The following is a 54591-nucleotide window of genomic DNA, read 5'->3' as shown; positions in this document are numbered from 1 at the left end:
TGGAACGGCCGAACTACCCGAAGGCGGGGGCGCCGCTGGCGCAGTACCGGCCGATCACCTTCACGAGGGCCCAAGCAGTGCGCTCGGGCCGCTGGGTACCGGCCTACAACACGGGCTCGGTGTTGGTGTCCACGCTGGGACGCGCCGGGAACGTGATCTCGCATGTGACGGCGGCGCGTGCCGATACGTTCACGACCGCCTGGTCCGGCTGCAGCTAGCCGGAGCGTTCCGCCGCCCGTCCCGATCATGGGGCGGGCGGCGGGGCAGACCATTGCGCTATAATGGGCGGCATGACAACTTCTTCTCCACTTATTCGTTTGCCCGGTTTGATTGATATTCATGTCCACCTGCGCGATCCCGGCCAGACCCACAAAGAAGACTTTGGCTCCGGTACGGCGGCGGCTCTGGCCGGTGGATTTACGCGGGTGTTTGATATGCCCAACAACGCTACGCCCGTGACCACCGCGGCGGTGCTGGACGAAAAGATGGCTAGTGCTCGAGGCAAAATTGTGTGTGACACGGGGTTTTATTTTGGTTCCCTGGGGGATAATTTGGATGAATTCCCCGCCATCATGGATCGCGTCAGCGGCCTGAAGCTGTACTTGAACGTGACGACCGGTGGGTACAGGATTGATGCGGATTATTTGGAACGGATTTTCAAGGCTTGGGGCCACGCCAAGCCGATTTTGCTGCATGCCGAGGCGGACGTGATCGTGACGGCACTGGGGGTAGCGAAAGCTCTCGATCAGCGGGTGCATGTGTGTCATGTATCGAACCGGGCCGAATTGGAACCGATTTTGCGCGCCAAGGCTGAGGGCGTGGATGTGACGTGCGGGGTGACGCCGCATCATTTGTTTTTGAACGAGGCCGACGCGCGGCGCTTGGGGAACTACGGCGAGGTGCGGCCGGCTCTGAAACCGCAGGCGGATGTGGATTACTTGTGGGAGCATTTCGACGAGATCGATGTGGTGGAATCGGACCACGCACCGCACACCAAGGCCGAGAAAGAGGCCGGGACTTTTGGCTTTCCTGGGCTCGAAACTACCCTGCCGCTGATGCTGGCCGCCGAGCGCGACGGGCGCCTGACGCGGGCGCAGCTGGTGGCCAAGCTGGCGGACGGTCCGCGCCGAGTGCTGGGGCTGGCCGAGGAGGCCGATACCTTCGTGGAGGTGGAGCCGGTGGGTTTTGAAATGAGTGCCGAGGGCATGCAGTCGCGGGCGGCCTGGACGCCGTTTGCGGGCCGAACCGGCTTCGGGCGGGTGAAGCGCGTGACGCTACGAGGCGCCGTGGTGTACGAGGACGGCGTGGTGCTGGCGGCGCCAGGGAGCGGACGGCTGGTATAGGGCTTCGGGATACGCGTATGACAGCTATTCCATTTTCTGGAATAGTTGAGGATTTATGTCGAATTATGGCTTCGCTAAGCCTAAATTTTATGATATTGTGCGACTATTCCGAGAAGTGGAATAGTGGGGCTTAGTGGGGAGCGAGCGTCGCGTGGTTACGGTTTATAAACCGGCGGCTTTGATGTCGATGGCGAGATCGGGGTTCCACATGGCGCCGGTGGCGGATTGCACGAGATCGGCGCCGGCGTCGCGGTACTGGCGGTAGTCGGCCGGGGTCATCACGCCGCCGACGCCGACGATTTCGTAGCTGAGGCCGAGTTTGGTGCGCAGGGCGGCGAGGCGGCGAACCATGTCGAGGCCGGCCCACTTGATGCCGGCGCCGCACATGCCGCTGCGGAGGCGGTTGGGGCCGGGCAGCGCTTGCTCGCCGTGCTCGTCGACGATGGGCGCAGCGATGGTGTTGATGGCGGAGATGGCATCCACGTACGGCGCCATCTCCTTCACAACGGTTTCGAGCAGGGCTTGCTGCTGCGGTGTGTAGTAGCCGATTTTGGTGATGAGGGGCACGGAACCGACGGCGGCTTTGACGCGGCGGCAGATTTCGGCGACGGCCGGCGGGGTGTAGCAAATGACGCCCTCGTTGGCGACGTTGGGGCACGAGAGATTGACCTCGATGACGGATGCGCCGGCGTCGGCGCCGAGCTTGGCGGTGGCGGCGAAGTCGTTGTAGTAATCGTCTTGGCTAAAGCCGGGCCGGATGGTGCCAACCACACTCAAAATCACGAGCTGGCCGCGGCCCTGTGCCGCCAGCGCATGGCGAAAATCGGTCAGCCAAAAATCGGGGCCGCCGGAAGGCATGCCAAAGGAGTTGGTGATGGTGAGCTCCGTGGGCGGCCGATGGGTGGTGGTGTGGCCGACCAGCGGATGGGCGGCTTTTTCGAGCGTGAGGTCGCCGTCGACGTCGACGTAGAGGACGTTGGGGAATTTGTTGGGCTCAAATTTGGCGGAGCGCTGGGTTTTGTAGACGACCACGTCGAAGCCCTTGGCGAGGGCGGCCGCAACATATTTGGCGTTGAGCAGCGGGCCGGCAGGAATGCCAAACGGCGAGAAGATCGGGCGTCCGAGAAAGGTAAACGGCATGGCGCCTTTGTTGTGATAGCGCGTGGGCATGGCAAATTCGCCAAACGGACCTTTCTTAAAATTGTAGGCGTAGGTCTTGGCGGGATCGTAGATAGGTTGTTGGTTCACGGGTTGCATGTTAGCTTAAATGGTAGCATGAAATTTTCCGAAAAGCTGAAGCGGGCCGTGGAGCGATCAGATTCGCTCTTGTGTGTGGGGCTTGATCCGGGGTACGCGAAGCTGCCGCGCGGTGTGGGCCAGTTTGCGTTTAATAAGGCAATCATCGAGGCGACGCACGATCTGGTGTGTGCCTACAAGCCCAACGCGGCGTTTTATGAAGCGCACGGGGCCGAGGGAATTGAGGCACTCAAGCAAACGTGCGACTACCTGCGCGCCGAGCACCCCGAGATTCCGATTATTTTTGACGCTAAGCGCGGGGACATCGGCAACACCAACGCCGGCTACACGGAGTATGTGTTTGAGTATTTGGGCGCAGATGCGGTGACCGTGGCGCCGTATATGGGCGCGGAGTCGCTCGGGAAATTCTTGGAATGGGATGATAAGGGCATCATTGTGCTATGCCGGACGTCGAATCCGGGGGCGGGTGAATTTCAGGATTTGGTAGTGGAGGGCCGGCCGCTGTATCAGCACGTGGCGCAGCAGGTAGCCGACGCCTGGAATACGCGCGGCAACTGTGCGCTGGTGGTGGGGGCGACGTACCCGGAGGAATTGCAGGCGGTGCGGGCGATCGTGGGGGCGGAATTGCCGATTTTGGTGCCGGGCGTGGGCGCGCAGGGCGGCAGCGTGGCAGACGCGGTGCGGGCCGGACTGGGCCAGGACGGGCAGGCGGCCATGACGATCAGCACGTCGCGCGTGGTGATCTTTGCTGATGACCCGCGGGCCGCGGCAGTGGACTTGCGTGATGAGATTAACCGGTACCGGAAGGAGACCCGCGCGTGAGTATGACGGCAGATGAACTAAAGCAGATGCTTATCGATAGCAATGCCTGGCTTGAAAACGATCATTTTGTTCTCACCAACGGGCGGCACACCGATAGCTACATCAACAAAGATGCGCTGTACCCGCATACTGAATATTCGTCGCGTTTGGGCGAGGCGATGGCCGAAGCCATGCGCGACTGGAACGTGGAGGTGGTGGCGAGTCCGGCGCTCGGCGGCATCGTGCTGACACAATGGACCGGGTATCATTTGAGCACATTACTCGGGCGTGAGGCACTGGCGGTGTACGCGGAAAAAGTGGAAGGACCAGAGAAGAAGTTTGCTTTTACGCGCGGCTACGACAAGCTCGTTGCGGGCAAGCGCGTGGTGGTGGTGGAAGATAACTTCACCACTGGCGGATCGGTGCGCAAGGTCGTGGAACTAGTGCGAGAAACGGGCGGTGAGGTTGTGGGAGTGGTGGCCATGCTCAATCGCGGGGGCGTGAGCGTCGCGGACGTCGGCAACCCGCCCAATTTTGTGTCGCTAATCGAGACTAACGTGGTTTCGTGGCCGGCCGAGGAATGCGAGCTGTGCGCCAGGGGCGTGCCGGTGAATACGAAGATCGGCAAGGGCAAGAAGTTTTTGGAAGCTCAGCAGGCGGCGGCTTAGGTAGGCCCGTTGGTGCACTGATTTTACTGACATTTCACGGGCATGACAAATGTCAGGTAACTTTGTGGGGTGGATCGGGGAATTGGGCGATGAGATTGCGGATGTTAATGGAAATATCGGTGCGGGCGGCGAGGTCTGCCCAAGGAATATAGCCGACGGCGTCGAATTTGGCTTCGACCGGGCGGGGCTCGCCGGCCGTGATGCGGGCGAGGAACCACGTGTAGTGCCAGCTGCGAGCGGCGTGGTCAAAGGTGGCGGCGCCGAGTTCGCGCACGATGGCCGTTTCAACGCCGAGTTCCTCGCGGGCTTCGCGCACGGCCGCGGCGGCAGCCGACTCCCCGGGCTCGATTTTGCCGCCGGGCAGCTCCCATTGGGTGAGCTCGGGGGTGGTGCGGTGGATCAGCAGCAGATCGCCGGCAGGGTTGGTGACGACGCAGCCGGCGAGGGGTTTCACCGCGGCAGCGCCTTGGCGCCGATGTCGGTGCGGTATTGCAGGCCGTCGAAGTGGATGAGTTTGACGGCGGCGTAGGCTCTGGCGCGGGCGTCGGCTACATCGGCGCCAACGGCACTCACGCCGAGCACGCGGCCGCCGGCCGTGAGCAGCTGGCCGTCTGCGGCCTTGGTGCCGGCGTGAAAAATCTCGACGCCGGGAAGGGCCGCGGCGGCCTCGAGGCCGGTGATGGCCTGGCCGGTGGTGGGCTTGCCGGGATAACCGGGCGAGGCCAGCACCACCACTACGGCCGTCTGCGGGCTCCACTCGATCTCCAGCTCGGCCAGGCGGCCGTCGACACAGGCATCGAGAACGTCCATGAGGTCGGTTTCGAGCAGGCGCAGGTACACTTGGGTCTCGGGATCGCCGAAACGGGCATTGTACTCGAGCACTTGGATGTCGTCGCCATCGACCATGAGGCCGGGATAGAGCAGCCCCACGAAGGGTGAACCGGCGGCGGCCAGGCCGGCCAGAGCCGGCTCAACGACGGTGGCTTTGACGCGCTCCATGAGCGCCGGCTCCACCCATGGCACCGGTGCAAACGCGCCCATGCCGCCGGTATTGGGGCCTTTATCGCCGTCGAAAATAGTTTTGTGATCTTGGGCCGGCGGAAATAGCGCGGCGCTGTGGCCGTCGCTAAAGGCATGAATCGACACCTCTTGGCCGGTTAAAAAGCTTTCGATCACGACGCTCGAACCGGCCTCGCCAAAGATTTTGTCGCCCATAATTTCGCCCAACGCCTGCTCGGCCTCGGCCAGATTCTGGGTGATGTACACGCCTTTGCCCAGGGCAAGACCGCTGGCCTTGATCACGAGCGGAAAGGTTTGCTGAGCCAGATGGGCCTTGGCGGCGGCCAGGTCGTTGAAGATGGCAAAAGCGGCGGTGGGAATGTGGCTGGTGGTCATTAATTGTTTACTGAAGGCTTTGGAAGACTCGATGCGGGCGGCGGCCTGCGTGGGGCCAAAGGCGCGTAAACCAGCGGCGGCAAAGGCGTCGACCAGGCCGAGCGCCAGGATGTCGTCGGGGCCGACGATGGTGAGGCCGATGTCGTGAGCGCGGGCGAAGGCCACAAGGCCGTCTTTGTCGGTCGCTTTGAGATCAACATTGGTGGCAATAGCGGCGGTGCCGGGGTTGCCGGGGGCGACGTAGAGCCTACCGAGCCGGGGCGACTGGGCAATCTTCCAGGCGAGGGCGTGTTCGCGGCCGCCGCTGCCGATGATGAGAATGTTTTGCGGATTCATACGGGAATCATATACTGAAATGGATGATATTGCGTTGGTTACGGTTTGCAGGGGTGGCAGGAGCATTGCTCGCCAGCGCGGTGGTAGTGGTGGCCACCTGGCCGCACGCCTCGGTGAGCCTGGCTAGCAGCACCAGCTACCCGGCCGATCTGCGCATGGCTTATGGCCGGGTGGTACAGTCGGTACACCAATTCGAGGGGCTGCAGCGCGACCTTCATTCCCAGGTGGTATCCGAAGACGAGCTTAGCCGTCAGCTGTCGGTGATCCAGCTCGACGCCGAGAGCGGGCACTTCGCGATGGCCGCGACGGATATTCGCGGCCTGCAGCAATCGCTGGCCAACTGGAATTTTGAGCTCAGCGGCAAGGGCAGTGGGACGGCGACGGCCGGCGGAGCGATGCCGGCGGCCGGTGTGGGGTTGCCGATTTTGTTGTATCACTATCCCCCGGCCAATTTTGAGCAGCAGCTGGAGCACCTGGAACAGTACGGCTACACCGTGATCGACCTGGACCAGGCGTTGGCCGGGCTACGCGGCGAAGCCCTGCCGCCCAAGCCGGTGGTGATTACCTTCGACGACGGCTTTGCGGCCCAAACCGCGGCGGTTGATACCCTGAAACGCCACCACATGAAGGCAACGTTCTACATCATCACCGGCGGAGCGCAGAGCAAGTGGTGCATTGGTGCCGGCCGGCGCTACGGCGACGCGCTCCAGCCGCGGGGTGGCTGTGGCGACGCGTATTTGACGTGGGATCAGATTCGCGAGCTCGACCGGGGCGGCCTCATCACCATCGGCGGCCACACCGTCAACCACCGCAACCTGGCAGCGTTACCGGCGGCCGAGCAGCAGCTCGAGATCGCGGATGGCAAGCAGCAGCTCGAGGCCCAGCTCGGCCACGCGGTGAAGCATTTCGCCTATCCCTACGGCACCTATAACGACACGAGCATCCAGATAGCGCGGGCGGCCGGGTACCTCACGGCGGTCACGACCCAAGCCGGCTTAATGCAGCCGCCGGGCTCCAATTTTACGCTGCGCCGCGAGCGTGACGCGCTCGTGCTGCCTTAGCGAGCGAGCGGCGTGTCCTAGTCGGCGGCTTTGGCCGGAGCGGTGCCGAGCTTGGCGCCAATGATGTCGAGCACTTCGCGCGGCGTGAGCTCGGCCTTCACCAGATATTCGGCGCCGTAGGCGTGGGCCGTGTTGCGGTCGGTGATCTCGGACGAGTTGGTAAGCACAATCACGGGCATGGCGGCAAAATCGAAGTTGTCATTTTGGAGCGCCGAGAGCACTTCGAGGCCCGAGAGCTCTGGCATGTTAATGTCGAGCACAGCCAGGTTGGGATGCTCGGTTTTGACGGCCTCGAAGGCGTCGCGGCCGTTGTTTTTGACGACTACGCGGTAGCCGGCGCCCTCGAGTTTGATCTGGTACATGCGCGAAATAAACGGATCGTCCTCGGCGATGAGGATAGTTTTTTGATCGGCGGCATTATTTGGGGTGGTGGTGTCGGCCATGGTGGGCAACCTCTCGAATGGGTGTTACGGGTTTAAAGGGGAGCTCGAATCCGAAGGTCGAGCCTCTGCCCTCGACGCTATTGAATATTATTGTACCACCCTGATCTTCGACTACGCGTTTTGCCAAATACAAACCCAGGCCAGTGCCGTCGGGACGAACGATTTGGGCGTTGTCGGCGCGGAAGAATTTGCTGAACAGTTTTTTCTTGGCAGCCTCGGGCACGCCGATGCCGGTGTCGCGCACCTCCAGCCGCACCCGGTCGCCGGATTGCTCGAGCATCACGCGGACCTCGCCCTGGCTGGTGTAATAGATGGCGTTATCGATGAAATTCATGACCACCTGGCGGGTTTTGTTGTCGTCGATCTCGGCCGGGGGCAGTGGCTCGGGCGGAGGTTCGAAGATAAGCTTGATGCCTTTGGTGGTGGCGTGATTGTTCAATTGCCGCACCTCATCGCGGATCATTTGCACCATGTCCGTAGGCTTGGTTTGAATGAGGAACCGCCCGGCCGACAGCCGCGACACGTTGAGGAGGTCGGAGATCAGATTGACCATGCGCTCCGACGAGCTAAACGCGTAGCCGACGAATTCTTGCTGGGCCTTGGTGAGTTTGCCGGCGTCGCCTTCTTGCATCATCGAGAGGTAGCCCTTGATGGTGGTGAGCGGGGTGCGCAGCTGGTGCGAGGCCATGGAAATGAATTCGTCTTTGGCGCGGTCGAGCTCCTTGAGGTGGCGGTTGGCTACACGCAGCCGGTTGGTGGCGTGCTCCACACGGGCCTGGAGCGTGAGGTTGAATTCTTGGATTTGGGCGTAGGCCTTGGCGTTGAGAATGGCTACGGCCAGCTCTTTGCCCACGATTTCGAGCAGGTCGATGTCTTGCGTGGAATAGATGTCGCCGGACAGCTTGTCGCCCAGCAGCAGGTGGCCCACAAATTGCTCGCGGGTGCGCAGCGTCATCGACAGGCGAATGCCGTGATTTTCCATGAGCTGCTTGCGCTCGCCGCCGGACAGCTCGTCGGCCACCAGCATGGGTTTGTCTAGCCGCGCCAGCTCCGGCGCCACCATGAGGCGCCGGGGCAGCTGGCCGTAGTGTTCCACGCGGTAGACGCGCTCGTCGTTGTAGATAATGAGCTGGCCAAATTGAATGTGCAGGCTCTCGCACAGCTCGGTGAGCGAACGCTTGAGGATGCGGTCGAGATCGAGCTCCGACACTAGGATCTTGGAGAAGTCGTTGATGACCTCTTGGGAGTCGTAATGGTATCGATAAAACACATTATTGGTGGCTCTTTCGAAAAAGCGGCGGAGCGGCTGAAAGCTAAAGGATGTCAAAAGGGCAAACAGCGTGTAGAGCCAGCTCGCGTTGGCGCTGGAAGCGGAATCTACAAATACAATTTTTGACGCGCCGAAAACGAGCGTGCTGTACACTGCACCGAGACTTAGGAGCAATAAAAAGTACGTAGCCGACCGAGCAAACACCAGCCGCAGATCAAACAGGCGGGTGCGAATAATGGCGTAACCGAGCGCTCCCAGATACACCATGGTAAATTCGGGCCCCAGGTAGACGTAGCCGTAGATGTGGAAAAGGGGGAGCACCAAATTGAAGGTGAGCCCCATCGCCATGGCGATACCCATGCCCAGGGCCATGATTTGCGCCTGGCGGCGGGCCAGCCCGCGGGCGCGCCAGATATAGCGGAGGAGTTCGGTCAACCCACCCAGGAGCAATACGGCCAGGACGGCGGCAAACACGAGGATACCGTCGGTGGTCACGATTGACCGGCTGGCGGTTACGCCCGTGGCGTACACGCCGGGTATGAGAGAGCCCACCGCCACGAGGCATCCGGCGGCTAGCACTGCCCAGTTTGGCAGCAGCCGAATGCCGGTGAATTCGGCATTGAAGAGCGCAAAAAACATGCCGACCAGGATGGCGCCAAAATAGCTCATGAGCGCGATGGGGAGGAGCGACTCGGCCGGCAGTATCCGAAACAGACCGTTGGTAGATGTCCAGATAGCCAGCGCCACGGCCAGACCCAGGTAGTAAATAAATAATTTGCTCCGGGGATTGCGGAAAAAAATACTCAGCCCAATCAGGATATTGATGATTGAGGCGACAAACAACAGGAGGCTCGGCAGATCGATCATAGCCTCAGTTTATAATTCTTACGTTTACATTACCAATCAGTGCCGGCTCGGCCCAGGCAGAGGGTGGGTATGCCGGGCTACCGAGCGAAAGTAGTTGAGCCGCCACGGGGCTAGTAGCAGTAGCTGCAGCCCGCCCCGCCGGAGGCTTAGGCCCGCGACGTAGGTCATTTTTCCGTCGGAGGTTATACCTTGGCCGATTTTTTTTACCGGCAAACCGAGGCGCCAGCGCAGTCCGCCGAGCAGCTTGGGCGTGGTGATGAAGTACCAATATTGGATGGTGGGGCGGCACAACTGTGATCTACCGTACGCCAGGCGATACAGGCCCCGGAGCGCCGGAAGCATCGACTTGGGGTTTGGCAAACGCGGTCGGTCGAGAAGTAATCGCGTGATGTCGGCGGTACGGGCTTTGGGATAGTGAGGATCACGATGCCACAACTCGGGAAAATAAGTGCGCGTCATCGTGCCGGGTGGGGCGGTTTCCTTGGTAAGGCGCAGGTATCCTACGAGCTCCTGGCCCGAATAGCAGCCGAAATGATACGAATGAGCATCGAATTCGTCCGATTCGGTGCGGGTAGCCGGGTCCCCTTCCACCCAATGCAGCTTCTCGACGCAGATTCTGTAGCGAAGCTCGTAGGCCGCATGCAATTGCTGCGGCGACGTGAGCTCGGTGAACCGCATCCCGTCATGCTCAAAATAGATGACCTCGGTCTGCTGGCCGAGATGACCGGGCATGGGAATCTCACTGACTGGAATTGTTGCTCTTGATCTTGACATAATAATGCGTTAATGTTACCATAATCGGGTCGTAAAGCCATTATGCATGCGTTTCAGACAGTTACGGTTGTAAAGCGGAAGAGCTGGCTCGAACATGCCCACGCGCAAAGAGTTATCTACCTCAATCAGCGCGTGATTTTGTTTTTGTTTCATATGTTCTCGTTTGTGTGGCGGCGATCATTCGTCAGCGAACTCCAAGAGCTGGATGTGGTGCATGGTTCGCGCTACGTGCTGGCGTGCAATCATCAGAGCCGGGTGGATCCGTTTTTTATTTGTACGCAATTACCCTATCGCATTTGGCGCCACCTGGGTACCTTGAACTATTTCGCGGCCAACGTCTATATTGATATTCCTTTCTACGGCGGGGCCATGCTGCGGCTGGGATCGTTTCCGGCCAAGGCGCATGTCAAGCATCCCTATGGGCTGGACTACGCGCGGAATCTGCTGCGGCGCGGGAAATCGGTGCTGATTTTTCCCGAAGGCCGACGGACGCGGCGCGGGGAGACTCCTACGCGCCACGGCGTGGAAGCCCTGGCACACGAGCCTAACGTGATGATCATTCCGGTGCACATCGAATGGACGCGCGGCCGCCCGTGGCGAACGTTCCAGCTCGGCGTCGGCAAGCCGTTTGACGGCAGCGCGATGACGGCGCAGGAAATTATGGATCGCATCTACCAGCAGCCCGTGGCATAGGTTGCGGTTGAAAAATTCATCATTTTGTAATATTGTCTCTTGACGGAGAGAATGTTTTGTTATATTTCAAAAACTCTGAGCTGACGACCACGTATCATGTGGCACTCAATACCGTGCTCAACTGGATTAAGGCTGCTCAGAGCGATAAGTTGGACCTGGAGTTGGTAACCGCCAATGGCCGCGCCTACATCGCAAACTCGGCGCGCAATATCAGCGCCCTCAATAAACTGGCGGCTGAGCGCAAAAAATATCGGAATGCCCGTACTACCCGCACCGTGAGCCCCAGTCCGCAATTTTACGAAGTGTTCCGTCCAGACGAAATTCAGGACATTATTTCGGGCCTCGATGTGCGCCGAGAGATTCCCCGCGCCTACAATTATTTTGGCGACGGGGCACACTACTGGGACGAGTACTCGAGCCACTTATCGGAGAACGATTCGCCCAACATTGTAAACCGCACCCAGCTGCTGCTGAGGACAAATTTTGAGTATCTCGAAACGCTGCTGGCTGGCTACCGGCGCGTCAATGTGGTGGATATTGGCCTAGGGAATGCTCTTCCCGTCCGCGAGCTTTTGCAGCATCTGCTCGACCGCGGCACGCTGGGGCGCTACATTGGCCTCGATATTAGCCCGGAGATGCTGGAGATTGCCGGGGCGAATATCCGCAACTGGTTTGGCGGCCGGGTGCCCTTCGAGGGACACAAGCTCGATATTACCCACGAACGCTTTGGCCGGTTGCTGGCCGATGAGTACCTCCGCCCTGAGCCAGATTCAACGGTCAACCTGGTGCTGTTTCTGGGCGGAACGTTAGGCAATCTGCGATCGCCCGATGACGCGCTGGCCGTGATTGCCAACAGCATGGGCAAGCGCGATATTCTGATGCTCACCTGCAAGCTCGATTCCACCCACACCCGGCATCATTTCGACTTTAGTACTTCGCCGAGCAACGCCACCCTGGCGCCGATTCACCGGTTTGTGTTTGACCTGCTCAATATCGACGACTCGTTCTACAGCGTGGAGGTGGGCTTTAACGCCGAAAAACATGCGCGCTATACGCGCGTACACCTCAAGCTCTCGCTGCGGGTGGAGTTTAGGCTCGATGGCGGCGTGCGGACGGTGCGGTTCGAGAAGGGTGACTCGATTTTGGTATGGTACTTTTGGCAGCAGACGCTGGTGGAAGCGTCGGGGCAATTGTTGCGCAATAATTTCTACCCACTGCACTTGAGTCAAACTCCCGACAAGGAATATTTGCTGGCTATTACGCAACTCGAAGCCCCGAATTTGCTCTAGCAAGCCATTCTTATTTTTTGTGTTGCGCCCTGCAGCACCATCCCCTATGATGCAGTAGAAATGTTCGTCATTTGAGCATAGTTACGGTATTAATGGATGTATACATCGTAGCCAACCACTGGGATGTTCGATGATGCGACGTGAGAATATTTGGACAACGAAGGAAGCAAACCAAACTCGTGACCGGTTACGTAGTAAATGAGGATCGCACCAAACTGTTGTTGTGCTACCGCGAGAAGCCGGGGCTATGGCAGCCTAGCAACGGACCGCTGAGTGACGACGACGTGCCGCATGAGGTGATCGCTCAGTACGTGCTACGCGATACAGGGCTCGAAGCGCGCTACGTGGCCGACTACGATGAGACCGGTGCCGGCGTGACGGCGCTGATTTTGGAGGCCGACGAGGACGCGCTGTCGAAATACGAGCTAGAGGAGCGCTATGATGCGCAGTGGCTGACGCGCGATCAGATTTTGGCCTGCACCTGCGTCCACGAGCCTGCCAAGGACTTCGCGGAATTGCTTTTGGCTTCCTAGAGGGATTGTGCGGGGATTGCGTTCCGGATAACCCACGCGGTACACTAAGGCCATGAGTACTACAAAAGTCAAAGTCGCCATCATCGAAGATGACATGGCGATTGTGCAGATGTATCGGACCAAATTTGAGACTGAAGGCTACGATGTAGCCACGGCGCCGGACGGCGCGAGCGGGCTGGAGCTGATCGATTCATTTGAGCCTGATATCGTGCTGCTGGACCTGATGATGCCAAACATGAACGGCCTCGACATGCTCTCCAAGCTGCGCAGCCAACCCAACGGCCGCAACGCCAAAGTGGTGGTGCTTACCAACATGGGCGACACCGAGACGGCCACGCGAGTATACAAAATGGCGGCCGACGACTACATCGTGAAGGCCGAAATGACCCCCAAGCAGGTCGCCGAGCGCGTGAAGACGCTGCTGGCCAAGGGCGGGGTGAGTGCAGCGGGGCCGGCTGGGGCTTAGGACGCTACCGAACTTACGGCATTAAGAGAATAAATCCAAATCCTATAACACTCAATGCGAGCAGTATTAGGCTGATCTTCCATTTCGTAAAGATGGCGGAAATGGTGAGTAGTAGCCCATATCCCGCCAACATGACGATGCGGCCGGCCATCGAAGTTTGTGGGGGACAGGCGTAAAGCCTAGGGTTTTCACTAATCGCCTATTATCCTATTGCCAACCATACTCCGGTGATGGCGGCGAGGGTGAGCAAGGTAATGGTAATTTTGTATGCCCTAACGAATAGGGGTGCGATGGCGAGCAGCGCATAACCGGCCAACAGAAGGCTTGCAAGAGAGGGGGAGGCATCAAAGTTTAAAAAATTCGAGGCGTTATAGTAGAGTCCGAAGATGAAGGTTATGGCGCCAATGAAGCCGACGATTAGTGATAGCGGCCTGCTATAGGGTAAGTAGTGCATGTGTTTTAGCATATCATTTTTATTGAAGTAAAAAGTGCGGGGGGACGGGGCGGGCTGCCTCGTCCCCCCGCACGCGGGAGACCGTTACCTCAGGGGTGGTAGGTGCCTCCAATTGCTACTTGCCCATCGAGCGGCATCGGCGGTCCAACTCCTCCTCACGTACTGGAAGTGTGGACACGTCAGGCGAGCCGTGATTGGCGTGCAGATGCTGACATTGCGCTTGCTGTAGTTGCACACCGGGTCGCCGGCCGTACAATAGCTCTCAACGTTCGGCGTCCAGCGTCGAGGGATAGTGCGCGGAGCATTCTGGTCGAATTTCACCAGGATGCCCGACAGCCGGTCGCTGTAGTCGCCGCGATCGATCCTCCAGTCGCGCGGATCGAAGTCGGGATCGCCGAGCAGAATGAGGCCGGCGATGTGCTTGCGCTCGGAATTGGATAGCAGCTCGTATGCGTCACCAGCCGCCTGCGCCCCCTGACTGTAACCGGCGATTACGGCGTAGGTTGTGGGGCAGAACGCGATGAAATCGCGCACCACCTTTAGGAGCGCTTCCCTCCCGTCGAACTCGCTTTCTACGTAGGCCGTAGTGAGAACTACGTTGTTCAGATCGATCGCAACGGCCGGATAGCCGATCGCCTCGAAGCGCAGACCGGGGATCGCCCGGGCCATGCGCACCTTGACGTCGTCGACCGTGGCGCCCATGCCCTCGCCTTCGAAATTCTTCTCCCCGGATCCCCGGAGGCCGAAGAACTTCACCGTGCCGCACCGGTAGCCCGGAGGCTTTGTTGTGGGTGGTGTGCTCGTAGGCGGCGTGGACCCGTCGAAGCCGGCGGGGGCCGGCTGCACTGGGCCGGAGTCACCCAGACTCGGCGAGAAGTCGCCGCCGGGCGAGCCCAGGGTGATCTGCCCGGCTCCAGCGTTCGTGACCTGCATGGTGCGGATGTGCGGTTCGCCGCCCGGCGAAGAAACGGTGCCGTAGAGCGTCCAGTCGTTGGCGAACCGAAGATCGGCGTATGTCAGCGACTGGTCGAGCGAGAGCGAAACGAACGCCTCGGTGCGCGTATTGATCACGAGCAGCCCAGGCGCGATCCCGCCACAGAACAGGTACCCATCGTCGGGCGTCCAGGCGCAGGATTGCAGGGCTCTGGTACTGACGGCATGCTGGGTGTAGATGCCGGTTGCCAGGTTCAGCGCGATGGCCGCGTAGCCGCCGGCATTGGGTCCGGCGCGCAGATTGACCGCGTAGGCCAGCTGGGTTCCGTCGTGGGACCAACTGGCGCCGCCCTCGGGGACGCTGATGGCGTCGAGGTCCGGCGGACTGACGCGGGTCACGGATCTCGTGACGAGGTCGAGCGTGTCGATGCCGGGACCAGGCGGCGTGGTGGTCTGGGACTCGTGGAACGTGACGGTTCGCTGGTCTGGGCCGATCTCGGGGTTGGATTCGAGCCCGAGGCGGTCGGTAAGCCGCGTGAGGCTCTTGGTGGCGACGTCGACGCGATAGAGGTCGCCCAGGGGGTTGCTCGTGGGGCTGACAAGATCGACTACCGCGAATGAGCCGTCGCGGGCGAGGCTGACGCCCTCGACCCGTTGACTGGGGTCGCTCGTGAGTTGCACCGGCGTGGTGCTACCCGAGGGCAGCAGAAACGCCTGGGGTGCGGCCGAATGGTCGCTGCTCGGAGGGTAAGCCACGAATGCCAGCGCCGGCTGCGCGGCGGCCGCACCGGCGGAAGTGGCCGGAGCGGCGGCGAGCGCGAGGGCGGTGGCCGCGACGAGAGCCGCGGTGGCCGCAAGGGCCGTTGCGACGGGCCCAGGCCGGCGGCCGGGGCGACGGGGGTGATGCAATCGCATCGGGGGAAACCTTTCTGTCGAAGAACTGCGAAGAATGGGGAACTAAAGCCCCGGAACCGCCGCATTGTAGCAAATTTGTTGACTTTTGTAAATATTATTACGTTGTAGGCAAGGAGGTTTTGTTGGTAATATTGGTCTCATGAAACAACTCTCCCCTCTTGTGGTGTCCGGGTCGGTCGCGGTGGATCGAATTATGAGTTTTAAAGGCCATTACAGCGATTACCTTCGGCCGGAGCAGCTTGAGGCGCTGTCGGTGTCGATTTTGGTGGATGAACTGTACGAAACGCACGGCGGCGGCGGGGCGAATATTTGCTACTCGCTGGCACTTTTGGGCGAGGAGCCGGTGCTGCTTGGCTCGGCTGGGCGCGAGTCGGATGGATACATGGAGCAGCTGGCCAATTACGGCGTCAATATCGAGCATGTGCATCGCAGCCATCTGCCGACGGCCACGTTCCACGTCATTACCGACGGCCAGCAGCATCAGGTGGGAGGATTTTTCCCGGGAGCGATGGGTGATAGTGAAAATTTGAATTTTGGCCCCTGGAAGGCTAAAAACCCAATTTGCATAGTGTCGTCGCACGATCCGGACGGCATGCGCCGGCAAGTGGCGGAATGTGTGCGATGGGGACTGCGGCTGCTGTACGACGTGGGGCAGCAGGTGAGCAACTTGCCGGCGGAAGATTTGCGGGCGGGGCTCGACGCGGCCGAATTGCTGATGGTGAACGAGTACGAAATGGCCATGCTGGCGGCCAAAACGGGGTTGGAGCCGGCCGACATTAAGGCCCAGGTGCCGACGGTGGTGACCACGCTGGGTGGGCGCGGCTCGGTGGTGGAGGGACTGCGCGTGGGCACGCCGGTGAAGGTACCGGCGGTGAAGCCGGTGCGCGTAGCCGACCCCACCGGCGCCGGCGATGCTTATCGCGCCGGGTTTGTGTACGGCTGGCGGCGTGGTTGGGAATGGGAGGCGTGCGCGCAGCTGGGCGCCACCTGCGCGGCGTACGCGGTAGAGACTGACGGCACGCAGGGGCACACGTTTGACCTGGCGGAGGTGGCGGCGCGTTACGAGACGGCGTTTGGCGCGGGGCTGCCGGAGGATTAGCAAAAGGATGACACGATTATGACGACGAATACCGATTACAAAGTGGCCGATATGGACCTGGCTGAATGGGGCCGCAAAGAGATTCGCCTGGCCGAGAGCGAAATGCCGGGGCTCATGAGCCTGCGGCGGGAATTTGGCTCCACTAAGCCTCTGGCGGGTGCTCGCATTGCCGGAAGCTTGCACATGACGATTCAAACGGCGGTACTCATCGAGACGCTCGTGGAGCTGGGCGCCGAGGTGCGCTGGGCCAGCTGCAATATTTTTAGCACCCAAGACCAAGCGGCGGCAGCCGTGGCGGCGGCGGGGGTGGCGGTGTTTGCGTGGAAGGGTGAGAGCGAGGACGAGTACTGGTGGTGCATGGAGCAAACGCTAGGGTTTGGCGACGGCCAAGGGCCGAATTTGCTGCTCGACGACGGCGGGGACCTCACGAAACTGGTGCACGAGAAGCACCCGGAACTGCTGGATGCGATTAAGGGCGTGAGCGAAGAAACGACCACCGGCGTGCACAACTTGCACCGCATGCTGGAGCGCGGCGAGCTCAAATTGCCGGCGATCAACGTGAACGACTCGGTGACCAAGAGCAAATTCGACAACAAATACGGTTGCCGCGAGTCGCTGGTGGACGGCATTAAGCGCGCTACTGACGTGATGCTGGCCGGCAAAGTGGCGGTGGTGGCAGGGTACGGCGACGTGGGCAAGGGTTGCGCGCAGTCGCTGGATTCGTACGGCTGCCGCGTGCTCGTGACCGAGATCGACCCGATCTGTGCGCTGCAGGCGATGATGGAGGGCTTCGAGGTGGTGACGATGGAGCATGCGGCCAAGCTCGGCGATGTGTTTGTGACCACCACCGGCTGCCGCGACGTGATTACGCTTGGTCACATGCAGGTCATGAAAGACACGGCGATCGTGTGCAACATCGGGCACTTCGACGTGGAGATTCAGGTGGCGCAGCTGAATGCGGCGCCCGGCGTGAAAAAAGAGGCGCTGAAGCCGCAGGTGGATGTGTACACGTTTGCGGACGGCCACCGGATTATTTTGCTGGCCGAGGGGCGGCTCGTGAATTTGGGGTGCGCCACGGGGCACCCGTCGTTTGTGATGAGTACATCGTTTTCAAACCAGGTGCTGGCGCAGCTGGAGCTGTGGCAAAAACCGCACAAAGTAGGCGTGACGCGCCTGCCCAAGGAGCTCGACGAAAAGGTGGCGGTGATTCACCTCGAGGCGCTTGGCGGGCGGCTGAGCCGGCTCACCGAGGAACAAGCGGAGTACCTGGGAGCGCACCGCGACGGGCCGTTTAAGCCGGAGCATTATCGGTACTAGCGGCCTCGGGGCTGGGCGGGGGTTGCAGCCGGGCGCGGATTTCATCGGGAGTGGCGGCGGCCAGCGCCTCGAGTTGTTCGCGATAGGCTGCGAGTTTGGCGGTGATGAGCGCTGCATCCATAGCCGGCACCGGCTGGGGCTCAGCCGCGGTGGGCTGCCCGTGGGCGGAGACGCGGTCTTGGCCCATGAGTTGCCCGCCGTCTACGCGATATTCGGTATAGCGGTAGTTGCGGCGGCCGGCTTCATCCAGTCCGGCTTCGGTGCCCGCGGTATGCACTACGTTGTTCGACCCGGCTGGCAAGTTGTAATGATCCAGCGTCCGCGCCTCGAATTTGCGCTGTAGGAGTTCGGCATCTTCCAGCGCAAATTGCCCAGGCTCTTCATCGGCTCCTTCCATCACGGCAGTGAAGTCCCCTTGCGCGAGGGCGTTAAATTTAGCTTCGGCCGAGTCTCCCAGCGTCGCTTCTTCTGCGTGGTACTGGTCTTCGCCCACCAGAGCAATGAGAATGCGCCGTTTTAGCTCATGTATTTTTGCCAGCTCTTGTTCGAACTCGGCTCCGGCTGTTTCGCCCACCTCCGCCGATGCGGGTGGCGCGGGCGATTTGAGGTTTTCGGGTTGGTCGGGGCTAGGTTCGTGTTCTGTCATATAGGGATTATAGCTTATGGGCCGAATCTTTTTATTTGCCGACGGCCGAAATTTCGTCTTCGAAAAATTGTTTGAGTTCGGGGAAAATACTGGGAGCGGCGGCTACAAGTTCGAGATTGCGGTAGTCGTAGCTGGGGCTAAAAAGGTTTTCGACGCGGCCGCCGGCTTCGCGTACGAGGAGTGTGCCGGGAGCATGGTCCCAGGGCTTGCCCCGGCCGTTGTAGGCCACGAGGCCGTCGAGCTGGCCGGCGGCGATGGAGGCGTAGGTGTATCCTGCGCCAGCCATTTGCGGCAAGCCGAGAACGCGCTGGCGGAGGCGGTCGGTGAGGCCGAACAGCTTGGGGTCCTTGAGTTTGGAGCCGAAAACTACATAGGCCCGGTCCATGGGGCGATCCGAAACGTGAATGGGGTGGCCGTTCATGGTGGCACCCTCCCCCTTTACTGCGTGGTAATACTCGTCGAGAAAGAAGTTGTAGATGACGGACATAATGGGCTCGCCGTGGTGGATGAGCGCGATCATGTTGGTGGAAAACGGCAGGCCGCGAATGAACGGCTCGGTGCCGTCGATGGGGTCGACGAGCCAGAAGGTTTCTTGATCGAAGTCGGCGCCGGTTTCTTCACCGGCCAGGCCGATGGTGGGATCGAGCTCGCCGAGGGCTTCGTGGAGGCGCTTTTCGACCAAGAGGTCCATCTCGGTGACGGCCGAGGCGTCGTCTTTGAGCTCGTGCTCGATGGCGCCGTGAGCTTGCAGCAGTTGCGGGCGCAGCTCCATGAGCGTCGCGCGGATGCGCTTACTGGCGGCGGTAAGGAATTCAGGCGCGATGGGCATAGGCTTGCTTTTGGGCGGCAATGATGAGGTTGTCAAACAGGCTCACGACGGTCATGGGGCCGACGCCGCCGGGATTGGGGGTGATGGTGAGGTCGTCGCGCTCGTAGAGGGCGGGGTCGAATTCGCTCTTGGGGGAGCCGGTGTCTACGAGCACGGCGCCGGTTTTGACCATATCGGGCTTTATGAGGTGCTCAACGCCGGTGCCGGTAAATAGGATGTCGGCCTGGAGGGTTTCGGCCCGCAGGTCTTTGGTATTGATGTCGCAGCGCACCACGTCGTGGCCGGAGGCTTCGAGACGGTCGGCCAGGGGCTTACCCACCAGCCTCCCCTGCCCCACCACCACGATGCGGCCCTTCAAATCTACGCCGTGCGAAGCCAGCAGCCACAATGCGGCCTTGGGCGTGGCGGCCTCGAAGGCGGTGCCGGGGGCGAGGCCGTCCACATCCTTGGCCGGGTCGATGGCCGCCAGCGCCCGGTCGGTGATCGCGGCGGCGCCGGTGAGGGGCAGCTGGATGATGAGGCCGGTGACGGCAGGGTCGGCGCCCAGCGCGGCGATGCGGTCTATGATGGTGGCGGATGTCTCGACATACAGATCGACGGCAATGCCGATATCTTCGCCGTATTTACGCTTCATTTTCAGATATTTGTCGCCGGCTTCGTTATCTTTGGAGCGAATAATGGCCAGCCGGGGAGGCGTCGGGAGCCCGGCAATAACGCGCGCATGCCGCTCGGCGATAAAGTCCGCGATGTCGCGGCCGGTGAGGAGTTTCACTTATCGTTCCATAGTTTTACGAGTTCGTTGGAGACGCGGTCGGGGGTGTAGTCGGATTTGGTCCAGTAGGCCTTGGCGCCCAGCCGCATCACGGCGTCGACCTGCTTGGGGGCAGAGATATTGGAGAACACGATCACGTCCGGCAGCGCTCGGCCTTGCTTTTTGAGTGCCTGCATAAACTCCAGCCCACCCATCACCGGCATCATCATGTCGAGCAAGATAACTTGCGGTTCAAAATCTTCGACCATTTGCAGCCCGATCCGCCCATTTGAGGCTGAAGCCACCGGGAAGCCGTCGAGCTCGAACTTCATGGCATAAATTTCCCGGATGACGTCGTCGTCTTCAATTAGCAGCACCTTCGGCAGCATCTTGATCTCCCTGTGGGAGTATCATAACAAATTTTGTGCCTTTTCCGAGCCTTGAGCTAACTTCGATGCTGCCTTCGTGCAATTGAGCGATGCGGCTGGCCAGATAGAGGCCCAGGCCGGCGCCTTCGACTTGGTCGCGTACGGCCTCGCTGGCGCGGTGGAATCGGTCGAAGATGTGGTTAATTTCCTCTGAGTCGATGCCAATGCCGCTGTCGGCTACCTCTATTTTGGCTATGCCATGGGAATTTGATATGGTTATAGCAATTTTTCCGAATTCAGGCGTGTACTTGCGAGCGTTGTCGAGCAGGTTGCCAATGGCCATATAGAGCTTTTCTTCATCGGCCACGAGGGTGATGGGGCGCGACGGGCGTTTAACGGTCAGTTCCTGCTGTTTTTCGGTAATGGCAGCGCGCTGTTCGCCTACAATGGTGTCAATGAGGCCGCCTAGCTCGAAGGTGGAGATGTGCAAGATGAGACGGCCAGCATCGGCTTTGGCAACATTGAGCAGCTCTTCGATGATGCCGAGCTCGCGCTCGCTGCTTTCGAGGGCACGGCGCAAGAAATACTGTTGCCGGTCGTTGAGCGGGCCAAAATCGCCGGCGGCCAGGGTGGAGAGAATGGATTTGATGCCGGTGGCGGGCGTGCGCAATTGATGTGAAGCCAGCGAGACAAACTCGTCTTTGGCGCGGTCGAGTACCCGCTCGCTCTGGATGGCCTTGAGGTAGGTCCAGTACACCACGATCGACAGGCCGATGACGATTATCACGCTCACCACGCTGATGTCGCGGGCTAAAGCAGCCAACGTGGTAATGTTGGAGCGGTCGCGGTCGATCTGGGCGGCCTCGGCACTTTGTACCTCTTGCGCGACGCTGCGGATCTGGTCCGTCAAGACCTTGCTCGTGCCGGACGCCACGACTTGCTGGGCGGCAGCGGTGTCGCCGGATTGCCTCAGCGTAATGGTACCTGCGAGTTCAGTTAGCTTTTGCTTTACCAGAGTGCTTAATTTATTTATTTGGACTTGAGCAATGTCGCCTTTGGTGCGAGTGATGATGTCTGCGAGTTGTCCCGGTATATGGTTGGCGGCCATACTATAGGGTCCGAGATAGGTGGTATCGCCGGTGAGCAGATAGCCGCGCTGGCCGGTTTCGGCATCGGCGAGACTGGTAAGGAGTTGGCCGATCTGGATGCGCGCGTCGTTGTGCGCCTGTGCACCCTGCCGGTAGACCACCAGGGTGGAGATCGTGAAAATCGTGGCCGCGGTGGTTACGAAGGTAGCCGCGATCATGGCGGCTAAGGCGACAAACAATTTTCGGTTGGAGTATTGGCGGAGTTCTGGTGGCAGCAACGTACTAATCCAGCATTAACGAGTATTTTTTAGCATGCCGGAATCGGTCGGCCAAGGCAACTGGCGATTCTCCTAATTATAGGTTGAGACGGGCAAATACCTGGCGTTTCACAGCTTCGGCTACCAGCAGGTAGGCCGCCACGACAGCCACGATGGCGGCCAGGGCCGGGAAGGGCAGCGGCTCAAAGCCGAAGAGCCGGCCGACGGCACTGAGCGCGATGCCGTATCCCGCCAGTACAGTAGCGACGGTGCTGATCACCAGATACGGACTGGGTCGGCTCTGGATAAACGGCAGCTTGCGCGTGCGAATAATGTAGACCACGAAGGTTTGGGTGGCGACGGATTCGAGGAACCAGCCGGTCTGGAATTGCGCCGAGCCAAAGTGAAACACCCAGAGCAGCAAGCCGAACGTGGCGAAGTCAAAGAGAGAGCTCAGGGGGCCAAAGGTCCACATGGCGCGGCGCAGACCGGCGATGCTCAGGGTGCGGGGGCGCTTGAGGCCCTCGGGGTCGACGCCATCGAGGGGCAGGGCGAATTGCGAGGTGTCATAGAGCAGGTTGGTGAGGAGAATTTGCGTGGCTTGCATGGGCAGAAACGGCAGAAACAGCGAACCGGCGGCCATTGAAAACATATTGCCAAAGTTTGACCCCAGCGACATCATGAGGTACTTGAGCGTATTGGCGTAGGTGCGGCGCCCTTCAATGATGCCGGCGGTGAGGCTTTCGAGGGATTTGCGCAGAAGGATGAGGTCGGCCGTGGCTTTGGCGACATCGACGGCATTGTTGACGGAGATGCCAATGTCGGCGGCCTTGAGGGCGGGGGCGTCATTGATGCCGTCGCCGAGGTAGCCAACGACATGTTTGCCGGCGCGCAGTTGCTCGATGATGCGCAACTTTTGCTCGGGATTGACGCGGGCAAAGATGGTGGTGGTCTCGACGGCATCGCGCAGCTGGGGACGGCTGAGGCGGTCGATTTCGGCGCCCGTGAGGATACCGGCGATGGGCAGTCCGATGTCGTCGGCGATTTTGCGCGTCACGAGAGCATTGTCGCCGGTGACGATCTTGATGTGAATGCCGTATTCGTTGAGCTGCTCGAGGGTGGCTTTCACCGACTGCTTAGCGGGATCGAGGAAGGCCATGAAACCGTTGAAGGTGAAATCATGCTCGGCGTCGGGCTCGTAGCGCGGCTGCTTGGGAACACGGCGGGTGGCGACGGCGAGCACCCGGAAGCCCTGGGAGCTGAGGGTCTCGTACTGGGCCTGCACCTCGGCCTTGACGGCCTCGAACGGGCGGCCGTCGGCGTAGGTAGTGCACAGGCGCATGATTTCTTCCGGCGCGCCTTTGGTGACGAGCATTTGGCCGCGACCGTGCGCCATCACCACGGATTCACGTTTGCGCTCGAAGTCGTAGGGAATTTCGTCGAGCTTGGTGTAGCCCTTGATGTCGACGGTCTTGAACGCGCGCACGGCGGCGTCGAGCGGATTTTCGAAGCCGGTGGTGAAGCGGCTGGCCAGGTAACCGTAGAGTAGCACGGACGGCGATTCGGCGCCGAAGCCGTCGACGTGGCGGACGAGGGCAATGTGGTCTTCGGTGAGTGTGCCGGTTTTGTCGGTGCACAGCACGTCCATGGAGCCGAGGTTTTGGATGGAGCTCAGGTGTTTCACGATCACACCGTGCTTAGCCATGGCGAGCGAGCCTTTGGTGAGGTTGAGCGTGATAATGAGCGGCAGTAGCTCGGGCGTGAGGCCCACGGCCAGGGCAACGCTAAAGAGCAACGATTCGAGGAGCTGGCCGGGGCGGAAGATGGTGTTGAACGTGAAGATCACGACCACCAGAACGGTAGTGATTTTGATGATCAGTAAGCTAAAATCTTTAATTTCGCGGTCAAATTCGGTGGGGGTGTCTTGCGACGACAGCGCGCGGGCGATGTGCGAAAATTTGGTGCCGGCGCCGGTTTGCTCGACGCGCATCAGGCCGGAGCCGCTGATGATGCTCGAGCCCAGGTACAGCTCGGCCTGCGGCGGCTTGCCCACGGGGAACGATTCGCCGGTGAGGCTGGATTCGTTGGCGGCCAAATCTTTGCCTTCGAGCACAATGCCATCGGCCGGGATGAGGCGACCGGCGGTGAGCTTGACCACGTCCCCCGGCACGAGCTCGGCCAGCGGCAGGCTAAGCCACTTGTGGTCGCGCAGCACTTCGGCTTCCACGCGCACGCGATTTTTGAGCGCTTCGGCGGCTTTTTCGGAGCGGTAACTGTTGAAGAAATCGAGCACGGTGCTCACGAGCACAATGGCGATGATGATAATGAAGCTGATGCGATCGCCGAGAAAAGCCGAGAGCGTGGCGGCAAACAGCAGGATGATGACCAGCGGGTTGCTAAAGCGCGACAGAAACGCCAGCACGGGCGGGCGGGATTTGCCCTGGGCGAGGGCGTTGGGGCCGTATTTGGCCAGGCGTTTGGCAGCTTCGCGGGAGGTGAGGCCGGTGGTGTCGTTCTTCATGGTTATGGTTAGTATAACTTGCTATGGGGCCACGGGTGTACCCGGGTGCGGTGGCGGGACCTTTCCGGACACACGTGCATTGGTACTATTCCATTTTCTGGAATAGTACGTGTAAGGGGAGTTTTTTAGGCTTTTGTAGAGCCATAATCTTGGATGAATCTTTTAACTATTCCGAAAAGTGGAATAGTGCTGTGCTGCACATCGATCGGAAGTAACAACAAAAACCCGCCGGTTTAGGGCGGGGTTTTGGGATGCGGACGGATGATTCAGAATACCCGCGCCTTACTCTTCTTTGTTGCTTTGACTATTTCTAATCAGTGTTGCATTGAACTATTTCTAGTTCAACAAAGGGTGGATAGGGTTGGGTTACACTGACGATCCGAGGATCTTCAGCAGCTTCTTTGGTGCTTATGTAGCTGCGCGTCTTTTGGACGTGAGTTGTTAGCAGATGCTGAGCTAAGCTGGTTTCGGTCTTATATGACGAGGACTGTAGCTTCGCTACTTGGTTGAAATTCAACCAGGCGTGAGCTTTAGTCTTTGTCGACCGGTTTTTTTGAAGCTGGTGCTTCTGTGCTCCGAGAAATTCTCGAAAGATGTTTCGGGGGGCACTAGGTGAACTCGTGGTGGCGAGTGCACTTAGTGCTCGGCGAAGGGATTTTTCAAGGTCTGGTGGTGGTCGAAGCGTAAGTGCTTCTCATGACCATCAGGTATCCTATCACAGGTTGGAATTATTGTCAACACTTTTGTGGAGTTTCTAAAGGTTAGAGGTGGTGGTACCATGGGCAACTGTTGATGTACCCCCACCGAATGGAGGCACTACCAATGCACCATCCACGAGGGCTGAGTGGCCGGCGCGCGCTGGCGCTGGCTGCGGGGCTTATATCTGCTGGCGTGCTGGCGTCCGGCTGCACCGGCCATACGCCGTCAGGCGGCCAGTCAATCTCGCGGATCACGGCCCCGGCGCCCCAGCCGGAGAAGCCGCTCCTCGCCAAGCCCGTGTACAGGCAGGCGTGTACCGACGGCCATCACGCCTGCGCTACGTTCCCGACCGACGGCGATCCGGCTGATATCGACTTTCTGGAAAAGGGAGTCGGTGGGATGCACGTGGCGGGACTGCTGGTGAGCGGCGATGGGCATAAAATCTGCCCAACTTGGGATGCCGTCTCACCGCCGCCGTCGTGTCGGGCCTTCCAGTCGGAGGATTACCGGCTGGCTGTTGTCCCGTACCCGGGGCTGACGGCGACGCAGGCGTTCGAGCGCTGGTTCGATGAGCACGATCCGAATGCGTCGGGCAGGCCGGTGCCGGGTAATTACCGCGGCCATGAAAGCCTGGACCTGAAGCGCGAGTACCCGGATAGCACCCACTACCTCCGGCTCGTGTGGTCGAGCGGGAGGCTCTACGCGATGTCGATGGGATCGAGTGAGATCGGGGGCGATAACCCGAAGGTGGTCCCGCCACACTTCAAATTTCTCGAGACGCTCGTGCTGAGCTAGCGCGGGCAAAGCGCGCCGGGCGGCCCCTTTAGTTTTGGGGCTGCCTGGCGGCGCAGATCTGACAATTATCATCGTGCTGCCCGTCTTGGAGCCAGACGCGGATGGCCTGAGGCCAGCGCTCGATGTCGGCATACCCGATGAGATCGGCGGCGCGGCGCAGAATGTAGCCCGGTAGCCCGTAGAGGCGCAGGCGGCCCCATTCGGCTACGGCCCAGTACTCCCCCACCGGAATGACGCTCACCGGCAAGAACGGTTTGTAGGCCGGGCGGCGGCGACCGGCATGGGCGCGGGCGATGTCGGCGGCCACGAAGTCGGCGTCGCGGATGGCGGTTTGGGCCATGCCCGAGTATTGGGTGGCGGCGTTGTCGCCGATGACGTAGACGTGGTTTTTGGCCTCCAGATGGTCGCTCACCATGACGCGGCCGCCCTTGGCGAGCTGAAAGTGTGCGCCGTTGGCGTAGTAAAAGGGGTTCACGGAGGTGCCGGCGGTCCACACGACGGTGCGCGTGGCGATGGATTTACCCTCGAGCTGGAGCTCCTGCGCGGTTTCGGCTTTGACGGCGGCGCCGGTGATGACCTCCACCCCGAGCTTGGCGAGCCGACGGTGCACCCGCCGCGAGACGGCCTCGCTGGAACGGGGCAAAATGCGGGGTGCGGCCTCCACGAGCTCGATGTGGTAATCGCGGGGCTCGAGGCCGTGCAGGGCCGTAATGCGGTCGAGATAGGCGCCGAGTGAGGCAGCCAGCTCGACGCCGGTGGGGCCGGCGCCCACCACGACGTAGTTGAGGTCGGGCCCGGGGCCGGCCAAAAGTTGCTCGTGGAGATGGGCCTTGAACCGCTCGGCCTCGTCGATTGATTTGATGCCGTAGGAGAATTCACTCAGGCCTTTGATGCCAAAATAGTTGGTGACGCAGCCGAGAGCCATAATGAGCTCGTCGTACGGGTAGCTGGTCTTACCGTCGATCGAAGTAATAGTGCACGCTTCGGGGTCGATTTTGACAATGACGTCCTGGACGAGTCTGACACCAGTGCCGGCGAGTACATCGGTGAGAGGCAAGGCGGCTTCGGAGCGCGAGCCGCCGGTGGCCGAGTGGTAAAACTGCGGATAGTACGCGAACGTGGCGAGATTGGAGATAAGCGTAACATCGAGACCGCGCTGCCGACTGAGCCGTACGGCCGTTCGCACGCCGCCGAAGCCGCCGCCAACGATGAGGATTTTGGAGCCTGGGGTACGGATTTGTTCCATGATCTAGATTTTAGCATAAGCATGATTAATATTTGGCCCATTGGAAGCTTAGGCTGTTTTGGATATAATCGCCTACGGCTCTTTGGCCCATTAGACGACCCCCCGATCCTGTCCCCGAACCTGCGAAGTTATGTTTGGATCTTGCCGGTACCACGGCAGTGCCACGAGCGCTGGCGGTGTGAACCAGGAGCGCGTGATGACGGGCGAGTGTGGACTGAGCCCCACTAGAAGCCCTTGCACCACCGTGCTTATCGCCAGGCCGGCGCTCAAATTTATGAGCATGCGGGACCGCATAGTGGTCGTAGTATGGATGATTGGCTGCGTTGCGGGATGTTTGGTCGAGAGAGTCGGTCCGGGGGCGTTCTGATGATCGCTTCCGGGCCGCGGCTCAGTTGGTTTTCCGGCAGATTATTGATGCGCAGAAGCGATGGGCGTCTCGGGAGCCGCTAGGATGGTTTTGACTTCGCGCGCTAATTCTCGCGGGGTGAGTTGGGTTTTGGCCAGATATCGGTCGACGCCCAGCTTGATGGCCTCTTGACTGAGCTCGGGGGAAGCGAGGTTGCTAACGATGATAATTTTGGCGTCAGCATCGGCGGTCTTGCGATACGCGCGCAGGAATTCCAGTCCGCCGAGATTGACCATGAGCATGTCGAGCAAAATGAGATCTGGATGGTACTCGGCGACCTGCTGCAAGGCGGCCTCGCCGTCGCCGGCCACTACTACGTTGTATCCGTCACCCGTGAGCACGGTTTGATAGATTTTTTGGAGATCGGCATTATCTTCGACAATGAGAATGGTGGGCGTAGGCATACCTATTAATTGGCCGCTCTTGGGCCGTCCCTTTACCTTTGTAATTAAAGCTTATCTGGCAGCCGGATAGCGTTGGTGAAGTTGGTATATAAAATGCCCGGGGATTGAATGGTTCTTGTGAAAATAGCTATGGTTTAGCCCTTGGCGGGCGTATACGGCAAACTGAAGCCAAAAGTGCTCCCGGCGCCCTCTTGGGAAGCAAAAATGATGGTTCCGTTCTGACCTTCAATGACTTTTTTGGCTAAGTAGAGGCCTAATCCCGTGCCATCGGGACGAGTCTGCCGAGCGTTGTCCGCACGATAGAATTTGGCAAACAGCTTGGCTTGCTCCGCCGCCGGCACGCCGATGCCGGTGTCGGTGACGGTAAATATGACGGCGCCGGCTTCATGCTTGAGCTCTACGTGAATGCCGCCGTGCGGCGTGTAGTAGATGGCATTGTCGATGAAATTCATTACCACTTGGCGGGTTTTGCTCTCGTCGAGCATCAGTCGCGGCAAGGGCGGCTGCGGCAGCTTGTGGGTGAGCCTGAGGCCCTTGCGTTCGGCCGCTGGGCTGAGCTGCTCGATCTCTTGCTCCACCAGCTGACCGAGGTCGACGGGCCGCGGCAAAATGGCGAAGCGGCCGGAATTGAGGCGCGACACATTGAGTAGATCGCTCGACATCGCCACCATTCGACTGGAGGCTTCGAGTGCTAGGCTAATGTATTGGCGCTGATTAGCGGTCATGTTGTGCTTGTCTTCATCGACGGCCATCGACAGGTAGCCCGTGATGGTGGCCAGCGGCGTGCCGAGCTGGTGCGAGGCCATTGAGATGAAGTCGTCTTTGGCCTGGTCGAGCACCTTGAGGTTGCGATTGGCGGCGCTGAGCCGCCGGGTGGCCTGGCGAATACGCTCTTGCAGTGTGGTGTTGAAGTGAGCGATTTCTTCGTAGGCGCGCGCGTTGGTGATGGCCACGGCCAGCTCCTTGCGAACAATCTCGAGCACGGCCAGGTCTTCGTCGGTGTAGGCGTCGCCCGAGCGTTTGTCGCCCAAAAACAGGAATCCTACCGCTTCTCCGTGGGTGCGCAGCATGAGCGAAACCCGCACGCCGTGGACATCAAGCAGATCTTTGAGTGCGCCTGGCGATAATTCGTCGGCTATGAGGATGGGGTGCTGAAGGCTCCGAACAGCCTCAGCCGGTGGCACGGCATTGGGCGCCGCTAGGCCGTAGCGGGCTTGTTTGTAGAGTCGGTCGCGCTCGAGCACCATCACCTGGGCCCCCGCCAGATGCATCGGGCTGCAAAGCTCTTTGAGACTTTTTCTCAGGAGCGGCTCCAGGAGCAATTCCGAGGCCAACGTGCTCGCGATGGTGTCGAGCAGCGTCTGCGCGTTGTAATGATCACGAAAGAAAACCCGGTCGGTAACGTGCTCAAAAAAGCGCCGAAACGACTGGTACGTGACAGCCAAAATGAGAGCCATGGCGATGAAGGCGGCGATTTCGCCCATGCTGATGCCGGTATCGGGGAAGAAATAGCGGCTGGTGGCGAAAATCCCTAGGCCATAGAGCGTGGTAAGGGTGCCAAGCAGCAGCAAGTAGGCCACCGAGCGGGCAATGAGCAGCCGAATATTGAATAGCCGGTGGGCCACGATGGCATAGCCGATGAAGCCGATGAGGAACAGCGTAGAGAGGAAGCCGAAACGGGCTACCGTGGGGGTTTGGGTAGCCATCGGAATAATGACGTTGGTCATGAAGGCGGTGGCGGTGGTGAGCAAGAATCCAGCGAATACATAACTGAGTTGCTGCCGGCTGAGAGAGCTTTTGGCGTGGCGGTATTTATGCGCCAAATTGACCAAAGCCAGCCCGATCCAGGCAAGGAGGAAGAGCGGAAACAATCCATACAGCGGTCCCACAATAATGTTGTTGCCGACAGCAGCAGACATGGTGACGCCGGCTATGATGAGCCTGGTGAACAGAGCCATGAATATTAGCGGCGCGGCGGTAAAAATTAGGGCCCAAATGAGTCCATGGCGCAGGCGCGGAGCGTTGAGGTGGTTGGCGGGAAAATAGAGCGTGAAAAGCATGATGAAGCCGGCGATCAAAATAGCGGCAACAAAAGGAGTGCCCGCCATGAATGGCGAGAGATTGGCCGTATTGGCAACGGTTTGATCGTAAAAACCGCTGCCGCTCCATCCGGCGAAGGCGAAGGCTAGCAGAGCAAAAATACGATTAACGCTGCGTCCTGGAGCCTGCAGCCACACAACCAAACCCAGCGCAATATCTGCTGCTAGGACGATGCTGAGGAGAATCACCGAGAGTACAAGCATGATGTCTATGCCTACTATATCGTGCCGCGGGAAATTGGGAAGAGGCCCGCCGGACGAAGTGTCCGGCGGGCCTCGACCGCTAGGCGGTGTAGACCGGCAGCGAGCGCTCCCCTGCCTGGCTGATGTGCGTCGCCAGGATGGCGCGATTGGCCGCGATGAGCTCGCGGAGGTCATCGTCTGAGCGACCTGCAGGCCACTCGCCGGATGGGACGCCGCCTGGGAACATCAGGGTGTAGAGTCTGGGGCGCACGAGTTGTAGCGCCCGAGGCACTTCGGGGAGATACACGGTGGCGGCCCAGATGGGCTCGAGCGTGTTGGGTCCGCCGCGGTACTGGAATGGTCCCCGATGCAGGCCCTCATAGGGAACCCAGTCCAGTGACTGGACGAGACCTGGCATCATGGTCATGAGCCAGTGCAGCCGGGGCGCTTCTGGTTTGAGCCCATGGCAGACGGCGGCACCGGCCATGCCCAGGAAGCCGGCGAGGCCGGTTCGGGTTCGCTGGTACTGAGGGCTGGTGCCAAACCGTGTGAATTCGTCCCAGTGCGCGAAACCCGGGGGATTGAGCGGCCAGCCCATCTGGGCGAAGATTCCAGCGGAAGGCAAGCTGCCCGACCGGCCCGAGACGACCCACCCGGCGGCGACACCGTCACCGCGGGGGGTGGTGGCGAGGAAGGACCGGGTGTCTGGGCGGGTGTCAAACGGGGTGTGCCGGTTGCCGCCCAGCTGGCTGAAAGCCGCTGCCCGGATCGCGAAGGCACAGCGAATATCGGCGGGGCTGTCGGCGCGCCGCACCACAACGAGGGACATGGGGTCCTACCGTTTCTTGGCCGTGATGAGCACGTTTTGGCCGGCGTAGACGATCTGCGACCGCATGACCTGCCAGCCGGCCGCGTCCAGCATCTGCCGCAGCGTGGGTTCGTCCAGGAAGTGGAGCGAGGTGGCACCGCGACGGATGATTTCCTGGTTGATGGCGGCGATGAGCTTGAAGACGCCTTCGGGACCGAGGAGCCGGTTGTATTCGGCGGCGGGGTCTCCGCCCTTGGCCGCTACTTGCTCCAGGTGCTCCCGTAGCACCGCCTGCATGTCTGGGTTGGGCAGGGCGGTGGAGAGCACCAGTGAGGTGTTTGGCCGCACTACTTGGGCCAGTCCTGCGAGCGCCTGCTGGGGATCACGGAGGGCATAGAGGCCGTTGATCAGCGCGATCTTCGTGATGTTCAGGCTCGGTGCCTTTGCCGAAAACTCCGCCGGCGCCCATTCGTCGGGAGGCGCGTTGAGATCGGACAGCAGGTACATCGCGCGTCCCGAGGGGTAAGGCTCGGCGGCTGCGTGCTCGAGCATCGCCGTCGAGTTGTCGAGCCCCAGGACGAGGGGCGGGGGGACGCCCAGTTTCGTGAGCGCCCAGGTCAGGGCGCCGTCGCCGCAGCAGGCGTCGAGGATGCGATCATGGGTCTCGAGACCGAGCTCGGCGACGATTTGACGCCAGTGGTCTTGGTAGGGGAAGAGCTCCCGCAGCCGTGCGTACTCTTCGGCGTAAAGCTCGAAGAGAGCGGTGAGGCTGAGGGTGGTGAGATCGGTATTGCCGGTGTTACTTGTCATGGTGTATCCCACCGTTGAAGTAGTTGGGGCCCATATCAAAGGGCTGGGGACGCGATAATCATCACACGCGTGGACCGGAGCATGCAACCACGAGGTTTTTAAACTTTCTCGGCTGTTACGAGCCAATTTTGACCGGCATAGGTCGTGCGAATGTCGGTGATCTTCCAGCCTGAATGCTCGAACCATTGCTCAAGTTGGGAGCGATTCGGAAAATGCAGCTCGTCTCCATAGTGTCGAAATATTTGCTGATTGCATCGAATAATCGGCTCTACCAGGGGTACTAGCTGCTGCAATGCATCTTCGCGCTCTTGGTATCGACCGGCGGTTTCGGCATCGCGGAGATGCTCGTCGAGGACGGCATCGAGGCTGGGGCTGGGGTGGGGCGTGGAGAGAACGAGGATAGCGCCAGGCCGGGCGAAGGTGGCCAAGTTTTGCAACACTAGGGCCGGATTGTCGAGCGCGAAGACACAATTGTTCAGAATGAATCGATCGAACGACCCCGTAATCTTCCAAGCTTCGAGTGGCCGGTGTAAGTCCATGCGGCAAAATTCGGCGGTGCCGCTAAAGGCGGGGGTTTTGGCCTGCGCTTTGGCGAGCATGGCCGATGAGGCGTCCACACCCGTGAACTGGCAGTTAATATTTTGGTGCTGCAAGGCCCATAGCAGATTACCGGTACCGCAACAGGTGTCGAGCACGGCCTGGCCGCCCTTGATTTGGGCACTATCGACCACCTCCAGCAGGAGGTTGCGGTATGGGATGATTTCAAGCAGGGTATCGTAGACTTTGGCATAATTTCGCCAAAGTGTTTCATCATACTGCACGGCAGGAGCCCCTTTCTGTGACGCTATTCTAAGGTATAGATAGGCTTTCTTGAAAGGCCTTTGTAAAAGTGACGTTATCGGCGGGACGGCCGATGGTGACGCGCACACAGCCGGATAGGCGCGGCTGGCCGTCGAGCGCAGCCACGAGCAGGCCGTGCCGGGCGCAGGCAGCGAGCAGGGCGTGGTAGGCTTTGGGGCTGGCGGCGCGCAACAATATAAAGTTGGCTCGGGACGGGTACACGGTGAATTGCTGGCCGGCAGCCGCGGCCCAGCGCCGCGAAAGTTGGTCGCGCTCGGCGGTCAGGGCGCGGATTTGGTCGGTGGCCCAGCTGGTTTCCTGGATGTAACTCAAGATGACTTTGGCGGCCTCGATGGTAAAACCGGACATTTGCCAGGGCGTTTGGAGTCCGCGAATGGCGGCAATGAGGGATTCGTCGCCCATGAGCGCGCCACAGCGCAAACTGGCGGCCGATACTACCTTTGACAGCGTCCGCAGCAGCAACAGGTTGGGGTGCTCCGCTAGCAACGGCAGCAGGCTGGAGCCGGCGAACTCACCGTAGGCCTCGTCGACGACGAACAGGCTGCGCGGGTGGGCGCCGAGCAGCGCGGCCAGCCGGTCGGTGGGAATGACATCGCCGGTGGGATTGTTGGGGCTGGCCAGCCACACCGCCGAGTGGTCGGGCAAATCAGCGAGGCTAGCGGTGTCGTATTGAAAATTATCGTCGAGCTCCCAGGTGCGGTAGGGAATGTTGAAAGCGCGGCAAAATTGCTCGTAGTAGGCAAAGGACGGCCGCGCAATCACGATGTGACCCCGGGCGTGCAGGCCAAAATACGTGAAGAGCAAACGGATAAACGAGCTCGACCCGGGGCCCACCAGCAGCTGCCCCGGCCGACAGCCATACCAGGCGGCCAGCTGGGTGGCCAGCGAGTCGGCAAAGGGTTCGGGGTAGCGATTGAGTGGGACGCGGCGCAGCTGGGCCAGGATGCGGCGGCGCAAGGCGAGTGGGACGTCGGCCGGCATCTCGTTGAGATGCAGCGGAGTGCCGGTACTCAGCGGCGGCGCGGCCGGTGCTGGCACGTGGCCGAAATAGGCCTCGGCCAGGGTGGTCACGCCGGCACCTCAAGCACGAAGAGGTGGGTACCCGGCACGCCAAAATCGTGCCGCGCGACGAGGTGCAGCCCGGCCCGCGAAAATTGCTCCTCGTAGTAGCTGAGGGGAAATAGTTGGATGCCGCGCAGGCCGTGGATGAGCTCGAAACCGAGGGTGAAGATGGGCGGAGCTGTGGCGGCGGGCGGTGGCTCACGGAGGCAGGTATCGGCCAGGACGTAGTATTTTGCTTTTGGAAAAGCTTTTTTCATGAGGTCGAAGAGCCGGCCCTGCAAGCCCGAGAGATTGAAGAGGTCGTGAAGCATCATGAAGCTCATTACGAGTTCGACGTCGTCAAATTCGGGCCGCGGGCCGGTGAGCGAGGCGAAGACGTTTTCCTGGACCAATTGGAGTCGTTGCTCCAAACCATGAGCGACGCTGTTTTGACGGGCGAGCTCGATGGCGCCCGGGTCGATGTCGACGCCGACGCCGGTGAGTTCGGGGCGGCGGCTCAGGAGGTCGGCGAGCCGTCCGGCGTTGCCGCAGCCTAGGTCGGCGATGCGCGTGGCGGGTATGGTATCGATGACTTGATCGAAGATCGCCTGCATGAGGCCCTGGTTGCACTCATCGGCGCCCACCGCGACGTAATTGCCGCGAACGTAGGGTTGCCAGGCGGTGTCCGGCGACCGCAAAAAGGTATCCATAGACTCGAGCAGTGGCGAGTAGCCGCCAATGGCCCAGGTAAAAAAGCCGCGGTTGCGGTGCAGCTCGAGCCCGAGGTTGGTGAGGTGGTAAACACTATATTTTTCGCGGATCAAGCCGCTGGAGGTGGCGGCGCCCAAGACGGACCTGAGGCGCACGGGGTCGAGGCCGTCGGCTGCCTGCAGCTGATCGAAGGTGGCGCCGGAAAAAAAATGCGGAAACAGATCGAGCTTGTTAAAAAGCAGGATTATGTACCCCAGCATGAGGTTATTGAAGACACTTGAAGCCGTAGCTTCTCCGGATCCCATTAGCTGGCCCCGGCTCTACTCATTACATCACCTCTTATCTGCCTCATAGTATAGCAAAGAAGGGGCTTGGGGGAAGGCAGAATCCGACCTCAACCATACCTGGCGAGCGAGATTGTTCGCCGGTCGGTTTAGGCGCGGCCAGCAGCCGGGCCCTGGTACTGGGCGGAGCCGAACCCGAGCACCGGGAACCCAATAAATGGCAACAAGAGCAGCAGCAGGGTGTAGCCGACGCCCTTGCCGAAGGATTTCGCGAGCTCGTGGTACATCATAATGCCGAGCACAATGTTCACGATGGGAATGAGCAAGAGCAGCAACCACCACCACGGCCGGCCGATGATCTTAAGCAGGATGTAGGTATTATAAATCGGAATGATCACCGCCCATCCCGGCTGCTTGGCCTTCGTAAAGATTTTCCACATGCCCGCCAGAATGATGGCGGCGGCTATGAGGGAGCCAATTACTTGGCCTCCGGACATGGAAGATGAGGAGTTAGTGGTATCCGTGCTGTAGTCGTACATATATTTGCCTTTCGACCCCCTATTATGAAAATAAGCTTAAAACCATTAGTATTATACGCTTAGTTGACGCGTGCCCGAAAAGTGTTTTCGATCATTGTTTTCAGAGCGGCTAGCTATTTTGATAGATAGCTGCTTACGCGATCCAGCAGTAACGCACACCGTTTCACCGTAGCGGGTCCGTCACCAAGCGTTTTCCTGTCGCGGATTTTAAAAGATCGCACCGATGACCCGGGCGGGAACTGTTGCCAGGTAAGGTCGATATGATAATCATCTCCACCGGACCGCAGAACATTCCAGAAATGCTTCTCGATGGCTTTGCCCGTCCAGACCTCTCCTTCGGCAATCTCGGCGGCTGGGAAGAAATGCTGCACCACTCGCGAGGTCGGGTAGCATTGGCCAAGCGCCGGATTACCGGCTTCCGAAGCACCGAGGTAGGACGTCGACGAATCCCAGGATGCTTCTAGCGCTTCTCGAAGCTCAAGCAGGTTAATTTCTGCTTTTTTCACTCTCAATGGCCCACGGTCATTTTTAACCAGACCACCGCCAAGCCAATAGCTAGCTCGATAGCGGCCACGACGAGCGTGGCGAGCCGGCCGGCCCCGACGGCCCGAGCCGACAGCAACGACCACCCCAGAAGCAGGAGCAACGAGGCGCCGATCGATACGTCCACGGCGACGGACAGGCTGATAAAACCCAGCGCCGACAGCGCGATTGTCAGCAGTGGAAAAGCGGCGGCCGCGAGTAATGGCGAGTGCAGCACTACCCGGCGCTTAAAGCTGGTTTCGGGCTCCGGCCGCTGCATCACTACCCGGTACGACATGCCGGCGGCGATCAGGCTGGCGCCCCACAGCGAGAGGGCCGTGCCGAGCACCACAATCGCGGCTTTTAACGTCGAGGTGTGGGCGGGGTCGATGGTCAGCAGGATCGCCAGCAGGGCCAGGGTGGCGTAAATGCGCTCCTTGAGCAATTCGGCTCGAAATTCAAGGTTGTCTCCGGGCTTTTCACGAGGGTTTTTCATGGCTTCATTGTATCAAGCATGTGTATAGTTAGCTCACAATGCAAAAAGGAGACTTCATGGCGGAGAACATTACATTACTCGTGTATCCGGTTAAGGACTTGGACGAGAGCAAGGCATTTTTTAAGACGTTTTTGGGCGTCGAACCCTACGCGGAGAGCGCGTATTACGTGGGATATAAGGTAGGTGATTTGGAGGTTGGCCTGGACCCAAACGGGCAGGCGGTGATTGGGTATATTGATGTAGACGACATCGCCGCGAGCCTAAAGACCTACCTGGACGCCGGCGCCAGTACGGTCCAAGAGCCCAAAGACGTGGGCGGCGGGTTGCTGATTGCTCAGATTAAAGACCCGAGCGGGAATGTTTTGGGGCTGCGGCAGGCGGCTAAGTAGCGGAGCGTTTGGACTCGAGCGCGGCGGCGGCCCGAGGGTTGAAGCCTTTGACGACTAGCCAGATGCCGAGCGAAATCTCAAACGCCGCCACCGGCAGGGCGCTTAGGCCGGCCAGGGGGGCATGCTGCCCCAAGAGGCCAAAGAACACAGCGAGGTAGCCAAGGATGAGAATGGGACCGCCGACGATGCCGATGAGCGCCAGGCCGCGCGGCACCAGGCGCGACCGGTACAGCAACGTGCCCAGCAACAGGTCGCAGATGGCGGGCATGAAGCTTTGGCTGAGGAAAAAGATGCGGTCGTACAGGGTGGCAAGCGCGTGGCCGATGGGCAGCACGTCGGCGCCGGCTCCGGCCTGCCGCAGGGCCACAATGGACAGCACGAACGCCACGCCGACGAAGATGGCACTGGATTCGAGGACGCGGGCAGCCACCAGGCCGAGCGCGAGGGTTTCACTTTGCTTTTTGAGGATCGGGAACAGCACCACGGCGGTGGCGATGCCGGCCAGCGCCACGATGATCTCCAGGATGCCGCCGATGATGGCGGCCGTGTCCGGCCCGGCGCCGGTGATGTAGCCGGTGCTTTTGACTTGGGTGTAGAGCGCCAGGGTGGGGATGGAGACGAAGGTGAGGAGATAAAGGATGCCCGCGGTTAGGGAGATTTTGCGATGCGAGGGCATGATTGGACCCTTCTGCTTATTTGATACTAACGCTGTGTGCAGTGTAGGCTTTTTATGAATGTATAGATATGTGTCGGCGCTATTTTTGTTAGGAATTGACACATATCAACAAAACCTATACAATCTGTCCATATAGGAGCTCGTTACGTATGGCCACAAAAACACTCAATATTGCGCTGGACGAAACATTGTTAAAAGATGTAGACGAAGCGGTCAAGCAGGATTTGGGGAGTAGAAGTGAATACTTTCGCCGGCTGGCCTTGGCTGATTTGAGTCGCCGGCGACGTTGGGGGAGCCTGCTGGATGCGGCTAATGCGAAGGGTCGCCAGATGGGTATTTCGAGCGAGGAGCAAGCGTATCAAATTCTCGACAGCCCCAATGAACGCTAGGCCAAGGGTCGTCATAGATACTAATGTCTGGCTGTCTGCGCTCGTATTCGGGGGAAAGCCGCGACAAGTGGTTGAGTTGCTGGCTCGCGGGATGATCGAGGTAGTTATTTCCTCCGAAATTTTGACCGAGATGCGGCGCAAAATCACACAGAAATTTTCGGATTTTGATCCCGATTTTGCTCTCATGGAGCTACTTATCGAGCAAGAAACGGAGCTCGTGAGGCTGGGAGGCGTTAGTGTTCATGTGTCTCGGGACGAAGACGACAACCGGGTGCTGGAAACGGCGGTCATTGGCGGTTGTAGCTGCATCGTGAGCGGTGATAAAGATCTCCTCGTACTTAAAAGCTACGAGGGTATCAATATTATGGCTCCGGCTGAATTTTTGAAGGTAGACCTTACGCCTTAACTAGTCTGTACTCTTGGCCCAGCACCCTAGCAACTTTGCTAACGGTTGCTACTGTTGGGTTAGATGTGCCGCTCTCAAGGCGTGCGATGACCGTTTGGCCAACACCTGCCTTTTGCGCGAGTTCGATTTGCGTCAAACCCTTGGCGATACGAGCCTCGATGAAACTTCGGGCAAGTTGGTACTCCGGCTCAAGCTCATCATAAAGATGCGCGAGCTCTGGGTCGTTTTTGAGGGATTCCTCTTTGTAGGACTTCCAATCTTTCATAATGCAGCGCCTTCATGCTTTTAGACTATTAACGGTATTATTGCATATATGTGTTAAATGTGCAATCCTATACTAGTTCTGAGCTTCAATCTCTCCCTGGCGCCGTCGAGCTAAGTCTAATTCTTTCTTGGGGGTGGACTGGCTCTTCTTCTGGAAACCATGAAGCAGATATACCGTATTCTCGACAGCAAATATGTAAAACACGCGGACTTCTTGCTGACCACGTACTCTCAGCTCGTACAGACCACCGCCCATTGGCTTCGAGTGGGGCATCCCGAGCTGCGGGCCGTACAACTCCAGCAGATCAATCTGACGATAGACCTTCGCCCGAGTTCCCTTTTGGACGCCGTCTATGAAGTTTTGTACCAACGGCTGGCCGCTTGGTGTTTCATACATGATAATGGTATATGACACAGGTGTATTTTGCCTTTGCTAAGCAGTATTATAGCATTTATTAGTTACTCTTTCAGTACTAATTATGCGTATTTTTAGCTAGTTTGTTTGGGTGGAATATAATTAATAGCTATGGAAGAACCTATCACGCTGCTCGATCCTGAAACAGTTTTTGAGGAATTCGAATCACTGTTTGTTTTTAAGAAGCAAATACAAAATCAAAATTCACCCGAGGCTATAAAACTAAAAAGATTCTGCGCATTTTTATTTTTCTATGCCGGACAAGCAGAAGAAAAGTTTCGAGTCTTTGACGTATTGCGCCCAGACCTGTCCACTGCCATCGCTATGGAAGCCCACAGCCTCCGGATGACCATATCGTGGTGGGCCTATTTGGACGTTATCGTTCATGTAAGTAACTTGTTCGATAAGCCTACGGGCTCCAATGAACCAGCGTCAGTGTTTACTCTGAGCACCAAATTACCTATGTGGGGCGGGAAGCTCGGAGTTACTAACATCCCTTCGCTGCAAATTTTGGGAACTGATTCTAGATTACAAAGTTTGCTAAACTTACGCGATAAAATTGTAGTTCATGTTGAGCCAAAATCGTATTTTGAGGTGCTGTCTGATTTAGCGGAGCAAGATGATTTCTTCGGCTATTTGATTAACGACATCATTATTCAATATCTCGAAGGCGTATTTGGAGTCTTCTTTCAAGAGCCGCCTCAATTTCGTAAGGATGATGGTTTAGTCCAGAAACTAGAACAGCTGTTTAACACACTGGATTAACTAATCTAAGCTAACTTACAAATACTCCGCGATCAACGCCTGCTCGCTCTTCACGAGCTCGGCCGGGGTGCCCTGGAACATGACCTGGCCGCCGGCGTGGCCGCCTTCGGGGCCGAGGTCGATGATGTGGTCGGCCTGGCGGATGACTTCTTGGTTGTGCTCGATGGTGATGACGGTGTTTTTGGCGTCTACGAGCCGGTTTATGATGGCGTGGAGGCGGGTGATGTCGGACATATGGAGGCCCGTGGTGGGCTCGTCGAGGACGTAGATGCTCCCCTTTTTGTGGAGCTCCGAGGCGAGCTTGAGACGTTGGCATTCGCCGCCAGAGAGTGAGCTTAGGGGCTGGCCGAGCGAGAGGTAGTCGAGGCCGACGTCGCTGAGGGCCTGGAGCTTTTGGGCGATTTCTCCCAGATCGAAGAATTCGATGGCCTGGGCGACGGTGAGATTGAGGACTTCATTAATGTTTTTGTCCTGGTATTTGTACTCCAGCACTTCGGGCTTGAAGCGTCTGCCTTCGCAGACGTCGCAGGGGAGCTTGGCGTCGTCGAGGAAGGCGAGGTCGGTGGTCACGAAGCCGGCGCCTTTGCAATTGTCGCAGGCGCCCTTGGAATTGAAACTGAAGAGTGCGATGTCGGCTTTGCTGGCGGTGGCGAAGGCTTTGCGGATGACGTCCATGATGCCGGTGTAGGTGGCGGGGTTGGAGCGGGTGGAGACGCCGATGCCGGATTGGTCGACCACGATGGCTTCGGGGTGTTGGCGCAGGAAGACTTGGTTGATGAGTGAGCTCTTGCCCGAGCCGGCGACGCCGGTGATGACGGTGAAGACGCCGGTGGGGATGTCGACGTCGATGTGAGCAAGGTTGTTGGCGTGGGCGTCGCGGATTTGGAGCTGGCCGGTAGGTTGGCGGAAGCTGGATTTGACGGGCGATTTGTCTTTGAGGTGCTGGCCGGTGAGGGTGTCGGTTTTGAGGAGTTCGGGGTAGGCGCCTTCGAAGACGACTTCTCCCCCGTTGCTGCCGGCACCGGGGCCGACGTCGATGATGTGGTCGGCAGCCTGGATGACGTCGGGGTCGTGCTCGACGACGATGACGGTGTTGCCGGCGTCGCGGAGTTTGGCGAGCAGCTCGTTGAGGCGGTGGACGTCGCGGGGGTGCAGACCGACGCTGGGCTCGTCGAAGATGTACATGACGTCGACGAGGCTGCCGTTGAGGTGCTTCACCATTTTGACGCGCTGGGATTCGCCGCCGGACAGAGTGTCGGTGACACGGTCGAGGCTGAGGTAGCCGAGGCCGATATCGACGAGATTGCTGAGGCGGTCGTGCAGGGTGGCGACGATGGCACGCGCCTCGGGGGCTTTGATTTGCTTTACGACCTCGAGCAGCGCGTCGACCTGCATGGCCGAGAGCTCGGCGATGTTGTGGCCTTCTACTTTTACCGACAAGGCTTGTTGGCTGAGGCGGGCGCCGTGGCAGAGGTGGCAGGCGCCCATGGTGATGAACGGACCAAATTGCTTTTGGGTGCGGTCCGACATGGTTTTGAGGTCGCGCAGGATATATTTCTTGGTAAAGACGCCTTCTAGGCCTTCGTACGTGAGGTTTATGCCGTTTACTTTGACCTTGCGGGGCTCGCCATGGAGGAATTCTTCCATCTCGGCCGCGCTGAAATCTTTTAGCTTTTTGGTAGTGTCCACGCCCGCGGCCTTCATGGCTCCGTAGGTCCAGACATTGCCGCCGTCATATCCCGGCAGCTTGATAGCGCCGTCGTCGATGGATTTGGACGTGTCCAGGGCCAATTCGCGGTCCAGGGCCATGCTGCGGCCCATGCCATTGCACTCGGGGCACATGCCGGCGGGGTCGTTGAAGGAAAACAGGTTGGCGTAGCCGATAGACGGCCTGCCAACGCGGCTAAACATGAGGCGCAGGGCGGTGGCGATGTCGGTGACGGTGCCGACGGTGGAGTGCGAGCCGCCGCCGAGGCGTTTTTGGTCGACGATGACGGCCATGCTGAGGTTTTTGATTTCGTCGGCGTGCGGCTGAGTGAGGTGGGGCAAGAAATTGCGCACGAACATGCTGAAGTTTTCGTTGAGCAGGCGCTGGGCCTCGGCGGCCACGGTGTCGAACACGAGCGATGATTTGCCCGAGCCGGACACGCCGGTAAAGACGGTGATTTTGCGCTTGGGAATGCGCAGCGAGACGTTCTTGAGGTTGTTTTCGCGGGCGCCTTTGATTTGGATATATTCTTGCATCATTAGGACTTGGCTTGCAAGAGGGAAAATCGATTGCCCTCGGTGTCCATCGCCGATATCCATAGGCCAACCCCCGGGATCATCTGCGGCTCCATGGTGTGTTCGCCTTGGGCGTTCAGCCCGCCCAGGATCTTGCCACCAGCGGCCTCTACGGCCTTCATTGTTTCGTGAACGTCGTCGACCGAAACTACCACCGAGGGGGCCTGGCCCTGGGGGTCGTCGGTTTTTTGGTAAAACCCACCATTAATCGCCCCTTTGGTTTGGACCATGCCATTCTCGTCGGTTTCGGTGGTTTGAGCGACAACGTAACCGCCCATGTCGGGCCCCATCGGCTGGGTCTGCCAGCTAAGGGCGGTTTGGTAGAATTTGATCATACGGTCTTTGTCTTGATAGCCCATCTCGAAATGCACAACTGGGTTCATTTTGCTCATGGCGGTGTCCTCGCTTAGGGTTGGCTTCGTCTTTTAAATATACTCTTTTCGTTCGATAGTGATGAGCGTGCCGGTGGCTCCTTGGTAGCTCAGATCGGCTTGTAGAGGGCATCTAGCAAGAGTATTCCGCCGATGAATGACGCGATGAGGATGGTAGCTAGTACGAGCCATACCATGCTGATATAGTGCGTCTTCTGGTACTTATGTGCACGTACCGCAGGAACAAGGTTGATGATTCCGGAGATTAGCGTAAGTATTACTGTGGCGGCGGTGAGAAGGTCGATTGCCAGGCCAATCTCCCACGGGAATGGCAGTAAGCCGATAATTAAGAGCGAAATTGTGAGGGATCCGAATAGCTTAACGTTCCGAAGGATTTTCATTAGGGATTATTTTAACATAAGTACTATGGAGAGCCAGAATGGCGGTTGTTGCTACGGGGATTCGGCGCCAGGACCGAAATTATCGATCGTCTCGTTTGCCGCTTCGTAAACGTCTTTCAAACACGGCCGCGGCGGTGGCGATCACGGCAGAGACAAAAATCAGAAGGAGACCTATCGCGACACCGCCCGCAATGTCATCGCCGGGCCGCGCTATAAATAAGTAGGCTTCTGGCGCTGCGATAAAAGCGATAAGGGCTACCCCGCAATATTTTATAGTCCGTAGCGCATTCACGGAACGCTGTGAAAACACTTCTTTTCGTCCTACGTACCCCAGCAGTTTGAACGCTTTGTAGAGCCCTACGAAAAAAGCAATCGATGCGATATACGCATACGCCAAGAATGGATCTCTGAAATATATCTCAAAGAGCGTAGCCTGCGCATTCCTGCCCTCAATCTGGGGCTCCCAAAGCATCAGGGCAAGAGTGCCGACACCGATGAGCACGACTACCATCTGAAGAAATATGGTTGAGCTTCGTTTCATAAATATGTTTATATGTTAATTTATTCTTTATCGATTGTCAATATATATTTATTGTTATTTCGGGGTGTTAAATAACAAATCCAGCATGCACGAAGAGCGGTTCAGTGCCAGAATTCGGCGAGACGGGCGGCAAGAGCTTTGCCTTGGTCGTAACCGGCCCGGGCGGCGGGGGGACGCATCGACGGATCCATCACATTGCCGCCGAAGGCGAATATGTGGCGGGAGTTGTTATCCGGGAAGATGGTTTCGACTCGGCTGCCGCGGGCGCGGAGTTCATCGATCTGGGTTGCGAGATGGGTGCCCCACGCCAGCGGTTGCAGTGATTTGCCACCGAATGGTGACAGCACCAGCACCCGAGCGTATCCGGCTGCCAGATCGGCATTCTCGGCGTTGGACCGGAAGCCGCCGTCGATGTATAGATTGTCCCCTATCCTGTAGGGAAGGCCACTGGCGCAACTGGCGGCAATGGCGTCGACCAGGTCGACTCCACTGTGGCGGTCGAACACGACTGGTTCACCGGTACGGGCATCGACTGCCGTGATTTGCACCGATTGTTGCGGCCAGTGATGACTGGGCAGCCGCGAGGCGACGGTAGTGCGCCATTGCGCCGACCAGGAGCCGTCCGACGCCGCATCCAGGTCGAGCGCCGCCGCGCCCATCCTGCGGCGCATGTCGGCCACATCCTTAGCGGCGCCGATGATGGCGCTCAGCCTCTCCACGTGGTTGTGGTTCGTTGCCGGCCTCATCGGGGCAGGTCCGCCGCCTGATCCGGCCGGAGCGGTCCGCGGTGGGGGCGCGGCGAGGGTGGCGGCAAGCAGTTCGGCCGGGGTCGCGCTCGTGATCTGGGCCGCGGCGGTCGATCCGGCTGATGTCCCGATGATCACGTCGGCGTTGGTCACATCCACCCCGGCCTCAAACAGGCCGGCGACCACGCCGATCAGCCACGCATTGCCGGCCGATCCGCCACCGCCGAGGACCAACGCTCGCTCACCCGCGGCGGGCGCCTGAAGGTTAAGGTTTTTATTCATCGGCATTAGTATAGCAAATGAGATAAAGAATCGTGCCGGCTGTTGCCCCTGAGATTCGGCATGCCAATACGATGCGCATTCTTGTACAATTACGTATATTCATACGCGATGAAAAAAGTTAAATCTAAATCATCTAGAGACCTTTTGGGCCGGTTGAGCAAACGACTACTAGCCATAGCTTTTAGTATTTTGTTGGTTTTTTTGTTAGCCTACATTGCCTTTCAAGTAAATCCATGGCCGGGTGCATTGCTGGTGCGTGCGATCTTTAACCATAGCGATAAGGCGGTTTTGACCCGACTCGAAAAATATACTCCGACTACGCCTATCACAGTTTTATCGGATCAGCCATACGAGGCCGGCGACAAAAATGCGCTGCTTGATGTCTATATCCCGCAAACAGCCGAGCAAGGCAGTCAACTCTTGCCCGTAGTGATATGGACGCATGGTGGAGCATGGGTGTCGGGTGACAAAACCAATGACGCCCCTTACTTTAAATCAATTGCCGCTCACAACCTGGTGGTGGTATCGCTCAATTATAGCTTGGCACCGGAAAAATCATCGCCAACTCAGACTCTTGAGTTAAATGCAGCTCACGCTTACGTAGCGGCCAACGCCAAGCGTTTTCGCGTTGATCCAAACAAGATTTTCTTGGCCGGCGACTCAGCCGGAGCTCAACTATCCAGTCAAATGGCCGCCCTCATTACCAACCCCGACTATGCTCAAGAGGTAGGAGTACGGCCCGCCCTTGCGCCGCAACAGCTAGCGGGCGTGATCCTATTTTGTGGCATTTATCAATTGGAGGGTCTCACCGAGGCCGCCCCCTCGCTGCCTAGGATCATTAGCTGGGCGGATGATAGGGTAGTGTGGGCCTTCAGTGGATCACCCGACAAGTCTGGACCGCTCATCCGGCAGCTTTCTCCTTATTACCACGTCACGGGTAGCTTCCCGCCTACTTTTATAAGCGGCGGTAATGGTGATCCGCTGACTGATCATCAATCCAAACCGCTGGCAGGACGCCTGACCGCACTAGGCGTACCCGTCACCTCACTGTTTTATCCAGCCGATCACCAGCCGAGTCTTGCGCATGAATATCAGTTCAACCTCGATACCGCCGACGGGCAGCGCGCACTAGACGACATCCTGGAGTTTGTGCGGCAGCGCGATCAATAGCTAGGCGCTTAATAATGGAGCCGACCTGCTGACGGCCAGTCTAGATGGGGATAAGATAACAAAATAATTCCCGAAAATAGGCATGGATCTGGGAATAGATAGAATGAGTCACAGCTAGGTATATTCTGCCCGCTCAAGCAATAAGATGTAAACGACTGGCCGCTGTTCATAAATCGGTCATAACAAGAAAAGACCCACTGGGGTCTTTTCTAAGCATAAGCGCTATGGAGGGCTATCGTGCTGGCTGTTGCAACTCAAGTTCGATGCGCGACCAAGCTTTATATTGTTGCGTTTGCATAGCCCTGATGAGCTAGGATTTGTTTTTTATTTCTATTTTCACAATCTTGTCATCTTGGACAGTGACGTATTCGAAACCTGAGGTTTCAACTTTCTCGCCACCTGACGTTACTCCGGTGAAATCATAATCAACAAGTATCACTCCGCGCCTAACTTCCTGGATATTATTAACATGCCAATGCAGGTTAGCAAACTTGGCATGGAATACTCGCTGCATTTCCATAATTTTGGTACGGCCAGTGTGGAGGCCCGTATTCTGCGAGACGTATTGTGTCGTATCAGTGAAGAGCTTTTTGATACCCTCGAAGTCGCTATTGTTCGAAAGATCAAAGTAGAGTTTAGCGATGTCTACGGATTCTGTCATGATCTCACTATATATAACAAAAACAAAAAGCCCCGTTTTGAGGGCTTTTTGTTGGACATGTTTAGGCCTTTGCAGAGCCAAAATATAATTCCTGGAGGGCCATCTGGGACTCGAACCCAGGACACGCTGCTTAAGAGGCAGCTGCTCTAACCAACTGAGCTAATGGCCCAAAATGTTAACTGGTGCGCTCGGAGGGACTCGAACCCCCGACACCTAGGTTCGAAGCCTAGTGCTCTATCCACTGAGCTACGAGCGCACGCGGGTTCGCGCATCCGGCGCAACTTAGGAATTTATAGCATATACCGCGGCAAATGGATAGGGGGTGGGATTTATTTTCGGAACGTGCGGGGATCGTAGTTGATGAGTTCGTCGGCGATGCGGGGGCTGGCCTGGCGCACGGCGTCGGCCCAACGGCGAGCCACGGCCAGCTCTTCGGCGCCGTGTTCCGGCGAAAGGCCGTAGGCCGCAAATGCCAGCACGGCTGGGTCGCTCTCGCCGACGGCCGATGCATGCTCGATATGCCCGGCGAGATAGGCGTCGGTGGCGGTTTCGGGGAACCCGTAGGCCTGGCCGAGCGCACGAGCATCATTGGCGGCGTCGGCGGCCTTGATGAATTCAAGCGTTGGCTGGTCGCGGGCCACGAAAATGGTGCGCCAGGTTTCCTGCTCGCCCCCGGCAACTCGGGCGTCCCAATAGCTGGGGTTTTGTCGATATACGACTTCACCGTCGGTGCCACGTATGTACTCAGCGGCAGGATTTACTACATGGTCGGGACCCACCTCTACGGCAAGACCGGTAGCCTCGGCGGCGGTCATGTAGGCCTGAAATTCGTCTTCGGGTACGCCCTGCTGCGTCTCGCCGGGAGCCCAGGCGGGGGATGATAAGCGATGTAGGGTGGCTGGTTTTTCACCGAGAGCTACCAGCAAAAGATCCACTTTTTCTTTGGGAAAGAGCCGGGCTTGCTCAATCCGCTCAATGGCCAGGCCGGATGGCCCTAGGTATTCGGGATTAGGGCGCGGGGGGGGCGTCGGCAGTTCGGCTGATTTTGAGTGTTCGGGATCGGTCATGATTAATATTCCTTCGTTGAGCGAATCAGGATTTTGATCCTTCGATTCCAACATCATTCGCAATAAAGATCTGCACTCGATCAATCACTTCGGGATGATAGATAATTGATAATGGGAACGTCGGGTCGAACTCCCTATAAGCTAGCAGTTGCGTAGCTAGATCGTGTTTTTGTGGGCCGCTGATGATAACTACGACATTCTTCGCCTCGAGAACTTGCTGCGGCCCGAGTGACATTCCAAATTCGCGAAACTTGGCGTTCTCGTAGGACTTGCTTCCTGTTTTGGTGTGTGTTTGCCGGAACGCCGGCGTAAGGTGCGCGATGTGCCAGCCGCCTGACTCTGGCGTACCAGGCATTACGTTGGCATAGTTGCCGTCGATTCCCAGCGCCAGTACGAGTAGGTCGATTCTCGTATTGAATGAATCGATGGTTTCCAGTCTAGGCTTGATGACATCAATGCTGACACCAGTTTTTTCGGATAGTTGGTCAAGCAGCGAGCGACGAGCAAACGCTTCATAGCTGGCCGGATCTTCCAACGGAATATAACGGTATGGTGGCTGATCGCCGTCGACCTGCTCATCCATAAGCACCAAATTAGTTTTATCCCAGTTTGTAAAATCCCCGCTGTTTTCTAAAATCCATTGATAAATCGGAAACGGCGTACTCGACAAGGGAGAGGCAACATTGAATGTGTCATCGTGACTGCTAGACTGAAGTCTCTGCCATAGCGAACCGGCCGGCCGGGCTAACGAATCAACAAAAGTGATTAACATGCATATAGAATACCAGAACAAAAGAGGCTCGGGGGCATTAAAACTTGACCATTAAGTCTCATGACGGTAGGATAGATTTACAAATGGTCTTCGGACTCACCCCTGCGCAAGCGGGGGTTCAATTTTTTCTCTTCGAATATCACGAATAATTGCAATGAACTGTCGCTTAATGGCTGTTTGTTCTTCGAGAGTAATAATCCCGATTTTGTTTATTAGCCGCTTCGCGTCGTATGCCCGCATTTGGGTGAGCAATACCTTATCGTCAATTCCTAACGTGGTAATGCCGAAGTAGTATTTGCCCGATCGGGTCGTGGTCGATAATGGTAGGCCGTAAAACAGTGCTTTGTTGAACTTTCTGAAAACTAGGACTGGTCGTGAATAACTCGCGCCTTTACCATCTTCTTCGCTGCCATATTGTGACCAATACTGGCCCACCATATCTCACGTTCGTAGAAATACCTCTCGTTCGTCGATTGCTCAAGAGTCAGTTTTTGGACGCTCCAACCACCAAAATCTTTGTACGTCATGCGGCAATTATACCGAACATTTACCGTACTACAATATCGATTTGGCCGGGCAGAAATAAGAACATTGGTGCGCCTGGAGGGATTCGAACCCCCGACACCCAGTACCGGAAACTGGTGCTCTATCCCCTGAGCTACAGGCGCGTAGCGAGAGATTGGACTCGAGCTATCTTAGTACGGTTGGGTACTTTTCTCAACTGATGAGTTTTGCTGCAGGTCGTGGAGGGATTTTTGGAAGTCGTTGTTGTAGGTGACGCCGGTAAAGATGAGGCCGGCAGCGAGCGCGAGGTAGTTGAGGGGGCTGGTGGGCGTGGACTCCCAGTCGGGGAGCTTCTTGAGCTCTACGAGCTGCACGTAGCGCACGGCGTACACGGGCGTGAGGACGAGGGTGAGCGCCAGATATGCCAGCGTACCGAGGACGGGGACGATCGTGATAACGCTGAGACTCGAGGACAGGAACATGGTGCCGATGACGTCCCAGGTGCGGCCACGGACGAGCTCACGCGAGCGACGCAGCGCAGCAGTGCCCCACGCGCCCTCCTCGACTATCACATAGGCTGCCAGCGAGAACCAGGCCGTGAAGATAATGCCGGGCACGATAACGACATCCGCCGGCCCCGGGCGGCACCGATGGTGAGCTTGGTAATCGCCCAGCCAAAGTAGCCGATGCCGTAAAAAACTAACAGAACGCCCAGTAGGACGCTGAGTATCCCGCCGATGGGCCACCCAGGAAAATCGCTATCACCAAACGAGTTTAAAGGCTTGAAACGAGGGTTTGATGAGCTCAAACGGATTGGAAATATAGATTGCCGGCTGCTTGTCCATGGGGCTTAAGCTCACTTTAATTATATTCTCAGTATGCGGCCCCGTTTGGACGGCCGTCAAATTGTCGGTTATGCTAAATATATGAGCAGTCAATCTCCGGCCTCCGAGGCCACCAAAAATGATATTGAGAATACCGTGAACTGGTACTTGGCCGACAAGCTTCAGGACCCGGTGGTGACGATTGCGACCAAGAAATACCTGACGAACGAGAATCGGCTCGTGTACCTGACCCATTGCAACGTGGCGGAGACCGCCGTGCCGCGCATCAAGGTACAGGTGCTCGAGCGCGTTGAAGGCGGGGTGCAAGAAACGGGTTATCAGATATTTAGCGATCACCGGATGACCAAGTACGAGAATGCCATGATCTTCGGCAACCAGCCGGGGCACGCTGCCGATCGGCCCGACGAGGACGTGACCGAGCAGGAGGCGGCGGATTTGGTGAAGGTGCTGGGTTTGCTCACCGAAGCGCGCCAGACGCTCTGATGCCAAAGCCTGCTTCAATTGCGGAACACGTGGAGCTGGCGCCCTACACCACGATGCAGGTGGGAGGGGTGTGCGATTATTTTGTGCCGGCCGGCGATGTGGCGACGGTGATGGAGGCCTGTGCTTGGGCCGAGGACGAGGGCGTGGAGGTGCTGGTGCTCGGCGAGGGGTCCAATGTGATCGTGAGCGACGAGCCCCTCCACCGCCTCGTGATCAAGGTGGAGATTCCAGGGTTTGAGGTGGTGGCCGAGGATGACGAGAGCGCCACGGTTGAGATCGGCGCCGGTGAGCATTGGGATGGGGTGGTGGACCGGGCGGTGAAGCGCGGCTGGGCCGGCATCGAGGCGATGTCGATGATACCGGGGACGGCCGGGGCTACGCCGGTGCAAAACGCGGGGGCTTACGGCCAGGAGATCGCCGACACCCTGGTGTTGGTGGAGGCGTACGACCGGCAGGAACACCGAGTGGTGACGTTGGCGCCCGGGAGTTGCGGTTTTGGGTATCGCGACAGCGCATTTAAGCACGAACTGGCGGGGCGGTACGTAATTGTGGGCATCACGCTGCGGCTCTCGAAGAAAGCGCCGGCCGAACCGACGTATGCCTCTCTCAAGCGGTATTTGGAGGCGCATGAGACGCCCCGCCCAACACTGGCGCAGATTCGGAGCGCGGTGATGAGCGTTCGGTCGAAGATTTTGCCCGATCCGAGCGTGGTGCCAAATGCGGGATCGTTTTTCAAGAATCCGATCGTGGAGCCATACGTGCTGGAGCGGCTGCGGCGGCGATATCCGGATATGCCGGCCTACGAATATGGCGACGGCTACAAGTTGGCGGCGGGGTGGCTGCTGGATCAATGCGGACTGAAGGGCGCGGAATATTTTGGCCTGCGACTGCATGCCGACCACGCCCTCGTGATCACTAATCCGCACCACGCGGGGTACGCGGACCTGGTGAAACTGGTGGAGTTTATCGTGGCCAAGGTGGATGACAAATTTGGCGTGAGGCTGGAGCCGGAGCCGCTGTTTATTTCTTCCGAGAATCGGCAATGGTGAGGATAAGCTTGTCCATGCGCTGATTGAGGTCGTTGCGGACGGCATTGATATCGGTACGCATTTCGGATTTGAGGGAGGCGATGTCGGATTCGATGGAATCGAGCCGCTCAATGGTGGTGTCGAGCCGTTCGGCGTTTTTACCTAGACCAAAAATGCGACTGGCAAGCCACAAGAATCCCCCCATCACAACGGCGACGGTGGAGGCGACAGTACTGATAGTGGTGAGGTCGGGTGTGGTCATGGCTAGCTCCTGTGAGGTAATTTTATCATAGGATAGTGTGCGGTTTTTGTTTGGTCAATATGATTTTTTGAGTCCAACCCGAGATTTTAATACGCCATTAAAGGCTCAGGTTGGCGACAGAGTAGTCGCCGGGTAGAAGGGGTGGGGGCGCTGGGCTAGCGGTCTTCGCGGTTGTACGCGATGAGCCACTTGACCATCAGGGAGACCACCACGAGGGCAGCGATGATCATGGCGGCGATTCCCGCCTGCGTAGCTACGGGCCCGTGCAGGAATTCGTTCACGATATCGTCCATCTTCGGCTCCTTCGGTTGCGATCGGCTACTCTGTCGGGTGCCTTTTACTAGGCTGAATGAGTATACTATAATTCTTATGTTTTGTCAAGGTTTCGCTCTTGCATTGCACACCGAGACGCAACAATCATCGGAATAAAAACGGACACTGCGCCCAAGTAAACCGGTAGTTGAGAGACCTCCCAATAAACAGGAATTCACGATTTCCTACGCGCATCTACCCGGGATAATCGGAGAAGCCTGGTGCCGTGGTGAGCCGGCCATAGCAAGGCCGAAATTGGTCGAGAAATAACGGTTAGCTAGGGGCTTGGCCGATGCCTTCGCGGAAAGAGCGGGCTGATCTAGCGGGTAGGTGCTTTGGGGGAATCGGAGGCGAGAGCTTTGGCGGCAGGCTTGGCTGGTACGGCGTTCTCGCCGGGATGCTCTTCGAGAAATTTCTGCGCATCAAGCGCAGCCATGCAGCCGGTGCCAGCCGAAGTAACGGCCTGGCGGTAACGAGAGTCCTGGAGGTCGCCGGCGGCAAACACGCCCGGCACGCTGGTGGCTACGCCGCTGGTGACTACATAGCCGTCGGGGCGCAGGTCGAGCTGGCCGGCGAACAGTTCGGAGTTGGGCTGGTGGCCGATGGCGATAAACAGGCCGGCGATGTCGCGGCGCGAAGTGTCGCCCGTGACAGTGTCGCGCAAGCCCAGGCCCATGAGCCGCTCGGTGCCTTCGAGCTCGGTGATTTGGGTATTCCACAAAAATTTGATCTTGGGATTGGCCCGGGCGCGGTCTTGCATGACCTGGCTGGCGCGCAGCTTGTCGCGGCGGTGAATGACCGTGACGGAACTCGCGAAATTGGTGAGGAAGATGGCTTCTTCCATGGCGCTGTCTCCCCCACCCACCACGGCGATGTCTTTGCCGCGGAAAAAGAAGCCGTCGCAGGTAGCGCAGGCGGAGACGCCGCGGCCCATGAGCTCCCATTCATGGGGCAGGCCCGGCATGACCGGCTTGGCGCCGGTGGAAGCTATGACGGCGTCGGCGGTGTATTCGCGCTCCCCCACCCACATTCGAAACGGCCGGCGGCTGAAGTCGACTTTGGTGACGCGCAGGGTGGTGATTTCGGCGCCGAAACTGATGGCTTGCTCGCGCATTTTGGCCATGAGCTCAGGGCCTTGCAGGCCGAGTACGCCGGGAAAGTTTTCGATTTCGGTGGTAAACATGAGCTGGCCGCCCGGCAAGTCGTTGGCCACCGACGTGTCGCCCTCGAACACGAGGGGCTCGAGGTTGCCGCGGGCAGCGTACAGGGCAGCAGTGAGGCCGGCGGGACCGGAGCCGATGATGATGAGACGACGGTGACTCACGCGATGGCCGCCGACATTACCCCCGCGAGCTTGTCTTTGGCAGTGAGGCCGACGATGCGCTCTACGGGCTTGCCACCCTTGAAGAGCATAAGCGTAGGGATACTCATGACGTCGAGCGATTGGGCGATGGCGGGGTTGTCGTCGACGTTGAGTTTGGCGACGTCCACTTTGCCTTCAAACTCCGCGGCGAGCTCTTTGATGGCAGGCTCCATGGCAATGCAAGGACCGCACCACGGCGCCCACAAATCCACCAGCACCGGACGCTCATTTTTGACAACTTCGGCTTGGAAGTTGGATTCGGAAACGGTCTTAATCATGGGTGAGCTCCTTTGATGGTTTCGTTTATTGTTCTTGCGCTTTTCTGTTGACGAACACAACATACAGCGTCCATAATGCTAACGTAACACAACTCGTTGTGGTGCAGCAACTACATCATTATGTGCAGGTAGGCGGAAGGATGCAAGCCATGGGACGATGGCGAGCGTGATTCCGACAGGAAGGGAGTGTCGATGGTTTGCCCAATGTGCGCCAGCTGTGACACCAAAGTGGTCGACAAGCGCGAAGCCGACGCCGTGAGCACCCGGCGGCGCCGGGAGTGCTTGGGCTGCCATCAGCGCTTCACGACCTATGAGCGGGTGGAGCAGATGGACCTCATGGTGGCCAAGCACGACGGACGGCGCGAATCGTTCAATCCCGACAAGCTCCGCACCGGCATCACCTTGGCGGCGGCCAAGCGGCCGGTCACGAGCGCGCAAGTCGATCAGATTGTGCAGGAAGTGGAGGCCGAGCTTCGCAGTGCCAAGACGCGCGAAGTAAAGGCCCACGACATCGGCGAGCTCGTGATGCCACGGCTTAAGCAGCTCGACCACGTGGCGTACATCCGATTTGCCAGCGTCTACCGCGACTTCACCGACGTGCGCTCATTCCAGAGCGAGGTGAAAGAATTGCTCCATGATGGGAAAAAGTAGGAGCGGTACGCGTTCGATCAATACAACAAATAAGATTTTAGGGGACATGCGATGAGCACGCCGCAAGCCATTAAAGCAAGTAACATCGAGGCCGAGACGCCGGAAGACCGAGAGCGCCTCGAAGAGCTGTACGCCATCGGCAAAGAAATACCGCCGGTGCCCGAGGACCTGCCCGATCCAAATTACTCGGACAACGCCTGGTACATTGGCCGCACGCGCTACGCGTTTCGCGATAAAGACGGCACGCCGATCGAGAGCCCGCGGCAAATGCTGTGGCGGATTTGCTACAACATCGCCACGGCCGAGCGACTCTACAGCGAGAATCCCCGCCAGCAGCACCTCGAGGTGGCCCGCGTGTTTTATGGCATGATGGCGCGCCAGGAGTACGTAGCCAATACGCCCACGATGCTCAACGCCGGCAAGCCCAATGAGCAGCTCTCGGCCTGCTTCGTGCTGCCGGTACCCGACGACCTGAACGGCATCCTGGATACGGCCACCGATATGGCGCGCATTCACAAGAGCGGCGGCGGCACTGGGTTTAGTTTTTCGCGGCTGCGCCCCAAGGGCGACGTCATCCAAAGCTCTGGCGGCACCACGACTGGGCCGGTGGCGTTTATGCAGACCTACAACGACGTGACCTCTAGCATTCGCCAGGGCGGCGTGCGGCGCGGGGCCAACATGGGCATTTTGCACTACAATCACCCGGACATTTTGCTGTTTGCGATCTACAAAGTGGACGAGTTTTCGCTGACCAACTTTAATATTTCGGTGACGGTAGACGAGGCGTTTTACGAGGCGGTGAAGCGTGACGGAGAGCATCTGCCGGCCGATTACGAAGACGCTTTGGACTTTGAGGGCCTCATGGAGGAGGTGCGCGAAGCTCACCAAACCCGCGACCTCGATCTGAAGCTGGTGCGGCTAGACGCGGTGGTGAAAAAACTGCACGAATGGGCCGACGAGAGCGATCCGAACCGTGGTTACGCGCTGGT

The 54591-nt window shown here is 58.7% G+C and carries 63 protein-coding genes and 3 tRNA genes (2 of these 66 only partly in view); 21 read left to right on the top strand and 45 right to left on the bottom strand.

Annotated features, from left to right (window positions below):
- Both VMT30_04290 and VMT30_04285 read left to right on the top strand, forming a co-directional pair.
- Positions 1-218 carry the final stretch of a G1 family glutamic endopeptidase gene (locus VMT30_04290; protein ID HVQ44155.1) on the top strand. 523 nt of this gene lie to the left of the window's left edge, so only the last 218 of its 741 coding nucleotides appear in the window; its start codon lies off the left edge, out of view; the stop codon is at positions 216-218.
- A gap of 72 nt (positions 219-290) precedes the next feature.
- The gene (locus VMT30_04285; protein HVQ44154.1) at positions 291-1343 is read left to right on the top strand and encodes an amidohydrolase family protein; all 1053 of its coding nucleotides are present in this window, start codon (positions 291-293) and stop codon (positions 1341-1343) included.
- A gap of 162 nt (positions 1344-1505) precedes the next feature.
- On the opposite strand, the gene VMT30_04280 is transcribed toward VMT30_04285, so the two are convergent.
- Entirely contained in the window at positions 1506-2591 is a 1086-nt protein-coding gene (locus VMT30_04280; protein HVQ44153.1) for a diguanylate cyclase, read from the bottom strand.
- A gap of 27 nt (positions 2592-2618) precedes the next feature.
- Between VMT30_04280 and pyrF the strand changes: the two genes are divergently transcribed.
- Complete coding sequence (pyrF, locus tag VMT30_04275; protein ID HVQ44152.1) at positions 2619-3422, top strand: orotidine-5'-phosphate decarboxylase; 804 nt, start codon at positions 2619-2621, stop codon at positions 3420-3422.
- 2 nt (positions 3423-3424) lie between these two features.
- Positions 3425-4069 carry a phosphoribosyltransferase family protein gene (locus VMT30_04270; GenBank protein ID HVQ44151.1) on the top strand — a complete coding sequence of 215 codons (645 nt, stop codon included), beginning with the start codon at positions 3425-3427 and terminating at the stop codon, positions 4067-4069.
- 52 nt (positions 4070-4121) lie between these two features.
- On the opposite strand, the gene VMT30_04265 is transcribed toward VMT30_04270, so the two are convergent.
- Both VMT30_04265 and purD read right to left on the bottom strand, forming a co-directional pair.
- Positions 4122-4523 (bottom strand): NUDIX hydrolase, encoded by a 402-nt coding sequence (locus VMT30_04265; GenBank protein HVQ44150.1) that lies wholly within the window; start codon positions 4521-4523, stop codon positions 4122-4124.
- Positions 4520-5800: a phosphoribosylamine--glycine ligase gene (gene purD / locus VMT30_04260; GenBank protein ID HVQ44149.1), complete on the bottom strand. Its 1281-nt coding sequence runs from the start codon at positions 5798-5800 to the stop codon at positions 4520-4522. The genes VMT30_04265 and purD overlap by 4 nt, the downstream gene beginning before the upstream one ends.
- A 23-nt stretch (positions 5801-5823) precedes the next feature.
- Here purD and VMT30_04255 point away from each other — a divergent pair, with 23 nt between their 5' ends.
- Positions 5824-6861, top strand: a complete 1038-nt coding sequence (locus tag VMT30_04255) for a polysaccharide deacetylase family protein (protein HVQ44148.1) — start codon at positions 5824-5826, stop codon at positions 6859-6861.
- A 17-nt stretch (positions 6862-6878) separates the two neighbouring features.
- On the opposite strand, the gene VMT30_04250 is transcribed toward VMT30_04255, so the two are convergent.
- Genes VMT30_04250 through VMT30_04240 form a run of 3 tightly spaced genes read right to left on the bottom strand, consistent with a single transcriptional unit; the run spans position 6879 to position 10173 of the window.
- The gene (locus tag VMT30_04250; protein ID HVQ44147.1) at positions 6879-7304 is read right to left on the bottom strand and encodes a response regulator; all 426 of its coding nucleotides are present in this window, start codon (positions 7302-7304) and stop codon (positions 6879-6881) included.
- Positions 7279-9441, bottom strand: a complete 2163-nt coding sequence (locus VMT30_04245) for an ATP-binding protein (GenBank protein HVQ44146.1) — start codon at positions 9439-9441, stop codon at positions 7279-7281. The genes VMT30_04250 and VMT30_04245 overlap by 26 nt, the downstream gene beginning before the upstream one ends.
- Positions 9442-9477: 36 nt before the next feature.
- Positions 9478-10173 carry a GNAT family N-acyltransferase gene (locus tag VMT30_04240; protein HVQ44145.1) on the bottom strand — a complete coding sequence of 232 codons (696 nt, stop codon included), beginning with the start codon at positions 10171-10173 and terminating at the stop codon, positions 9478-9480.
- 84 nt (positions 10174-10257) lie between these two features.
- On the opposite strand from VMT30_04240, the gene VMT30_04235 reads away from it, so the two are divergent.
- The 4 genes from VMT30_04235 to VMT30_04220 all read left to right on the top strand — a co-directional run bounded on the left by VMT30_04235 (position 10258) and on the right by VMT30_04220 (position 13196).
- Entirely contained in the window at positions 10258-10908 is a 651-nt protein-coding gene (locus VMT30_04235; GenBank protein ID HVQ44144.1) for a lysophospholipid acyltransferase family protein, read from the top strand.
- A 98-nt stretch (positions 10909-11006) separates the two neighbouring features.
- On the top strand, positions 11007-12197 hold the full coding sequence (locus VMT30_04230; protein HVQ44143.1) for an L-histidine N(alpha)-methyltransferase: 1191 nt from the start codon (positions 11007-11009) through the stop codon (positions 12195-12197).
- Between the two features lie 179 nt (positions 12198-12376).
- On the top strand, positions 12377-12730 hold the full coding sequence (locus VMT30_04225) for a hypothetical protein (protein ID HVQ44142.1): 354 nt from the start codon (positions 12377-12379) through the stop codon (positions 12728-12730).
- Between the two features lie 52 nt (positions 12731-12782).
- Positions 12783-13196, top strand: coding sequence for a response regulator (locus tag VMT30_04220; GenBank protein HVQ44141.1), 414 nt, complete (start codon positions 12783-12785; stop codon positions 13194-13196).
- Between the two features lie 202 nt (positions 13197-13398).
- Here the strand turns inward: VMT30_04220 and VMT30_04215 are convergent, their stop codons facing one another.
- Entirely contained in the window at positions 13399-13650 is a 252-nt protein-coding gene (locus VMT30_04215; protein ID HVQ44140.1) for a hypothetical protein, read from the bottom strand.
- An 84-nt stretch (positions 13651-13734) separates the two neighbouring features.
- On the bottom strand, positions 13735-15498 hold the full coding sequence (locus VMT30_04210) for a cutinase family protein (protein HVQ44139.1): 1764 nt from the start codon (positions 15496-15498) through the stop codon (positions 13735-13737).
- 139 nt (positions 15499-15637) lie between these two features.
- Here VMT30_04210 and VMT30_04205 point away from each other — a divergent pair, with 139 nt between their 5' ends.
- A complete protein-coding gene (locus VMT30_04205; GenBank protein HVQ44138.1) occupies positions 15638-16597 on the top strand; it encodes a carbohydrate kinase family protein in 960 nt (319 codons plus the stop codon).
- An 18-nt stretch (positions 16598-16615) separates the two neighbouring features.
- Complete coding sequence (gene ahcY / locus VMT30_04200) at positions 16616-17914, top strand: adenosylhomocysteinase (GenBank protein ID HVQ44137.1); 1299 nt, start codon at positions 16616-16618, stop codon at positions 17912-17914.
- Here the strand turns inward: ahcY and VMT30_04195 are convergent.
- From VMT30_04195 to mgtA, 6 genes are all read right to left on the bottom strand, one after another.
- Positions 17889-18560 carry a hypothetical protein gene (locus VMT30_04195; GenBank protein HVQ44136.1) on the bottom strand — a complete coding sequence of 224 codons (672 nt, stop codon included), beginning with the start codon at positions 18558-18560 and terminating at the stop codon, positions 17889-17891. The two genes, ahcY and VMT30_04195, sit on opposite strands and share 26 nt — an antisense overlap.
- Positions 18561-18591: 31 nt before the next feature.
- Positions 18592-19389, bottom strand: a complete 798-nt coding sequence (locus VMT30_04190) for an inositol monophosphatase family protein (GenBank protein ID HVQ44135.1) — start codon at positions 19387-19389, stop codon at positions 18592-18594.
- Positions 19373-20161: a bifunctional 5,10-methylenetetrahydrofolate dehydrogenase/5,10-methenyltetrahydrofolate cyclohydrolase gene (locus VMT30_04185; protein HVQ44134.1), complete on the bottom strand. Its 789-nt coding sequence runs from the start codon at positions 20159-20161 to the stop codon at positions 19373-19375. The genes VMT30_04190 and VMT30_04185 overlap by 17 nt, the downstream gene beginning before the upstream one ends.
- Positions 20158-20529, bottom strand: a complete 372-nt coding sequence (locus tag VMT30_04180; protein ID HVQ44133.1) for a response regulator — start codon at positions 20527-20529, stop codon at positions 20158-20160. Before VMT30_04180 ends, VMT30_04185 begins: the two co-directional genes overlap by 4 nt.
- Positions 20504-21874 carry a CHASE3 domain-containing protein gene (locus VMT30_04175; protein ID HVQ44132.1) on the bottom strand — a complete coding sequence of 457 codons (1371 nt, stop codon included), beginning with the start codon at positions 21872-21874 and terminating at the stop codon, positions 20504-20506. The genes VMT30_04180 and VMT30_04175 overlap by 26 nt, the downstream gene beginning before the upstream one ends.
- 76 nt (positions 21875-21950) lie before the next feature.
- A complete protein-coding gene (mgtA, locus tag VMT30_04170) occupies positions 21951-24374 on the bottom strand; it encodes a magnesium-translocating P-type ATPase (protein ID HVQ44131.1) in 2424 nt (807 codons plus the stop codon).
- A gap of 822 nt (positions 24375-25196) precedes the next feature.
- On the opposite strand from mgtA, the gene VMT30_04165 reads away from it, so the two are divergent.
- Positions 25197-25868: a hypothetical protein gene (locus VMT30_04165; protein HVQ44130.1), complete on the top strand. Its 672-nt coding sequence runs from the start codon at positions 25197-25199 to the stop codon at positions 25866-25868.
- Between the two features lie 28 nt (positions 25869-25896).
- Here VMT30_04165 and VMT30_04160 read toward each other — a convergent pair whose 3' ends face one another.
- From VMT30_04160 to VMT30_04110, 11 genes are all read right to left on the bottom strand, one after another.
- The gene (locus tag VMT30_04160; GenBank protein ID HVQ44129.1) at positions 25897-27114 is read right to left on the bottom strand and encodes an NAD(P)/FAD-dependent oxidoreductase; all 1218 of its coding nucleotides are present in this window, start codon (positions 27112-27114) and stop codon (positions 25897-25899) included.
- 408 nt (positions 27115-27522) lie between these two features.
- The gene (locus VMT30_04155; GenBank protein HVQ44128.1) at positions 27523-27924 is read right to left on the bottom strand and encodes a response regulator; all 402 of its coding nucleotides are present in this window, start codon (positions 27922-27924) and stop codon (positions 27523-27525) included.
- A gap of 134 nt (positions 27925-28058) precedes the next feature.
- Positions 28059-30227 carry an ATP-binding protein gene (locus VMT30_04150; GenBank protein HVQ44127.1) on the bottom strand — a complete coding sequence of 723 codons (2169 nt, stop codon included), beginning with the start codon at positions 30225-30227 and terminating at the stop codon, positions 28059-28061.
- A 79-nt stretch (positions 30228-30306) separates the two neighbouring features.
- On the bottom strand, positions 30307-31035 hold the full coding sequence (locus tag VMT30_04145; protein HVQ44126.1) for a hypothetical protein: 729 nt from the start codon (positions 31033-31035) through the stop codon (positions 30307-30309).
- Positions 31036-31041: 6 nt separating this feature from the next.
- Entirely contained in the window at positions 31042-31824 is a 783-nt protein-coding gene (locus VMT30_04140; GenBank protein ID HVQ44125.1) for a methyltransferase domain-containing protein, read from the bottom strand.
- Positions 31825-31922: 98 nt separating this feature from the next.
- Positions 31923-32645: a methyltransferase domain-containing protein gene (locus VMT30_04135; protein HVQ44124.1), complete on the bottom strand. Its 723-nt coding sequence runs from the start codon at positions 32643-32645 to the stop codon at positions 31923-31925.
- Positions 32646-32673: 28 nt separating this feature from the next.
- Positions 32674-33756 carry an aminotransferase class I/II-fold pyridoxal phosphate-dependent enzyme gene (locus VMT30_04130; protein ID HVQ44123.1) on the bottom strand — a complete coding sequence of 361 codons (1083 nt, stop codon included), beginning with the start codon at positions 33754-33756 and terminating at the stop codon, positions 32674-32676.
- The gene (locus VMT30_04125; protein HVQ44122.1) at positions 33753-34697 is read right to left on the bottom strand and encodes a class I SAM-dependent methyltransferase; all 945 of its coding nucleotides are present in this window, start codon (positions 34695-34697) and stop codon (positions 33753-33755) included. Before VMT30_04125 ends, VMT30_04130 begins: the two co-directional genes overlap by 4 nt.
- A gap of 173 nt (positions 34698-34870) precedes the next feature.
- Complete coding sequence (locus VMT30_04120) at positions 34871-35218, bottom strand: DUF5684 domain-containing protein (GenBank protein ID HVQ44121.1); 348 nt, start codon at positions 35216-35218, stop codon at positions 34871-34873.
- Positions 35219-35373: 155 nt separating this feature from the next.
- Positions 35374-35766 carry a hypothetical protein gene (locus VMT30_04115; GenBank protein ID HVQ44120.1) on the bottom strand — a complete coding sequence of 131 codons (393 nt, stop codon included), beginning with the start codon at positions 35764-35766 and terminating at the stop codon, positions 35374-35376.
- A gap of 2 nt (positions 35767-35768) precedes the next feature.
- Complete coding sequence (locus VMT30_04110; GenBank protein HVQ44119.1) at positions 35769-36278, bottom strand: hypothetical protein; 510 nt, start codon at positions 36276-36278, stop codon at positions 35769-35771.
- A 56-nt stretch (positions 36279-36334) separates the two neighbouring features.
- On the opposite strand from VMT30_04110, the gene VMT30_04105 reads away from it, so the two are divergent.
- Positions 36335-36667, top strand: a complete 333-nt coding sequence (locus VMT30_04105; GenBank protein HVQ44118.1) for a VOC family protein — start codon at positions 36335-36337, stop codon at positions 36665-36667.
- On the opposite strand, the gene VMT30_04100 is transcribed toward VMT30_04105, so the two are convergent.
- Positions 36660-37343, bottom strand: coding sequence for a DUF4386 domain-containing protein (locus VMT30_04100; protein HVQ44117.1), 684 nt, complete (start codon positions 37341-37343; stop codon positions 36660-36662). The two genes, VMT30_04105 and VMT30_04100, sit on opposite strands and share 8 nt — an antisense overlap.
- Positions 37344-37492: 149 nt before the next feature.
- On the opposite strand from VMT30_04100, the gene VMT30_04095 reads away from it, so the two are divergent.
- Positions 37493-37732, top strand: a complete 240-nt coding sequence (locus tag VMT30_04095) for a hypothetical protein (protein ID HVQ44116.1) — start codon at positions 37493-37495, stop codon at positions 37730-37732.
- Positions 37647-38138 carry a putative toxin-antitoxin system toxin component, PIN family gene (locus tag VMT30_04090; GenBank protein ID HVQ44115.1) on the top strand — a complete coding sequence of 164 codons (492 nt, stop codon included), beginning with the start codon at positions 37647-37649 and terminating at the stop codon, positions 38136-38138. The genes VMT30_04095 and VMT30_04090 overlap by 86 nt, the downstream gene beginning before the upstream one ends.
- On the opposite strand, the gene VMT30_04085 is transcribed toward VMT30_04090, so the two are convergent.
- Positions 38128-38403: a helix-turn-helix transcriptional regulator gene (locus tag VMT30_04085; protein HVQ44114.1), complete on the bottom strand. Its 276-nt coding sequence runs from the start codon at positions 38401-38403 to the stop codon at positions 38128-38130. The two genes, VMT30_04090 and VMT30_04085, sit on opposite strands and share 11 nt — an antisense overlap.
- A gap of 72 nt (positions 38404-38475) precedes the next feature.
- Positions 38476-38799 carry a type II toxin-antitoxin system RelE/ParE family toxin gene (locus tag VMT30_04080; GenBank protein HVQ44113.1) on the bottom strand — a complete coding sequence of 108 codons (324 nt, stop codon included), beginning with the start codon at positions 38797-38799 and terminating at the stop codon, positions 38476-38478.
- Positions 38800-38928: 129 nt separating this feature from the next.
- Here VMT30_04080 and VMT30_04075 point away from each other — a divergent pair, with 129 nt between their 5' ends.
- Entirely contained in the window at positions 38929-39582 is a 654-nt protein-coding gene (locus VMT30_04075; protein HVQ44112.1) for a hypothetical protein, read from the top strand.
- Positions 39583-39597: 15 nt separating this feature from the next.
- Here the strand turns inward: VMT30_04075 and VMT30_04070 are convergent, their stop codons facing one another.
- The 5 genes from VMT30_04070 to VMT30_04050 form a co-directional block, all read right to left on the bottom strand.
- On the bottom strand, positions 39598-41829 hold the full coding sequence (locus VMT30_04070; protein ID HVQ44111.1) for an excinuclease ABC subunit UvrA: 2232 nt from the start codon (positions 41827-41829) through the stop codon (positions 39598-39600).
- On the bottom strand, positions 41829-42257 hold the full coding sequence (locus tag VMT30_04065) for a VOC family protein (protein ID HVQ44110.1): 429 nt from the start codon (positions 42255-42257) through the stop codon (positions 41829-41831). Before VMT30_04065 ends, VMT30_04070 begins: the two co-directional genes overlap by 1 nt.
- Positions 42258-42346: 89 nt before the next feature.
- Positions 42347-42637: a hypothetical protein gene (locus tag VMT30_04060; GenBank protein ID HVQ44109.1), complete on the bottom strand. Its 291-nt coding sequence runs from the start codon at positions 42635-42637 to the stop codon at positions 42347-42349.
- 79 nt (positions 42638-42716) lie between these two features.
- Positions 42717-43178, bottom strand: coding sequence for a DUF2975 domain-containing protein (locus VMT30_04055; GenBank protein HVQ44108.1), 462 nt, complete (start codon positions 43176-43178; stop codon positions 42717-42719).
- Positions 43179-43279: 101 nt separating this feature from the next.
- Positions 43280-44206, bottom strand: a complete 927-nt coding sequence (locus VMT30_04050; protein HVQ44107.1) for a patatin-like phospholipase family protein — start codon at positions 44204-44206, stop codon at positions 43280-43282.
- A 108-nt stretch (positions 44207-44314) separates the two neighbouring features.
- On the opposite strand from VMT30_04050, the gene VMT30_04045 reads away from it, so the two are divergent.
- A complete protein-coding gene (locus VMT30_04045) occupies positions 44315-45376 on the top strand; it encodes an alpha/beta hydrolase (protein HVQ44106.1) in 1062 nt (353 codons plus the stop codon).
- 310 nt (positions 45377-45686) lie between these two features.
- Here VMT30_04045 and VMT30_04040 read toward each other — a convergent pair whose 3' ends face one another.
- From VMT30_04040 to VMT30_04005, 8 genes are all read right to left on the bottom strand, one after another.
- Positions 45687-46037: a nuclear transport factor 2 family protein gene (locus VMT30_04040; protein HVQ44105.1), complete on the bottom strand. Its 351-nt coding sequence runs from the start codon at positions 46035-46037 to the stop codon at positions 45687-45689.
- A 92-nt stretch (positions 46038-46129) separates the two neighbouring features.
- A tRNA-Lys gene (locus VMT30_04035) sits at positions 46130-46206 on the bottom strand.
- Positions 46207-46217: 11 nt separating this feature from the next.
- Positions 46218-46293, bottom strand: a tRNA-Arg gene (locus VMT30_04030).
- Positions 46294-46366: 73 nt separating this feature from the next.
- A complete protein-coding gene (locus VMT30_04025; protein ID HVQ44104.1) occupies positions 46367-47104 on the bottom strand; it encodes a hypothetical protein in 738 nt (245 codons plus the stop codon).
- 25 nt (positions 47105-47129) lie between these two features.
- Positions 47130-47876 carry a 6-phosphogluconolactonase gene (locus tag VMT30_04020; GenBank protein ID HVQ44103.1) on the bottom strand — a complete coding sequence of 249 codons (747 nt, stop codon included), beginning with the start codon at positions 47874-47876 and terminating at the stop codon, positions 47130-47132.
- A gap of 362 nt (positions 47877-48238) precedes the next feature.
- Positions 48239-48403 (bottom strand): hypothetical protein, encoded by a 165-nt coding sequence (locus VMT30_04015; GenBank protein ID HVQ44102.1) that lies wholly within the window; start codon positions 48401-48403, stop codon positions 48239-48241.
- 65 nt (positions 48404-48468) lie between these two features.
- Positions 48469-48544 (bottom strand) — tRNA-Arg (locus tag VMT30_04010).
- A 27-nt stretch (positions 48545-48571) separates the two neighbouring features.
- Positions 48572-48997 carry a hypothetical protein gene (locus VMT30_04005; GenBank protein HVQ44101.1) on the bottom strand — a complete coding sequence of 142 codons (426 nt, stop codon included), beginning with the start codon at positions 48995-48997 and terminating at the stop codon, positions 48572-48574.
- Between the two features lie 309 nt (positions 48998-49306).
- Here VMT30_04005 and VMT30_04000 point away from each other — a divergent pair, with 309 nt between their 5' ends.
- Positions 49307-49708: a hypothetical protein gene (locus VMT30_04000; protein ID HVQ44100.1), complete on the top strand. Its 402-nt coding sequence runs from the start codon at positions 49307-49309 to the stop codon at positions 49706-49708.
- Entirely contained in the window at positions 49708-50757 is a 1050-nt protein-coding gene (gene murB / locus VMT30_03995; protein HVQ44099.1) for a UDP-N-acetylmuramate dehydrogenase, read from the top strand. The genes VMT30_04000 and murB overlap by 1 nt, the downstream gene beginning before the upstream one ends.
- On the opposite strand, the gene VMT30_03990 is transcribed toward murB, so the two are convergent.
- From VMT30_03990 to trxA, 4 genes are all read right to left on the bottom strand, one after another.
- Entirely contained in the window at positions 50729-50998 is a 270-nt protein-coding gene (locus VMT30_03990; protein HVQ44098.1) for a hypothetical protein, read from the bottom strand. The two genes, murB and VMT30_03990, sit on opposite strands and share 29 nt — an antisense overlap.
- Before the next feature lie 155 nt (positions 50999-51153).
- Positions 51154-51291, bottom strand: coding sequence for a hypothetical protein (locus VMT30_03985; GenBank protein ID HVQ44097.1), 138 nt, complete (start codon positions 51289-51291; stop codon positions 51154-51156).
- A gap of 338 nt (positions 51292-51629) precedes the next feature.
- Positions 51630-52634: a thioredoxin-disulfide reductase gene (gene trxB, locus VMT30_03980; protein ID HVQ44096.1), complete on the bottom strand. Its 1005-nt coding sequence runs from the start codon at positions 52632-52634 to the stop codon at positions 51630-51632.
- Positions 52631-52951: a thioredoxin gene (trxA, locus tag VMT30_03975; GenBank protein HVQ44095.1), complete on the bottom strand. Its 321-nt coding sequence runs from the start codon at positions 52949-52951 to the stop codon at positions 52631-52633. The genes trxB and trxA overlap by 4 nt, the downstream gene beginning before the upstream one ends.
- A gap of 204 nt (positions 52952-53155) precedes the next feature.
- Here trxA and nrdR point away from each other — a divergent pair, with 204 nt between their 5' ends.
- Together nrdR and VMT30_03965 are read left to right on the top strand one after the other, a co-directional pair.
- Positions 53156-53602 (top strand): transcriptional regulator NrdR, encoded by a 447-nt coding sequence (gene nrdR / locus VMT30_03970; GenBank protein ID HVQ44094.1) that lies wholly within the window; start codon positions 53156-53158, stop codon positions 53600-53602.
- A 51-nt stretch (positions 53603-53653) separates the two neighbouring features.
- Positions 53654-54591, top strand: partial view of an adenosylcobalamin-dependent ribonucleoside-diphosphate reductase gene (locus VMT30_03965; GenBank protein ID HVQ44093.1) — the beginning only. 1744 nt of this gene lie beyond the right edge of the window; only the first 938 of its 2682 coding nucleotides appear in the window; it begins with the start codon at positions 53654-53656; its stop codon lies off the right edge, out of view.

The organism is Candidatus Saccharimonadia bacterium, from assembly GCA_035544015.1.
Lineage (GTDB): Bacteria > Patescibacteriota > Saccharimonadia > UBA4664 > UBA4664 > UBA5169.
The sequence above is the reverse complement of the archived record's forward strand: the minus strand, read 5'-3'. Positions and strand labels throughout refer to the sequence as shown.

Bases quoted from the DNA above. Each gene is read 5' to 3' on its own strand.
- VMT30_04070 (HVQ44111.1), bottom strand. From the start codon at position 41,829: ATGATGCAAGAATATATCCAAATCAAAGGCGCCCGCGAAAACAACCTC.
- VMT30_04110 (HVQ44119.1), bottom strand. From the start codon at position 36,278: ATGAAAAACCCTCGTGAAAAGCCCGGAGACAACCTTGAATTTCGAGCC.
- VMT30_04190 (HVQ44135.1), bottom strand. From the start codon at position 19,389: ATGCCCATCGCGCCTGAATTCCTTACCGCCGCCAGTAAGCGCATCCGC.
- VMT30_04245 (HVQ44146.1), bottom strand. From the start codon at position 9,441: ATGATCGATCTGCCGAGCCTCCTGTTGTTTGTCGCCTCAATCATCAAT.
- VMT30_04025 (HVQ44104.1), bottom strand. From the start codon at position 47,104: ATGACCGATCCCGAACACTCAAAATCAGCCGAACTGCCGACGCCCCCC.
- VMT30_04140 (HVQ44125.1), bottom strand. From the start codon at position 31,824: ATGACAAGTAACACCGGCAATACCGATCTCACCACCCTCAGCCTCACC.
- VMT30_04155 (HVQ44128.1), bottom strand. From the start codon at position 27,924: ATGCCTACGCCCACCATTCTCATTGTCGAAGATAATGCCGATCTCCAA.
- VMT30_03990 (HVQ44098.1), bottom strand. From the start codon at position 50,998: ATGACCACACCCGACCTCACCACTATCAGTACTGTCGCCTCCACCGTC.
- mgtA (HVQ44131.1), bottom strand. From the start codon at position 24,374: ATGAAGAACGACACCACCGGCCTCACCTCCCGCGAAGCTGCCAAACGC.
- purD (HVQ44149.1), bottom strand. From the start codon at position 5,800: ATGAATCCGCAAAACATTCTCATCATCGGCAGCGGCGGCCGCGAACAC.
- VMT30_04020 (HVQ44103.1), bottom strand. From the start codon at position 47,876: ATGTTAATCACTTTTGTTGATTCGTTAGCCCGGCCGGCCGGTTCGCTA.
- VMT30_04210 (HVQ44139.1), bottom strand. From the start codon at position 15,498: ATGCGATTGCATCACCCCCGTCGCCCCGGCCGCCGGCCTGGGCCCGTC.
- VMT30_04090 (HVQ44115.1), top strand. From the start codon at position 37,647: ATGCGGCTAATGCGAAGGGTCGCCAGATGGGTATTTCGAGCGAGGAGC.
- VMT30_03985 (HVQ44097.1), bottom strand. From the start codon at position 51,291: ATGGACGATATCGTGAACGAATTCCTGCACGGGCCCGTAGCTACGCAG.
- VMT30_04255 (HVQ44148.1), top strand. From the start codon at position 5,824: ATGATATTGCGTTGGTTACGGTTTGCAGGGGTGGCAGGAGCATTGCTC.
- VMT30_04215 (HVQ44140.1), bottom strand. From the start codon at position 13,650: ATGCACTACTTACCCTATAGCAGGCCGCTATCACTAATCGTCGGCTTC.
- VMT30_04015 (HVQ44102.1), bottom strand. From the start codon at position 48,403: ATGACGTACAAAGATTTTGGTGGTTGGAGCGTCCAAAAACTGACTCTT.
- VMT30_04285 (HVQ44154.1), top strand. From the start codon at position 291: ATGACAACTTCTTCTCCACTTATTCGTTTGCCCGGTTTGATTGATATT.
- trxA (HVQ44095.1), bottom strand. From the start codon at position 52,951: ATGATTAAGACCGTTTCCGAATCCAACTTCCAAGCCGAAGTTGTCAAA.
- pyrF (HVQ44152.1), top strand. From the start codon at position 2,619: ATGAAATTTTCCGAAAAGCTGAAGCGGGCCGTGGAGCGATCAGATTCG.
- VMT30_04240 (HVQ44145.1), bottom strand. From the start codon at position 10,173: ATGCCCGGTCATCTCGGCCAGCAGACCGAGGTCATCTATTTTGAGCAT.
- VMT30_04075 (HVQ44112.1), top strand. From the start codon at position 38,929: ATGGAAGAACCTATCACGCTGCTCGATCCTGAAACAGTTTTTGAGGAA.
- VMT30_04000 (HVQ44100.1), top strand. From the start codon at position 49,307: ATGAGCAGTCAATCTCCGGCCTCCGAGGCCACCAAAAATGATATTGAG.
- VMT30_04145 (HVQ44126.1), bottom strand. From the start codon at position 31,035: ATGTCCCTCGTTGTGGTGCGGCGCGCCGACAGCCCCGCCGATATTCGC.
- VMT30_04100 (HVQ44117.1), bottom strand. From the start codon at position 37,343: ATGCCCTCGCATCGCAAAATCTCCCTAACCGCGGGCATCCTTTATCTC.
- VMT30_04095 (HVQ44116.1), top strand. From the start codon at position 37,493: ATGGCCACAAAAACACTCAATATTGCGCTGGACGAAACATTGTTAAAA.
- VMT30_04080 (HVQ44113.1), bottom strand. From the start codon at position 38,799: ATGTATGAAACACCAAGCGGCCAGCCGTTGGTACAAAACTTCATAGAC.
- VMT30_04180 (HVQ44133.1), bottom strand. From the start codon at position 20,529: ATGCTGCCGAAGGTGCTGCTAATTGAAGACGACGACGTCATCCGGGAA.
- VMT30_04270 (HVQ44151.1), top strand. From the start codon at position 3,425: ATGACGGCAGATGAACTAAAGCAGATGCTTATCGATAGCAATGCCTGG.
- VMT30_04165 (HVQ44130.1), top strand. From the start codon at position 25,197: ATGCACCATCCACGAGGGCTGAGTGGCCGGCGCGCGCTGGCGCTGGCT.
- VMT30_04040 (HVQ44105.1), bottom strand. From the start codon at position 46,037: ATGACAGAATCCGTAGACATCGCTAAACTCTACTTTGATCTTTCGAAC.
- VMT30_04045 (HVQ44106.1), top strand. From the start codon at position 44,315: ATGAAAAAAGTTAAATCTAAATCATCTAGAGACCTTTTGGGCCGGTTG.
- VMT30_04065 (HVQ44110.1), bottom strand. From the start codon at position 42,257: ATGAGCAAAATGAACCCAGTTGTGCATTTCGAGATGGGCTATCAAGAC.
- VMT30_04220 (HVQ44141.1), top strand. From the start codon at position 12,783: ATGAGTACTACAAAAGTCAAAGTCGCCATCATCGAAGATGACATGGCG.
- VMT30_04050 (HVQ44107.1), bottom strand. From the start codon at position 44,206: ATGAATAAAAACCTTAACCTTCAGGCGCCCGCCGCGGGTGAGCGAGCG.
- murB (HVQ44099.1), top strand. From the start codon at position 49,708: ATGCCAAAGCCTGCTTCAATTGCGGAACACGTGGAGCTGGCGCCCTAC.
- nrdR (HVQ44094.1), top strand. From the start codon at position 53,156: ATGTGCGCCAGCTGTGACACCAAAGTGGTCGACAAGCGCGAAGCCGAC.
- VMT30_04120 (HVQ44121.1), bottom strand. From the start codon at position 35,218: ATGTCCGGAGGCCAAGTAATTGGCTCCCTCATAGCCGCCGCCATCATT.
- VMT30_04085 (HVQ44114.1), bottom strand. From the start codon at position 38,403: ATGAAAGATTGGAAGTCCTACAAAGAGGAATCCCTCAAAAACGACCCA.
- VMT30_04160 (HVQ44129.1), bottom strand. From the start codon at position 27,114: ATGGAACAAATCCGTACCCCAGGCTCCAAAATCCTCATCGTTGGCGGC.
- ahcY (HVQ44137.1), top strand. From the start codon at position 16,616: ATGACGACGAATACCGATTACAAAGTGGCCGATATGGACCTGGCTGAA.
- VMT30_04105 (HVQ44118.1), top strand. From the start codon at position 36,335: ATGGCGGAGAACATTACATTACTCGTGTATCCGGTTAAGGACTTGGAC.
- VMT30_04125 (HVQ44122.1), bottom strand. From the start codon at position 34,697: ATGCTGGGGTACATAATCCTGCTTTTTAACAAGCTCGATCTGTTTCCG.
- VMT30_04150 (HVQ44127.1), bottom strand. From the start codon at position 30,227: ATGCTTGTACTCTCGGTGATTCTCCTCAGCATCGTCCTAGCAGCAGAT.
- VMT30_04195 (HVQ44136.1), bottom strand. From the start codon at position 18,560: ATGACAGAACACGAACCTAGCCCCGACCAACCCGAAAACCTCAAATCG.
- VMT30_04060 (HVQ44109.1), bottom strand. From the start codon at position 42,637: ATGAAAATCCTTCGGAACGTTAAGCTATTCGGATCCCTCACAATTTCG.
- VMT30_04205 (HVQ44138.1), top strand. From the start codon at position 15,638: ATGAAACAACTCTCCCCTCTTGTGGTGTCCGGGTCGGTCGCGGTGGAT.
- VMT30_04250 (HVQ44147.1), bottom strand. From the start codon at position 7,304: ATGGCCGACACCACCACCCCAAATAATGCCGCCGATCAAAAAACTATC.
- VMT30_04235 (HVQ44144.1), top strand. From the start codon at position 10,258: ATGCATGCGTTTCAGACAGTTACGGTTGTAAAGCGGAAGAGCTGGCTC.
- VMT30_04055 (HVQ44108.1), bottom strand. From the start codon at position 43,178: ATGAAACGAAGCTCAACCATATTTCTTCAGATGGTAGTCGTGCTCATC.